The organism is Streptomyces sp. NPDC001135 (assembly GCF_053598395.1).
The window spans coordinates 1-56,069 of sequence record NZ_JBSFKD010000031.1 but is presented as its reverse complement, the minus strand read 5'-3'; the positions used below and the strand labels follow the sequence as shown (position 1 = coordinate 56,069).

The window sequence follows — 56,069 nt, the reverse complement described above, 5'->3', positions numbered from 1 at the left end:
CGTGAGTCGGGGGCGACGCTCTCGGTCGGTTCCATTCCCGTCCCTCTCACAGCCGGCGGTGCCCACGCCACGCGGCCCGATGTCCGACACCCATCAGCAGCTCCGCGTTGAAGAAACCTTCCCTGCGCCCTGAGAGCGCACGGGGATGCCCCAACCGCAGCTGGGCACGGCAGGTGCACACCTCAACAGTAGGCCGCGGAAGGCTTCCACGGGCACCGGTCGTCGACGGTTGCCCGAATGCGCCCGGGCCACCCGTATGCAACTGATATGCGCCGAACGGGTGGCCTTCAACCGCTACTCCCCGGTCGGAAGCGCGACTTCGGCCGCCGCGTCCGGGCCCTGCTCCAAGAGGACACCGAAACCGTCCTCGTCCAGAACCGGAACCTTCAGCTGCATGGCCTTGTCGTACTTCGACCCCGGGTTGTCCCCCACGACGACGAACGAGGTCTTCTTCGACACCGATCCGGTCACCTTGGCGCCCCGGGTCTGCAGCGCCTCCTTGGCACCGTCCCGGGTGAAGTTCTCCAGGGTGCCGGTGACGACGACCGTGAGGCCCTCCAGCGGGCGCGGGCCCTCCTCCTCACCGGTCGACTCGTCCTCCAGCGGGACTCCGGCGGCCTTCCACTTGCGGATGATCTCGCGGTGCCACTCCTCGGCGAACCACTCCTTGAGCGCGGCGGCGATGATCCCGCCGACGCCGTCGGTGGTCGCCAGCTCCAGCTCGGTGGCCTGTTCGATGCGGTCGATGGAGCGGAACTCGCGAGCGAGGGCCTGCGCGGCCACCGGGCCGACGTGCCGGATGGACAGACCGTTCAGGAACCGGGCCAGCGGGCGGGACTTGGCCGCCTCGATGTTCTCCAGCAGTGCGAGGGTGTTCTTCTTCGGCTCGCCCTTCTGGTTGGCGAAGACCGTGACGACCTTCTCCTCGCCCGTCCTGGGGTCCCGCTTGGGCAGACCGCTGTCGGGGTCCAGGACATAGGCCTTGATGGGCAGCAGCTTCTCCACCGTCAGGTCGAACAGGTCGCCCTCGTCCACCAGCGGCGGGTCGGCCGGCTCCAGCGGGCGGGTCAGGGCGGCGGCGGCCACCGCACCGAAGTGCTCGATGTCCAGGCACTCACGGCCGGCGAGGTAGGTGACGCGCTCGCGCAACTGGGCCGGGCAGGTGCGGGCGTTGGGGCAGCGGAGGTCGACGTCGCCCTCCTTCATGGGCCTGAGCGGTGTGCCGCACTCGGGACACTCGCCCGGCATCACGAACTCCCGCTCGCTGCCGTCCCGCAGGTCGACCACCGGGCCGAGGATCTCCGGGATGACGTCACCGGCCTTGCGGATGACGACCGTGTCCCCGATGAGGACGCCCTTGGCCTTGACGACCTCCTGGTTGTGCAGGGTGGCGAACTCCACCTCGCTGCCGGCGACCGTGACCGGCTCGACCTGGGCGTACGGCGTGACACGGCCGGTGCGGCCGACGCCCACCTTGATGTCGACGAGCTTGGTGTTGACCTCCTCCGGCGCGTACTTGTAGGCGATCGCCCAGCGCGGCGCCCGCGCGGTGGAGCCGAGGCGGCCCTGGAGCCGGATCTCGTCGAGCTTGACGACGACACCGTCGATCTCGTGCTCCACGGAGTGGCGGTTCTCGCCGTAGTGGGCGATGAACTTCCGTACGCCGTCGAGGTCGCCGACCACGCGGTTGTGCGGGGAGGTGGGCAGGCCCCAGGTCTTCAGCAGGTCGTAGGCCTGGGAGAGACGAGTCATGCCCGTGAAGCCCTCCAGGGCGCCGATGCCGTGGACGACCATGTGCAGCGGGCGGGTGGCGGTGACCCGCGGATCCTTCTGGCGCAGGGAACCGGCGGCGGCGTTACGGGGGTTGGCGAACGGCTTGTCACCGGCCGCGACCAGGCGTTCGTTCAGTTCGAGGAACTTCTCCATCGGGAAGTAGACCTCGCCGCGGATCTCCACGAGGTCCGGGATGTCGTCGCCCTCGAGGCGGTCCGGGATCTCCGTGATCGTGCGGACGTTCGGCGTGATGTCCTCGCCGGTGCGGCCGTCACCGCGGGTCGCCGCGCGCGTGAGCCGGCCGTTCTCGTAGGTGAGGTTGACCGCGAGGCCGTCGACCTTGAGCTCGCACAGGAAGTGGTAGTCCTGCGCGCCGAGTTCGCGCGCGATGCGCTCGGACCAGGCGGCCAGCTCGTCGTCGTTGAAGGTGTTGTCCAGCGACAGCATGCGCTGGCGGTGCTCGACCGCGGTGAACTCCGTGGCGTACGACCCCGCGACCTTCTGGGTCGGCGAGTCCGGGGTGCGCAGCTCCGGATACTCCTCCTCGAGGGCTTCCAGAGTCTTCAGGAGCCTGTCGAACTCCGCGTCGCTGATGACGGGAGCGTCCTTCACGTAGTACCGGAAGCGGTGCTCCTCGATCTGCTCAGCGAGCTGCGCGTGCTTGTCACGTGCCTCGGCGGGCACTGCCGTCTCCGCCTGCTGCTTGTCGCCGGCCACCGTGTCGTCCTCCCGTTACTCTGGGTTGTCCGCGAGGGATCTCGCCGCCCGGACGCAGTGGGCGAGCGCCTGGCGTGCGTAGGCGGGGGAAGCTCCCGCCAGACCGCACGCCGGGGTGACCGTGACCGCCTCCGCGAGCAGCCCCGGGTGCAGACCCAGCCTGCGCCACAGCGTCCTGACACCCATGACGCTACCGGCAGGGTCTGACAATGGCCCTCGAGTGCCGCTCACGACACCGGTGAACAGCCGGGTGCCGCCCTCGACGGCTTCACCGATCGCGTCGTCGTCACGTTCGGTGAGCAGGGCGAAGTCGAAGGAGACCGCGGCCGCGCCGGCCCGCCGCAGCAGGGCGAAGGGCACGTCGGGGGCGCAGGAGTGCACGACCACGGGTCCTCCGTCATGGGCCCCGACGACGTCGCGCAGGAGGGCCTCCACGACCTGCCGGTCCACGGCCCGGTGCGTGCGGTAGCCGCTGGCGGTGCGGACCTGTCCGCGCAGGACGGCGGTGAGGGAGGGCTCGTCGAGCTGGAGGACGAGCCGGGCGCCCGGCACCCGGCGCCGCATCTCCGCGAGGTGGAGCCGCAGCCCCTCGATGAGCGAGGCGGCGAGATCACGGCAGGCTCCGGCGTCGGAGAGCGCGGCCTCGCCGTTCTTCAGCTCCAGCGCGGCGGCCAGCGTCCAGGGACCGACCGCCTGCACCTTCAGGTCGCCCTCGTAGCCCTGGGTGAACTCCTCCAGGGCGTCCAGGTCCTCGCCCAGCCAGGAGCGCGCCCGCTTGGTGTCCCGGCCCGGCCGGTCCCCGATCCGCCAGCCGCTGGGCTCCACGCGCGCGTACAGCTCGACGAGCATCCCGGCGGTACGGCCGATCATGTCGGCGCCGGGTCCGCGCGCGGGCAGCTCGGGCAGGAAGGGAAAGTCCTCGAAGCTGCCGGTGACGGTCTTGGCGGCCTCGCGGGCGTCGTCACCGGGCATGGACCCGACACCGGTGGCGCCGGCGAACCTGAACTGGCTGTTTTCGCTCACCGGGGAAGCCTACGGAACCTCGCGGCCGGGGTCAGCGTCCCGGTCGCACCGTCAGGTCGTTGACCTCCGCGTCCCGGGGCAGGTCCAGAGCCATGAGGAGCGTCGTGGCGACCGACTCGGGGGCGATCCACCGCGAGGCGTCGTACTCCTTGCCCTCCTGCTGGTGGACCTTGGCCTGCATGGGGCTGGCCGTGCGGCCCGGGTAGACCGAGGTGACCCGGACGCCGTTCGCGTGCTCCTCCTGACGCAGGGAGTCGGCGAGAGCCTTCAGGCCGTGCTTGGAGGCGGCGTACGCGGACCAGCCGGCGTGGGCGTTGAGACCGGAGCCGGAGTTGACGAAGATCACATGGCCGCGGGCGGCGCGCAGCTGGGGCAGGAAGTGCCGGGTCAGCTCGGCGGGGGCGACGAGGTTGACGTTGAGCTGGTGGCGCCAGGACTTGGGGGTGAGGTCGCCGACCCCGCCCAGGTCGACGACTCCGGCGATGTGCAGCAGCGAGTCCACGCGGTCCGGGAGCGTCTGGTGGGAGAACGCCCAGGACAGCCTGTCCGGGTCCGCGAGGTCGCCGACCAGGGTGCGGGCGCCGGGGAACTCGGCCGCCAGTTCCTTCGCGCGGCCCGCGTCGCGCGCGTGCAGGACGAGTTCGTCCCCGCGCGCGTGCAGACGGCGGGCGACGGCCGCGCCGATGCCGGATCCGGCCCCGGTGATCACATGAGTAGCCATGCCCGCCATGCTCGCATCAGCGGGTGCCCTGCTGCTCCTCCAGGTAGGCCAGCGCGCCGGCCGGCTCCTCGGCGAAAAAGACCAGTTCGGACAGCGGGCGGGGCAGGAAGCCCTCGTCCTCCATGCGGCGGAACTGCTGCTTCAGGCCGTCGTAGAAGCCCGCGGTGTTCAGCAGGACGACCGGCTTCCCGGTGCGGCCGTGCTTCTTCAGCTCCAGGATCTCGGTGGCCTCGTCCAGCGTGCCGGTGCCGCCCACCATGATCACCACGGCGTCGGACTTCTCCAGCAGCAGCTTCTTGCGCTCGGCGAGGTCGGCGGCGATGACCATCTCGTCGGCGCCGGGCCGCGCCTTGTTCGCGAGGAACTCCACGGACACGCCCAGCAGCCTGCCGCCCGCCTCGTGCACCCCGTCGGCGACGACCTTCATCAGACCGACGTCGGAGCCGCCCCACACCAGGGTGTGACCGGCCTTGCCGATCAGTTCCGCGAACTCGCGCGCGGGGCGCGTGTAACGCTCGTCGAGGTCGGCGGCGGACAGGAAGACGCAGATGTTCATGGGCCCACCGTACGGCCCCTGTCCCACGGTCTTCGTGGCGGGCGGGAAGAACCACGGGCCCGCCGGTGCTGTCCGGGTATGACCCGAGGACACACGATCACCATCGAACAGGGCGAGCAGCACGTGCGCGTGGTGCACGGCGACCAGGTGCTCGCGGAGACCGACCGGCCGCTGGTGCTGCGCGAGACGGGCTGTCCGGTGCGGTACTACATCCCCGCCGCCGACGTACGCGTCGGTCTGCTGACCCCCTCCGACACGCACACCGTGTGCCCCTTCAAGGGCACGGCGTCCTACTGGTCGCTGCCGGACGCGCCCGATCTGGTCTGGGCGTACCCGGACCCGAAGCCGGATGTCGCCGCGATCAAGGATCACTTCTGCTTCTACGAAACCGACGTGTCGTGACCGATGAGTCGATGCCGGTGCGGCAGTCTGCAGGGGCATGGACAAGAAGACGACTTCCCGTGACGGCACGTCCCTCGCATACGAAGTGATCGGCCAGGGGCCCACGGTGATCCTGGTGAGCGGCGCCATGTCCACCGGGGGCACCGTGGCGCCCCTGGCGCAGCGGCTCGCGGGCCGCTGCACGGCCGTCGTCTATGACCGCCGGGGCCGCGGGGAGAGCGGTGACACGAAGCCGTACGCCGTCGAGCGCGAGGTCGAGGACCTGGCCGCGGTGATCGACGCGGTGGGCGGCGAGGCGGCGCTGTTCGGGGTCTCCTCGGGCGGCGCGCTGGTGCTCCGGGCGGTGGCGAGCGGGCTGCCGGCCGTCCGGGCCGCCGTCTACGAGGTGCCCTACGCCGACTTCCTGCGGGGCGGCGCCGAGCGGGAGGCCACGTACAAGGAGCAGCTGAACACGGCGCTCGCGGACGGCCGGCGCGGGGACGCGGTGGAACTGTTCCTGCGGCTGACGGGCCTCGGCGAGGAGGTCATCCAGGGGGCCCGGCAGTCACCGATGTGGGCCGGCATGGAGGCCGTCGCGCCGAGTCTCGCGTACGACGACGCGGTCATGGGCGACGGCCTGCTCCCCCGGGACCGGATCGCCGCGATCTCCGTGCCCGTGCTGGTCGTCGCGGGCGGGGCGAGCCCGGAGTGGATGCGCGAGGCGTCCCGGGAGGTCTCCAGAGTGGTGCCCGAGGGCACGTACCGCGAGCTGGCGGGGCAGACCCACATGGTGGAGCCGGACGTGCTGGGGCCGGTGCTGGCCGACTTCCTGACGGAGTAGCGACGGCCGCACCGCCGGGCTACACCGCCGCGGCCGTCGAGCGCGTGGTCGACGCGATCGTCGCCGAGCCCACCACGCGCGTGCCGTCGTACAGGACGATCGCCTGGCCGGGGGCGACGCCGCGGACCGGCTCGGTGAAGGTCACGCGCAGCTCGCCGTCGACCGGCTGCACGGTGACCTCGGTCTCGCCGCCGTGGGCGCGCAGCTGGGCGGTGTAGACGCCGGGGCCGGTGGGGGCGGTGCCGCACCAGCGGGGCTTGATCGCGGTCAGGGCGGTGACGTCCAGGGCGGCGGCGGGGCCGACGGTGACCGTGTTGGTGACCGGGGAGATGTCGAGGACGTAGCGGGGCTTGCCGTCGGGGGCCGGGGTGCCGATGCGCAGGCCCTTGCGCTGGCCGATGGTGAAGCCGTACGCCCCCTCGTGCGTGCCGAGCCTGGCGCCGGACTCGTCGACGATGTCGCCCTCGGCCTTGCCCAGCCGCTGGGCCAGGAAGCCCTGGGTGTCGCCGTCGGCGATGAAGCAGATGTCGTGCGAGTCGGGCTTCTTGGCCACGGCCAGGCCCCGGCGCTCGGCCTCGGCGCGGATCTCCTCCTTGGTGGTGACCGTGTCGCCGAGCGGGAACATCGCGTGGGCGAGCTGCCGCTCGTCCAGCACACCGAGGACGTACGACTGGTCCTTCGCCATGTCCGAGGCGCGGTGCAGCTCGCGGGAGCCGTCCTCGTGGAGGATCACCTTGGCGTAGTGACCGGTGCAGACCGCGTCGAAGCCGAGGGCGAGGGCCTTGTCGAGCAGGGCGGCGAACTTGATCTTCTCGTTGCAGCGCAGGCACGGGTTGGGGGTGCGGCCGGCCTCGTACTCGGCGATGAAGTCCTCGACGACGTCCTCGCGGAAGCGGTCGGCGAGGTCCCAGACGTAGAACGGGATACCGATGACGTCGGCCGCGCGGCGGGCGTCCCGCGAGTCCTCGATGGTGCAACAGCCCCGCGCGCCGGTCCGGAAGGACTGCGGGTTCGCGGAGAGCGCGAGGTGGACGCCGGTGACGTCGTGGCCGGCTTCCGCGGCACGCGCGGCGGCGACGGCGGAGTCGACTCCACCGGACATGGCGGCGAGGACGCGGAGGGGGCGCTGCGGGGTCTCAGTCATAGCCCCTCCAGGGTACGGGGCGGCGGGAACCGGGGCCGCCGGATATCCGTTGACGATCACAGGGGGGCGGAACGGGGCGCGGAACAAGGTGCGGGACGCGTGCGGAAGGGGAGGGCATGAGCGACGCGGATCGGCGGCTGGGGCGGCGGGCCCTGCTCGTCGGCGGCGCGGCGGCCGCCGTGGGCACGGCCGTGCTGGCCCGCGAGGAGCTGTCGCACCTGTGGTGGCGGCTGCCGGGGGTCGAGAAGCCCCGGGTGGCGGGGGCCGTGGACTTCCGGGGCGCGCGCTGGGTGCCGGCCTCCCCGGCCAACTACCGTCGGGCGGACCGGCCGGACGACTATTCCGTGGACCGGGTCGTCATCCATGTCACGCAGGGCGGCTACGCGAGCGCGGTGAAGGTCTTCCAGGACCCGGCGCACGGGGCGGCGGCGCACTACATCGTGCGCAGGGACGGCCGGGTCACCCAGCTGATACGGGAGCTGGACGTGGCCTTCCACGCGGGCAACCGCGCGTACAACGAACGCAGTGTCGGCATCGAGCACGAGGGCTTCGTGGACGACGCCTCCTCCTTCACGGACGCCATGTACGCGTCCTCGGCGCGGCTGACGGCGGCGATATGCGGGCGGTACGGCATACCGGTGGACCGCGAGCACATCATCGGGCACGTGGAGGTGCCGGGGACGGACCACACCGATCCGGGGCCGCACTGGGACTGGGAGAGATACCTGAAAAAAATCAAGGCGTAGGCCCTTTTTTGTCCGGTAGGAGCGGTTCTATCCTGATTGTCAGACCTACGGGACGAGTGAGGGAGTTCAAGCGGAGTAGCCGACTTCAGCGAGAGATACATGATCTCTTCAACGAGAGGTACACAAGTCTCCGCTGGTGCCGACATCGACGCTCGGGCTGAGAGGCCAGAAGGTCGCAAGGACTGGACCCGACGGCGACCCCCATCACCTGATCCGGACAATGCCGGCGAAGGGAACCCGCCTCGTAGGTCGCTTTCGTGTTCCGGCGCCCCCGGCGTCCGCGCGCCCGCGTCTCAGCTGAGCCCAGCCGCCCGCGCCCGCTCCACCGCCGGGCCGATCGCCTTCGCGACCGCCTCGACGTCCGCCTCCGTGGAGGTGTGCCCGAGGGAGAATCGCAGGGTGCCGCGGGCCAGGTCCGGGGCGGTGCCGGTGGCGAGCAGCACATGGCTGGGCTGGGCGACGCCCGCGGTGCAGGCGGAACCGGTCGAGCACTCGATGCCCTGGGCGTCCAGCAGGAGCAGCAGGGAGTCGCCCTCGCAGCCGGGGAAGGTGAAGTGCGCGTTGGCCGGCAGACGGCCCCCCGGTGCCGGGTCGCCGCCGAGGATCGCGTCCGGTACGGCCGTACGCACGGCGTCGATCAACCGGTCCCGCAGGGCGCCGATCTCGCGGGCGAACCACTCGCGGCGCTCGGTGGCGAGCCGGCCGGCGACGGCGAAGGAGGCGACGGCGGGGACGTCGAGGGTGCCGGAGCGGACGTGCCGCTCCTGGCCGCCGCCGTGCAGGACGGGCACGGGGGTGTGGTCACGGCCGAGCAGCAGCGCGCCGATGCCGTAGGGACCGCCGATCTTGTGACCGGAGACGGTCATCGCGGCGAGGCCGGAGGCCGCGAAGTCGACCGGGACCTGACCGAGGGCCTGGACGGCGTCGGCGTGCATCGGGATGCCGAACTCCGCGGCCACCTCGGCGAGTTCGCGGACCGGCAGGACGGTGCCGATCTCGTTGTTGGCCCACATCACGGTGACCAGGGCGACGTCGTGGGGGTTGCGGGCGATGGCCTCGCGCAGGGCCTCCGGGTGGACGCGGCCGTAGGAGTCGACGGGGAGGTACTCCACCGTCGCGCCCTCGTGTTCGCCGAGCCAGTGGACGGCGTCGAGGACGGCGTGGTGCTCGACGGGGCTGGCCAGGACGCGGGTGCGGGACGGGTCGGCGTCGCGGCGGGACCAGTACAGGCCCTTGACGGCGAGGTTGTCCGCCTCGGTGCCGCCCGAGGTGAAGAGGACCTCGCTGGGGCGGGCGCCGAGCGCTTCCGCGAGGGTTTCGCGGGATTCCTCGACCGTGCGGCGTGCCTGGCGGCCGGATGCGTGGAGGGAGGAGGCGTTGCCCGTGATGCTCAACTGGGCGGTCAGGGCCTCTGCCGCCTCCGGGAGCATGGGGGTGGTCGCGGCGTGGTCGAGGTAAGCCATGGTGCCCTGATTCTACGGCCCCCTTGCGGCTCGCCTTGGCTGCGAGGCTGCCGTTGGCCGGGGCGGCTTGCGTTGGCTGCGAGGTTGCGCTGAGGTGGGGCGCCTTGCGTGGGCTGTACCTGGGCTTGGCGGCGAGGTGCCCGGCACGGTCGGCCGTGCCCACCCGTTCCGCCCTGCGGAACGACTGCCCACGGTGGGGAGGGTGCGGTGGCCGGCTGCGGCGCGTTGCCGGCGGCGTAACGACAGCCCACGGCGGGGCGGGCGCGGTGGCCGGCTGCGGCCCGTTGCGGGCGACGCAACGACTGTCTACGGCAGGGCGGCCGGCTGCGGGCACATCGCGGACGGCGGCACGACCGCCTACGGCGGCGACGGCGCGGGGGCCGGTGGTGGCGGGTCGGCTGCCAGGGTGCATCCGCGGCGGAGACGGCGGGAGTGCCCGGCCTCTGTGGTGCCGCGCGGCGGTGGTGGGGGGTGTGCCGGGCCGGTGCCCCGTCGTCCTCGGGGCCGGGGCTCGGTGCCGGGTGGGGTCACAGGCTCCAGGAGAGCGTGTGGGACAGCTGCATCGAGACCACCAGGACCACCAGGTCGGCGGCGCCCAGGGTGAGGCCCAGCCAGGCCCGGCCGCGGCGGGTCGTGCCGCGCCAGAGGGACACGGCGGCCAGGACGATGGCGACCGGACCGAGGAAGATGTTGAGGGCGAGCAGGCCGAGAAGGCCGAGGATGAAGGACGCCACGGCCATGCCGTCGGCGTCGCGGGCGGTCGGCCGGGTGTCGTCGCGGCTCGTGACCGGTGCGGTGAGTTGCATGGTGCTCAGCTCCTGGAAGTCGTGGCGGACGGTCAGTTGGCCTGCGTACGGCGCCGGCGGCCGTGGCGCTCGCGGATCGCGAAGACGCCGAGCCACACGGCGATGACGGCGGCGACAGCGGCGGTGACGGTCAGCGGCGCGTGGGCGACGGTGCCCAGCACGACACCGAGCAGCATGAGTGCGGCGACGAGGAACAGCATGGGATGGGATCCCCCCTCCGGGATACCTCGTATCGGGCCGGTGTGAAGTTTCGGTGAACAGTTGTAGTAACAGTTGTTCACTGACTTCTACTCTAGCGCGTTCCACGGCTTTTCAATTCCGGAGAACAGTTGTTAACTGGATGACATGAGTCACACCCTCGGCATACGGCAGGCCCAGAAGCAGAAGACCCGGCAGGCGTTCCTCGACGCGGCGCTCGCGCTGCTGGAGGAGCAGAGCCTGAGCAGCCTGGGCCTGCGTGAGGTCACCCGGGCCGTCGGCGTCGCTCCGACCGCCTTCTACCGGCACTTCCGCTCGACCGCCGACCTGGGGGTGGCGCTGGTCGACGAGGCGCTGGGCAGCCTGCACCCGATGGTGCGGACGACGGTGTCCACGGCGGGCGACAGCGAGGAACGCATCGTGCGTGCCATCGAGTTGATCGCCCGCCACGTGGACGCGTACCCCGCACATGTCCGGTTTATCGCCCGGGAACGACATGGCGGGGTACAACCGGTGCGGGAGGCCATCCGGGCCCAACTGGTCCGGTTCGCCGAGGAGGTGAAGGCCGAGCTGGCCAAGGACCCCGAGGCCGCGGGCTGGAACGACGACGACCTGCTGATGCTCGCGCATCTCTACGTCGACCAGATGCTCATCACCGCCTCCCTGTTCCTGGAGGCGCTGGAATTCCCGCCGCAGGAGCGGGAGCGCGTCACGCAGCTCGCCACCCGGCAGCTGCGGCTCATCAGCATCGGCCGCAGCCACTGGACGGACTGAGAGAACGGACACAGAGACCCGAGGGGACCGGGTCAGCCCTGCCGGACCTGCCCGCCCTGCTGAGCCCGGCCTCCGGCCTGCCCCCCCGGCCGGACCGCCACAGCCGCCGCCCTGTCCGCCCCGGCCGCCTTGCCCGCCCTGTCCGCCGGGCGCACCGCCCGGCATGCCCGTGGGCGTACCGCTGGGCGTGCCGGTCGGCTTCGCGGTCGGCGCGCCCGACGGCGCCCCGGACGGTGCGCCGCTCGGGCGATGGCCCTTGGCACCGCCGGTGGGCATGCCGGACGGCGCCTGACAGCCCTGCTGCCGACCGGCGTTGCCGCTGCCGGGCGAGGAGGACGCGTCACCCGAGCCGCACACGGCCAGCAGCAGCGGGGTCAGCGCCAGCAGGGCGACGGCGGGGACGAGACGGCCACGCTTCATGGGAGTCAGCTCCGGTGAGGATGAGAAAGTCCTGAGGGGCCGACTCAACCAACCGTGCCTTGGGGGTCCTTGAGCCCGTTCTGTCCGTCAGCTGTCAGTTCCGGGGCGGGCCCCTCCTGGTACAGGGCCGTGACGGAACGGGCCGCCGCCAGCAGCTCGGCGCGGGCCTCGGGCGGGTCCACCAGCTCCACCTGGTCGGAGAACCCGAGGAGTTGGCGCACCGCGCGCAGCACCGGGTAGGTCAGCCGGGCGGTGACCCAGTCGCTGCGGCCGTCGTCGTCGGGCAGCGCGGTCAGCTCGGCGGCCATCACCCGCTGGAACATGTCGAGCCGCTCGCGCCGGACGCGGACGGTGACCTCGATCCCGCCCTGCCGTTCCTCCACCTGACGACGCAGCGCCTCCCAGGCATCCGCGAGTTCGACCCCGGGCCGGCGCCGTACCGGCTCGTCCAGCGGACGGGCCGAGCGGATCCGGTCGCCCCGGAACAGCCGCGGCGCCCCGCGCCGGTCGGCGACCAGGTACCAGACCCCGGCCTTGGCGACCAGGCCGTACGGGTCCACGGTGTACGTCCGCGGCTCCCGCTCCCCGCTGTGCCGGTAGCGCAGCTTCAGGCGCCGGTCGGAGAACACCGCGTCCTGGAGCACCTCGAGGTCGACGGACCGCGGGGGGCCGCTCTTCCAGCGGGTGGCGTCGACCAGGATGCGGCGGCTGGTCACCTCGGCGGCGGGCCGGTGCGGCGCCGGCAGCGCGGCCATCACCTTGCGCAGGGCCGAGCCGAGGGCCGTGTCGAGCCCGAGCGCGGCATGGGCGCCCTGTGCGGCCAGGATGAACAGGGCGCGGGACTCGTCGGCGGTCAGTCCGGTGACGTCGGTGCGGTAACCGGCGAGGAGTTCGATGCCGCCGTGCCGGCCGCGTTCGGCGTACACCGGGACGCCGGAGGCCGACAGCGCCTCGATGTCCCGGTAGATGGTGCGGACCGACACCTCCAGCCGGTCGGCGAGTTCGTGCGCGGGGACCCGGCCCCGGGTCTGCAGGAGCAGCAGGATCGACAACAGCCGGTCGGACTTCACCCGCCCAGAATCACGCCCGGACGGTTTCCCGCGCAAATGTTGACGGCGGGTGTCAGGTTATTGCGCCATCCTCGGCGTACCGACCTACCGAGAGGCACACCATGACCACCGGGACCACCAGCGAGTTCATCGACCCGCGCCCCTTCTACGTCCGCGCCACGGACCAGGTGGCGGCCCTGATCAAGACCGTACGGCCGGACCAGCTCGACGGCCCGACGCCCTGTACGGAGTTCGACGTCCGGGCCCTGCTGAGCCACATCGTCGGCGGCACCCGGCGGATCGCCGTGGTCGGCGAGGGCGGCGACGGGCTCGCCGTGCAGCCCGTCACCGACGGTGTCGAGGACGACGGCTGGGCAGCGGCCTACGACGAGGTGCGTGTCCGCGTGCTGAAGGCCTGGGAGAGCGACGAGCGGATGACGACCCCGGTCCGGGTGCCGTGGGGCGAGGTACCGGGCCATGCGGCGCTGTCCGGCTATGTGATGGAGATCGTGACGCACACCTGGGACCTCGCCGAGGCCGTCGGGCATCCGCACCGGCTCGACCCGGAACTGGCCGGGTTCGCGCTCACCACCGCCCGCCAGGTACTGCCGGACTCGCGCCCCCGCGACGAGGAGACCCCCTTCGACACCCGCCGCCCGGCACCCGGTGACGCCGGCCCGTACGAGCAGCTCGCCGCCTGGCTCGGCCGCACACCCCTCACCCGGGCCTGACCGCGCCGTACGACCGGACCGGGAACCGCAGCCGGGCCGGATGCGCGGCGACCCCGCCGGCCGGAGGGGTCCGCTCAGCCGAGTCCGGCCCGGGCCAGCTGGCGGGACTGGGCGACCAGGTTGTCCTCGCTGTCCCAGACCTCGGCGTCCTCCTCCAGGAAGCCACCGGCCAGGTTGCGGGTGGTGATGGACACCCGCAGCGGGCCGGGGGCCGGGCGGCGGCGGATGTGGACGGTGAGCTCGACCGTGGGCACCCAGCCCTTCAGGCCGAGCTCGAAGGCCGTGGGCGGCAGGGCGTCCACCGCCAACAACAGCGACAGCGGATCGGCGTCACGGCCGTCGGCCAGGCCGAACCAGGCCCGCATCTCGCCCTTGCCGGAGGGCGCGCCCAGCGCCCACCCCAGGGTCGACGGGTCCAGCTTGAGCATCAGGCGGTCGGCGATCGCCGAGCCGCCCTCGACCGGAGAAGGTCCGTCCTCGGGGCCGAAGCACTGGTCGAGGGGCGGGATCGCGGGCGGCGTGGCGGTCGTACGGACGTCGTCGGGGAGGGCGGCGAGGTCGCCGTAGGAGGCGAGGACGCGGATGCGTTCGACCTCGTTGCCCTCGTCGTCGTACTGGAGGAGGGAGGCCTGGCCCGTGGAGAGGGTGCGGCCCGTGCGCACCGTTTCCGTGCGGATGACCGCCGGGCCGGGCCGGGACGCGGTCAGGTAGTACGCGGAGACGGTGAAGGGGTCCGGGTGCGGGAGGGTGTCCGCGAGGGCCCGGCCGAGCACAGCCAGCAGGTAGCCGCCGTTCACGGCGTTGAAGATGGTCCAGCCGGCCGAGAGGTCGATGTCGTGGACCCCGGGCTCGCGCCGGGTGACCGCCGTGTCGCGGTCGAACTCGCTGTCGCCGATCTCGGCCCGGGTGGCAGGGGCGGAAGCTGCTTCTGGCATGGGTGAACGGTACAACAGGAAACTACTAAGCGGTAGCTTTTTGCGGCCACATCAGGCCGCTCGGGGCCCCTCGATCCCTCTGTCGGGTGAGGTTCCGGCAATTTCTCGGTAAGTGTGCCGACTCGTCCACAACCTCAGGGCCCTGATTCCCATCTATGGGGACATGAGCCTCACCGGGACTCCGTTCCTCTACACGACCATTGTGCTGGCCGTGGTTGCACTGATACTGCCGCTCGTTTTGTGGTCACGAGTGCGCGGGCCCAAGGCCCTGCGCGCCGCGGCCCGCGTGCTGATGCTGCTGTTCGCCCAGGGCACCGCCGTCACACTGATCTTCGTTCTGGTCAACAACCAGAACAACCTGTACGACAACTGGGCCGACCTGCTCGGTACCGGCAACCACGTCCAGCAGGCCCGGGACCTGGGCCGGGACGGCACCGGCGGCATAGCGGTGAAACGGTTGCCCAAGGTCAAGCAGACCTTCACCGCGGCCTCCGGGCCCGGCATGCACGCGGCCGGCGGGGTCCGCGTCACCCAGCTCAAGGGGCGGGTCTCGGGTGTGAACGCCGAGGTCTACGTCTGGCTGCCGCCGCAGTACAACGACCCGGCCTACCGCCACAAGAAGTTCCCGGTGGTGGAGGTACTGCCGGGCTACCCCGGTTCGGCGAAGGCCTGGTTCGGTTCCATGAAGGCGCACGAGCAGCTGCTGCCGCTGATGCAGAGCGGCCAGGTGGCGCCCTTCATCATGGTCGCCCCGCGCACCAACCTGCTGGCCGGCGTGGACACCGGCTGCGCGAACATCCCCGGCCAGGTCAACGCCGACACCTGGCTCAGCATCGACGTGCCGAAGATGGTCACGGACAACTTCCGGGCCCAGCCGGCGCCGCAGGGCTGGGCCGTGGCCGGGTACTCGGCGGGCGCCCACTGCGCGGTCAAGCTGGCCGTGGCGCACCCGGACCGGTACCGGGCCGCGGTCAGCCTGTCCGGCTACAACGACCCGATCGGCGAGCGCAACTCCCTGGCCGCGCAGAACCCCACCCTGCGCGCCCAGAACAACCCCTTCCTGATCCTGAAGAAGGCGGCCGTGCCGCCGCGGATCGCGCTCTACGTCTCGGGAGAGTCCCGCGACGGCTACGAGGCGGGCGTGGCCCTGGAGTCCGTCGCCAAGGCGCCGACGACCGTGCACGTGGTGTTCCTGCCGCGCAGCGCCGGCGGCCACAACATGGCGCTGTGGCGGCCCCAGGTCGGCGATGTGTTCCGCTGGCTGACCCTGCAGATGGGCCAGAACCACGCCAAGGGCCAGGACCAGTCCCTCGCCGGCACCACGGGTTCTGCCGGCGGGAACGCCGCCGGTACCACCGGCACTACTCCTCGGTCACCGTCGACCGGCGGTTCCACGCACGCGGAGCTCGCCAGTGGAACCGCATCGCGAGCAGGCGCAGCACAAAAGCGGTGACGGCCGCGAGCCCACTGGTGAGGGGGGTCAGGGCGTCGTAGTGGAGGCACAGCACCACCATGGTGGAGCCCACGATCGCTGGGACCGCGTACAGATCGCGGTCCCAGCGCAGCAGTGAGGGCACCTCGTTGGCGAGCACGTCGCGCAGCACACCGCCCCCGACCGCGGTGGCGAGCCCGAGCGTCGCCGACGCGGTCAGGTTGAGGCCGTAGCTGTACGCCTTCGTCGTCCCGCTGACGCAGAACAGGCCGAGGCCGGCCGCGTCGAAGACCAGCACCGCCGACTGGATGCGTTCCACGTGCGGGTGCAGGAAGAAGACGACCAGCGCGGCGAGCAGCGGGGTCAGGAAGTACCCGAGGTCGGTGAAGGCGGCCGGGGGGACGGCCCCGATGACCAGGTCGCGGAACAGCCCTCCGCCCAGCGCGGTGGCCTCGGCGAGCACGGCGATGCCGAACACGTCGAAGTTCTTCCGGACGGCCAGCAGGGCGCCGGAGATCGCGAACACGAAGATGCCGATGACATCGAGCGTGTGCTGGACGGAGGGACTGAAGAGTTGCTGGAGCTGCACCTCGGTATTCTCACCTGCCGACGGGCGTGAACCTTACAAAGCCAGGCTCACAGGGCAGGCCTGCCTGTGGTGGACAGCCAGGTGTCGAACAGGTCGTCCAGCTTCTGCCCGCTGACGCGCTCGGCGAGGCGGATGAAGCCGGCGGTGTCCGCGTTGCCGTACCGGTGGAGCCTGGTCCAGGCGGGCAGCAGGGTGAAGAAGGCCTTGTCGCCGATGCGTTCGCGCAGTGCCTGGAGGGTCATCGCGCCGCGCTGGTAGACGGCGGAGGAGAACATCGTGTCGCGCTGCGGGTCGTCGACCTTGATCTGCCAGAAGCCGGAGTCGGCCGGCCGGGCGTCGTAGGCGGCGAGGAACGAGTCGTGGGCCGAGCGGGTGCCCTGGTGCTCCGCCCACAGCCACTGGGCATAGGTGGCGAAGCCCTCGTTGAGCCAGATGTCCTTCCACCGCGCCACGCTCACCGAGTCGCCGAACCACTGGTGGGCCAGCTCGTGCACGATGGTCGTCTCGCTGCGCACGGCCGAGTAGGCGGGCTTGCTCTGCACCTCCAGCGAGAACCCGGCCTCCGGCATGTCGTCGACGATGGCGCCGGTCTCCTCGAACGGGTACGGCCCGAAGACGCGCGACCAGTAGTCGGTGGCGGCGGCGGTGACGGCGTACACGTCGACGTTGTTGCTGTTCCTCAGGACGGGGTCGATCGCGACGTAGAGCGGGATGCCGCCGGGGGTGCGGCCGGTGCGCACGTCGAACTTCCCGATGGTGGCGGTGGCGAGGTAGGTCGCCATCGGCTTCGACTCGCGCCAGTGGGTGTACGTCGAGCCGCCCTTGTCGTACGTCGACAGGAGCCGGCCGTTGGAGACGCCGGTCAGGCCCTTGGGCGCCTTGATCCGGATGTCGTAGGTGGCCTTGTCGGAGGGGTGGTCGCTGGACGGGAACCAGGTGGACGCGGCGTTGGGCTCGCAGGCGACGAAGACACCGTCGGCGGTCTTCATCCAGCCGTACTTGGAGCCGAACACGATGGGCCCGCCGAGGGGCTGGGGTATGCCGCCGTAGGTGACGGTGACCTCGAAGGTACGTCCGCGCCGCAGGCTTCGGCGTGGCGTGACGGTCACCTCGTCGCCGTCCCGGGTGAACCCGGCCCGTCTGCCGTTCACTTCGACCCCGGTGATCTGCAACTGCTGCAGGTCCAGGTCGAAGGAGGAGAGGTTCTGGGTGGCTCGGGCGGTGAGGGTGGTACGGCCGTCCAGGCGGCCGGTGCCGGGGGCGTAGGCGACGTCGAGGTCGTAGTGCAGGGCGTCGAAGCCGCCGTTGCCGAGCCGCGGGAAGTAGGCGTCGCCGATGCCGGGGGCGCCCGGGGTGGGGGCGGGGGAAGCGCCGATGACGAAGAAGGAGGCCGCCGCGGTCGCGACCGCCCCCAGACGTGCCGAACGGGAGAGTGCCATGGTCGTCCCTTTCGAGCGTGTACCGATCAGTGGTCGGACACGGACGACTCTGCACTCTCCCGTTCAGGCATGTGCATGACTTTGCCCAGTTGTCATGCGCTACTTGTCGGTTGACTCCTGGGAGTCACTCTCCTCAGCGCTGTCCTCCGAGGCGCTGTCCTCCGGGGCGCTCTCGTCCGAGGCGCTGTCCTCCGCGGCACTCTCCTCCGCGGCCTCCTCGGCCAGTTCCGCCGCCACCGCCGCCGACGTCTCCGCCGACTCCGCGAGGACCTCGTCGGCGACCAGCTCCGCCGCCTCCTTCGCGGCGGTCAGCAGCACCGTGTCCTGCGGGGCCTGGTCCTCGAAGTTCTCCGGGTGGTGGCAGGCGACGCGCTGACCGGGCTTCAGCTCCTTGAGCGCCGGCTCGGTGGTCCGGCAGATCTCCGTCGCCTTCCAGCACCGGGTGTGGAAGCGGCAGCCCGAGGGCGGCGAGATCGGCGAGGGCACATCGCCCTTGAGCAGGATGCGCTCGCTCTTCGCGTTCTTGCGCGCCGGGTCCGGGATCGGCACCGCCGACATCAGCGCCTTGGTGTACGGGTGCATCGGCGCCTTGTACAGCGAGTCCCGGTCGGCCAGCTCGACGATCTTGCCGAGGTACATCACCGCGATGCGGTCCGAGACGTGCCGGACGACCGAGAGGTCGTGCGCGATGATCACGTACGTCAGGCCGAGCTCCTCCTGGAGGTCGTCCATGAGGTTCACGACCTGCGCCTGGATCGACACGTCCAGCGCGGAGACCGGCTCGTCCGCGACGACCAGCTTCGGCTTCAGGGCGAGCGCGCGGGCGATGCCGATGCGCTGGCGCTGACCGCCGGAGAACTCGTGCGGATAGCGGTTGTAGTGCTCGGGGTTGAGACCGACCACCGACAGCAGCCGCTGCACTTCCTTCTTGATCCCGCCCTCGGGCTCGACGCCCTGGAGCCGGAAGGGGGCCCCGACGATCGTGCCGATGGTGTGGCGCGGGTTCAGCGACGAGTACGGGTCCTGGAAGATCATCTGCACGTCGCGGCGCATGGGACGCATGCCGCTCACGCCGAGGTGCGTGATGTCCTTGCCCTCGAACTCGACGGTGCCGGCGGTCGGTTCGAGCAGCCGGGTGATCAGCCGGCCCATCGTCGACTTGCCGCAGCCCGACTCGCCCACCACACCGAGGGTTTCGCCGGAGCGGACCTCGAAGTCGATCCCGTCGACCGCGCGCACGGCACCGACCTGCCGCTGGAAGAGGCCCTTCTTGATGGGGAAGTGCTTCTGCAGCCCGGTCACCTTGAGCAGGATCTCGCCGGGAGCGGCGTCCTTGGTGAGCGTGGCCGTACCGGCGGACTTCTCTTCCGCGCCGTCGCTCTGTGCAGGGATGCTCCCTGCTTTGTCCTCTGCGTTCTCACTCACAGCTTCGGCGCAATCTCTTCGGTCCAGATCCGTTCCCGCTGCTCCTGCGACATGTGGCAGGCGGCCCAGTGCTTGTCGCCGACCTCGGTCAGCTCGGGGCGGACCGTGCGGGTCAGGTTGTCCTTCGGGAGGTCCGCGTACGGGCAGCGCGGGTTGAAGGCGCAGCCGGACGGGATGTTGATCAGCGAGGGCGGCGAGCCCTTGACCGGGATCAGGCGCTCCTGCTGGTCGCGGTCCAGGCGCGGCATCGAGCCGAGCAGACCCCAGGTGTAGGGGTGGCGGGGCTCGTAGAACACCTTGTCCGCCGGACCCCGCTCGACGCACCGGCCGCCGTACATCACCAGGATGTCGTCGGCGAGTTCGGCGACGACGCCCAGGTCGTGGGTGATGATGATGACCGCGGAGCCGAACTCCTTCTGCAGGTCGCGGATCAGGTCCAGGATCTGCGCCTGGACCGTCACGTCGAGCGCGGTGGTCGGCTCGTCCGCGATGAGCAGCTCGGGGTTGTTCACCAGCGACATGGCGATCATGGCGCGCTGGCGCATACCGCCGGAGAACTCGTGCGGGTAGTTGTCGACCCGCTTGTCCGGCTGCGGGATGCCCACGCGGTCGAGCATCTCGACCGCACGACGCTTGGCGGTCTTCTTGTCGACGTCGTGGTGGGTCCGGTAGGCCTCCACGATCTGCGCGCCGATCGTGTAGTACGGGTGCAGCGCCGACAGCGGATCCTGGAAGATCATCGCCATCTCGCGGCCCCGCATCTTGCGCACGTGGTCGGGGTCGGCGGACAGCAGCTCGGTGCCGTTCAGCCAGATCTCGCCCGATATCTGCGCCTTGCGCTTGCCGTACTGGCCGGCGGTGTGCAGGCCCATGATGCCGAGCGACGTCACGGACTTGCCGGAGCCCGACTCGCCCACGATGCCGAGGGTCTTGCCCTTCTCCAGCTTGAAGCTCAGTCCGTCGACGGACTTCACGAGGCCGTCGTCGGTCGGGAAGTGCACCTTCAGGTCGCGCACTTCCAGGAAGGAGGTCGGCGCGGGCGAGGAGCCGGTGGGCTCGCCCACGGCCGCTCCGGTCTTGCTGAGTTCGGTCATGCGAGCCTCACTCGGGGGTCGATCACGGCGTACAGGATGTCCACCGCGAGGTTGGCGATGAGCACCGCGAGGGAGGTGATCAGGGTCACGCCCAGGATGATGGGCAGATCCTGGTTCTTGATGGCGGTCAGCACGGCCTGGCCGAGGCCGGGGATGCTGAACGTGGTCTCGGTGAGGATCGCGCCGCCGATCAGGGCGCCGAGGTCCATGCCGAGCATGGTCAGGATGGGGGTCATCGTGGAGCGCATGGCGTGCTTGCCGATGACGACCGGCTCCGTGAGGCCCTTGGCGCGGGCGGTACGGATGTAGTCCTCACCGAGGATCTCCAGCATGGTGGCCCGGGTGATTCGGGCGTACATCGCCGCGTAGAGGAAGGCGAGGGTGACCCAGGGCAGGATCATGCTTCCGAAGTAGCCGGAGACGCTGTCGCCGAGCGGGATGTACTTGGGGCCGAACCAGTTCACTCCGAACACGAAGATCGCCGAGGCGAGCATGCCCGTGAAGTAGATCGGCAGGGACACGCCGCTGAGGGCGACGACCATCGCGCCGCGGTCCCAGATGCTGCCCCGCTTGAGGGCGGAGAGCACACCCGCCGCGACACCGAAGACCAGCCACAGCACGGCGGCGCCGAGCGCGAGACCCAGGGTCACCGGGAAGCGGTCGGTCAGCACCGGCCAGACGGCCTGCTCGCTGCGGAAGGAGTAGCCGAAGCACGGCGCGGCGCAGTGCGTGACGTCACCGCCGGCCGAGTAGGTGCGGCCGACGAAGATGCCCTTGAAGAAGTGCCAGACCTGGACGTAGATCGGGTCGCCCAGACCCAGCTTCTCGCGCACCGCCTCGACGGCGTGCGGGTCGGCCTGCTTGCCCACGAAGCTCGTGGCGATGTCCACGCCCGCCCACTTGGGGACGAGGAAGAAGATGCTGAAGACCACCAGGATGATGACGACCAGCATCACTGCGGCGGCGAACAGCCGCCTGATGAGGTAAGCGAGCACAGCTAACGGCCCGCCGCGGACCGCGGGCCCCCGGAGATCTTCCGGTGGGCCCGCGGCTCGCCGCGCCGGCCTTCACCTGCCTTTCGTGCCGTACGGCGGGTGTGCCGGGTTTACTTCGTGGACTTCAGGCCGAGGTTGACGAAGTCGTAGTAACCGCTGTACGCGTTCGTCGTGTACACGTTGGCCAGACGCGAGGAGCGGATGTTGAGCAGCCGCTCGAAGGTGAAGGGCAGGTAGTACGCACCCTCCGAGACCTTGTGGTTGATCTCCGTGGCGAGCTGGGTCTTCTTCGAGTTGTCCAGGGTGGTGGTGTACTGGTCGAAGAGACCGTCGATCGTCTTGTCCTTGATCAGGGCGTAGTTGTTGTTACCGCTCTGCAGGATGTACTTGCTGCTCCACAGCGGGATGCCGTAGCCCTGGACGGTCGGGAAGTCCGGACCCCAGCCCATGATGATGATGCCGAGCTTCTTCTTCGCCACGTTCGAGGGCGAGCCGATGATGCCCGGGGACTGCGAGCCGTCGTACTGGTAGATGTCGGCGTTGATGCCGACCTTCTTCAGCGCGGCCTGCATGGACTCCGCGGTGGCCACTTCCTGCGACTTGTTGTTGCGGACCGCGATGGTGGTGGAGAAGCCGTCCGGCTTGCCGCAGGCCTTCAGCTCCTGCTTGGCCAGGGCGACGTTGCCGTTCTTGTTCTTGGTCGCGATCTGGTACGGGTCGTACTTCTGGCCCTCGCCACCGGCGACCGACGGCGGGAGCATGTTGGTGCCGATGTCACCACCGGCGATCGGGCCACCGCGGGCGGTCTGCAGCGACACGTGGTCGGCGGCGTAGATCACGGCCTTGCGGCAGTGGATGTTGTCGAACGGCTTGACGCTCTGCGGGAAGACCGCGTAGCGGATGAAGCCGGAGACCGGGTTGTCCAGGTTGTCCTTGTGCTGCTTCAGGGCGATCTGGCGGCCCTGCGGGCCCAGGCCGGTCTGGCTGGCGTCCAGGTCGTAGTCGCCGTTGATCAGCTGCTGGTCCGAGTTGACCTGGTTGGTGGAGATGTCCATCGTGATCTTGTCCGGGTACGCCTTGCGGACCGGGTCGGAGGACGCCTTCCACTGGTCGTTGCGGACCAGGACCAGGTTCTTGCCCGGGGCGTAGGACTCGAACTTGTACGGACCCGAGGAGAACGGGTGCAGACCGTACTTGGACTTGGTGTCCTTGTCCTGGCGGACCGGGGAGCCCGCGGTCATCGCCAGCGTCTGGAGGAAGTCCGAGTTGGGCGCCGGCAGGTGGAAGACGATCGTCTTCGCGTCCGGCGTCGAGATGGCCTTCAGGCCCAGGTGGTCCTTCGCGGAGTCCTTGTACGGACCCTTGTAGGTGTTCTTCGGGTCCAGCATCTGCTGGAGGTAGATCGGACCGCCGGACAGGACGTCCTGCGCCCAGACGCGCTCGATGCCGTACTTGATGTCCTGGGAGGTGATCGCCTTGCCGTCCTCCCACGTGACACCGTCGCGCAGCGTGAACGTGTAGGTCTTGCCGCCGTCCGAGACCTTGCCCATGTCGGTGGCGAGGTCCGGGGTGAGCGTGGCGCCCTCGGCACCGGGCGCGGTCTTGTAGGTGACCAGCTGGCGGCTGTAGTAGCGCGAGAAGTCCCACATGAACCCGTAGTAGCCGCGCGTGGTGTCCCACGAGTCGGCGTCCTGCGTGCTCACGAACTTCAGCGTGCCGCCCTTCTTGACCTGATCGGCCTGGGCAACCTTGTTGACCGCCGCGTTGAAGCCGGCCGCGCCGTCCTTCGAGCCGCCGCCGTTGCCTCCGCCGCACGCCGCCGTGGTCAGCAGCCCGGCGACCACTGCGGCAGCGGCAAGGGCCTGCTTGCGCCGCCCTGAGGTGCGTTGGGTGTTCACGATCTCGGATCCTCCGGATTTGATGAGAGACCCCGTGGAAGAGCTCACGGGACGCTTGGGGTACGGCACTTCAGCGGGAAGCCTTCGGGTCGAGCGCGTCCCGCACGCCGTCGCCGAAGAGGTTGAAGGCCAGAACCGTGATGAAGATCGCCACGCCAGGGATCACCATGTACATGGGGTCCGAGTCGTAGTAGTCGATCGCGCTCGAGAGCATCTGTCCCCAGGAGGAGGTGGGCGGCTTGACGCCCACACCCAGGAAGCTGAGCGCCGCTTCGGTCAGGATGTTCGTGGGGATCATCATCGTCGTGTACACGATGATGGGCGCGACGAGGTTGGGCAGCAGTTCCTTGAAGAGGATGTAGAACCGCCCGGCGCCGAGCGAGCGGGCCGCCTCGACGTACTCGCGTTCACGCAGCGAGAGTGTCTGGCCGCGCACCACGCGGCCGATGTACGGCCAGCCGAAGAAGCCGATGACCAGGATCATCACGAACACACGCACGCCCGTGCCGGTGAGTCCCAGCATCTGGTTGGGCATGACGGAGACCAGCGCGATGATGAACAGCAGCTGCGGGAAGGCGAGGAGGCCGTCCATGACCCGGCTGATGACCGAGTCCACCCAGCCGCCGAAGAAGCCCGCCAGGATTCCGAGGATGGTCCCGAGGATGACGGCGACCACGGCGGACAGGAAGCCGACGAGCAGCGAGATCCGGGCGCCGTAGAGGATGCGGGCGAAGATGTCGCGGCCGTTGACCGGTTCGACACCGAGCAGGTGGTCGCCGCTCATGCCGCCCATCGAGCCCTTGGGGGTGCTGAACAGCGGGTCGATCAGGCCCTGGTGGTAGGCGTCCGGGTCCTGGCCGACGAGGTTCGTGATCACGGGTGCGAGCAGGGCGATCACGATGAGGAGAAGCACGACTACGCCGCCCGTGAGGGCCAGCTTGTCCCGCTTGAGGCGTTCCCAGGCGATCCGGCCCAGGGAGCGGCCCTGAACGGCCTTCGCGTCGGTGGCCGCGACCGCCGCTTCCTCTGCCGCACCCGGGGCCGCTTCCGCGGTCGGCTCGTGCAATGGTGCCGTCATCAGGCTGGGACCCCTCTCAACCGGCGGTAGCCGGCCCGCACTTGCCGCTGGTAGCGGCATCAAACAGTCCGTCGTACACAGGGGCGAACCCCTTGAAGGGGGAGTCTTCAACGCTTGCGCGATCAGCCGCCAGCCTTGACAGGGAATGGATGCGCAACCGTGATGCAAGCAGGCGTTTCCTGTTATGCGGACAGAGAGTTACGGCGACCGGACGGGGCCGGGCAGAGCAGCCGGATGGGCAAAACGGGACTTATGGGCAATGAGCCCAGGTCAGTAGCTGCCGTGCACCGGTGGATAGCCGTATCCGGCGGCGGGTGCCTGCCGCTGCGGGGAGGCCTGGAGCTGGGGCTGTGGCACGGCGTGGGCCTCGCGGTCGTAGAACGGGCGGGCGTTGGCCCGCATCCACATCACGACCGGGTCGTACTCGTCGGTCATCGCGACCGTCGACACCGGCAGGCCCTCCGGGACCGCCCCGACGGACTGCTGCATCATCGCGCGCACCGAGTCGACCGCGGCCGGCGAGGTGTCGTACACGTCCAGGCCGATGGCGAGGTACGGCGCGCCGAGCGCCGGCTGCACCCAGGCGCGGCGCAGGGAGCGCAGGGCCGGGGTGCGGTGGGCGTTCTGCGTGAGCAGGGCGTAGAACTGCGGGATCTCGATGCCGGGTTCGGTCAGCCCGAGAGGTCCGGCGGGCTGGCGGTCCAGGCCCGTGGCGATGCGGCGCAGATCCAGCCAGGGGATGCCGACCCCGCCGCCCGGGGCGTGCGGGTTGAGCCAGAGGCCGTACTGGTCCGGATAGAGGGTGCGGGCCACGTCGAGTCCGTCGACGACCTCGTACGACCGGTTCCAGCCGCTGACCGAGAGCTCCTGGGCGGAGGTGACACAGGGGGCGTACTGGAAGCCGTCGACCTCCATGTTTCCGTACTGGGCGTCCGGGGAGCCGGCCTGGCCGTGCCACAGGAGCATCCAGATCTGACCGGAGGAGGGGGTGGCGAGGGCACGGAGCAGGGCCTCGTAGGCGTCGTAGCGTCCGGGCGTGACCTGGCGCAGCATGTGCTCGACGCTGCCGCTGTGGCTCGCGCTCACCTGTCGTGCCCTTCTCTTCTTTGTGCCCCGCGTGTGGAGACAGCTTAAGCGCCCACGGGGGTGCCGCCTTGGGTACGTGCGCGGGTGCGGGTGCGTGGGGGGCTTGTCGCGCAGTCCCCCGCGCCCCTGAGGTCCGCTGCTCCCTGCCCGCTGATCAGTGACCGTACTGATAGAAGGGGCGGACGTTCGACTTGAGCCAGCCGGCCACCGGGTCGTCGGTCACGTCCAGGAGGACCAGGTTGACCGGCCACTTGACCGGGACTTTGCCGAGGGCTCGGCCCAGGGCCTGCAGGGGGAGGGCGCGCAGGTCGCCCTCCCACTGGGAGAGTTCGACGCCGACGAACATCACCGGGTCGTCCGTCTCTATGGCGGCCAGGCAGCGGCGGGCGGTGAGGACCACGCCGGTCTCGGCGAACTCGGCGGACGCGGTGGAGAGGAAGTCGACCGGGTCGTCCTGCCAGTCGGGTTCGAAGAGGCGGACCCGGCCGCCGGTGCCGGGGCCGTCGAGCGGGGTGCGGCCGGTCCGGCACAGCTCGGCCACCGCCTCGGGCGGGAGCGGGATGCCGACCAGGGCGTCGGGGTTCACGGCGATGCCGACCTGCGCGGGCAGACCACGGGCGAACTCCACGGCGGGGGCGATGGTGTACGACATGTGGGAGCCCGCCGCCTGGCGCAGCTGTTCCTCGGAGCTGAACACCGGGACGTACACCTGACCGCCGATGTCCAGCGTGGGCAGGTCCAGCGGGCCGCTGTCGGGGCCGCCGCCGCCCGGCAGCGGGATCCACAGGAGACTGCGGCCCAGGACCTCGATGATCCGGCCGGCCGCGGCGGGTATGCCGAGGGAGGCCGAGAGCACCTCCTCCAGCTCGTTGCCGGGCCAGCCGCCGTGCGGCTGGGGGTGCGCCTGTGCCGGGAAGTCCGCGGGAATGTCCGCCGGGAAGTCCATCTGCCTACCGCCTGCTGGAAACCACTGCTGTGACCAAGAAGGCTAGCGGGTGGCGGTGACAGTCCCTCACCCTGTGCACGTCGTCCCCCTCCTTTGGTGCATGCGAGGTCATCCGGTGAACGCGATCCGCCGCAGGGTGTCCGCCGCCGCGCGGTCCAGCAGCACCGCGGAACCGCAGCCCGCGGGCGGCTCGCCCCGCTCGACCGCGTCGAGCAGCCGGGCGGTCGTACGGCGGTGGCGGCGGAAGGCGTACCGGGAGACGCCCCGGCCGCGGGACCGCTGGCCCTCGCGGGCGGTACCGGGCGCGACGTCGAGCAGGAGCAGATGGAGGGTGCCGCCGCGGCGGCGCGCCTCGCGGGCGAGCCAGGCGCGCACCCAGGGCTGGGTGCCGCAGTCGTGGACGACCAGGCCCTCCCCGGTGCGCAGGGCGCGGCGCAGGCCGGCGTAGTGGGCGAGGCGGACCAGCGGGCGGTAGAGGGTGTACGGGAGCGCGCGGGGCAGTCGGGCAGCGAAGCGGTCGCGCATGTCCTGGGAGTCGATGCGGCGGCCGGCGACCGCGCGCCGTATCAGGGTGGACTTGCCGCTGCCGGGCAGGCCGGTGACCACCACCAGGTCCCCGGGGCCGAAGAACAGCGTGTGCGGGCCGCGGCCGGCGCGGTCGCGCAGGTCACGGACGACGGGGGCCGGGGCGGGACGCTGCCTCGGCACCGTGGTGCGGGTGGTGGCGGTGGCACACACCGCGGTCCTGTTCACCGTGGATCTTCCTCCCCTGTCGGCCCGGTAATGTCCGTTCCCGCTGCACGTAAAGAGAAGGTAATGAACGACGGTGGTGGAGAGGTCCGTGTCCTGCCACAGGTCGGTTACAAAAGCCGGCTCGCCGTGCAATGATGTGGCCGCCAACTGCATACCGGCCGCTTGAATCCGCGCGGGAGAGTCCCTGGCAGCACTGCCGCCGGGGCGCCGAAGGAGCAAGTCCCTCCCTTGAATCTCTCAGGCCCCGTTACCGCGCGGGCGAGGCACATCTGAAAAGCGGGCCGCTGCGACAGTGGCTCCACCCAAGGTGCAAGCCGTGATCGTCCCTGTGGCGGTCCTGGCGAACCTCTCAGGTTCCGATGACAGATGGGGAGGAACGTTCCTCGCCCGTCCTGCTTTCCTGGGAGACGACCGTCCGATGAGCAGTACCGAACCCCTTGAGCTGCGTCATACCGCGCTGGACGCGCTGCATCGCTCGCTCGGCGCGACCATGACCGACTTCGCCGGCTGGGACATGCCCCTGCGTTACGGCTCCGAGCGCGACGAGCACATCGCCGTACGCACGAAGGCGGGCCTCTTCGACCTCTCCCACATGGGCGAGATCACCGTCACCGGCGCCGAGGCCGCCGCCCTCCTCAACTACGCCCTGGTCGGCAACATCGCCTCCGTCGGCGTCGGCCGCGCCCGCTACACCATGATCTGCCGGGCCGACGGCGGCATCCTGGACGACCTGATCGTCTACCGGCTCGCCGAGACCGCGTACATGGTCGTCGCCAACGCCTCCAACGCCCAGGTGGTGCTGGACGCGCTGACCGAGCGCGCCGCCGGCTTCGACGCCGAGGTCCGTGACGACCGGGACGCGTACGCGCTGATCGCCGTCCAGGGCCCGGAGTCCCCCGGCATCCTGAAGTCCCTCACCGACGCCGACCTCGACGGCCTGAAGTACTACGCCGGCCTGCCCGGCACCGTCGCCGGCGTCCCGGCGCTGATCGCCCGCACCGGCTACACCGGCGAGGACGGCTTCGAGCTGTTCGTGAAGCCGGAGCACGCCGTGCAGCTGTGGCAGGCGCTGACCGAGGCCGGCGAGGGCGTCGGTCTGGTCCCCTGCGGCCTGTCCTGCCGGGACACGCTGCGCCTGGAGGCGGGCATGCCGCTGTACGGGCACGAGCTGACCACCGCGCTCACCCCCTTCGACGCCGGGCTCGGCCGGGTGGTGAAGTTCGAGAAGGAGGGCGACTTCGTGGGGCGCGCCGCGCTCGCCGAGGCCGCCGCCAGGGCCCAGGAGAACCCGCCGCGGGTCCTCGTCGGGCTGATCGCCGAGGGCCGGCGCGTGCCGCGCGCCGGGTACGCCGTCGTCGCGGACGGTCAGGTGATCGGCGAGATCACCTCCGGCGCCCCCTCCCCCACCCTGGGCAAGCCGGTCGCCATGGCCTACGTCGACGCGGCACACGCGGCCCCGGGCACCCCGGGCGTCGGCGTGGACATCCGGGGCAGCCACGAACCGTACGAGGTCGTGGCGCTGCCGTTCTACAAGCGCCAGAAGTAGACACTGGGCGCGGTCACCGTGTGACCCCGCGCACGTTTCCGCTGCTCACCAGCGGTTTCACTAGTCCCCCCTTCATCAGCACTCCCGCGCGTACAGGAGAATTCAGGCCATGAGCAACCCCCAGCAGCTGCGCTACAGCAAGGAGCACGAGTGGCTGTCGGCCGCCGAGGACGGCGTCTCGACGGTCGGCATCACCGAGTTCGCGGCCAACGCGCTCGGCGATGTGGTCTACGCCCAGCTCCCCGAGGTCGGCTCCACGGTGACCGCGGGCGAGACCTGCGGCGAGCTGGAGTCGACCAAGTCGGTCTCCGACCTGTACTCGCCGGTCACCGGTGAGATCACCGAGATCAACGAGGACGTCGTCAACGACCCGTCGCTGGTGAACTCGGCCCCCTTCGAGGGCGGCTGGCTGTTCAAGGTGCGCGTCACGGAGGAGCCGGCCGACCTGCTCTCCGCCGACGAGTACACCGCCCAGAACGCCGGCTGAGGAGTCGTAGCCGTATGACCGTCCTGAACACGTCCCTGCACGAGCTGGACCCGGAGATCGCCGCCGCGGTCGACGCCGAGCTCGTCCGCCAGCAGTCCACGCTGGAGATGATCGCCTCCGAGAACTTCGCGCCGCTCGCGGTGATGGAGGCGCAGGGCTCGGTGCTGACCAACAAGTACGCCGAGGGCTACCCGGGCCGCCGCTACTACGGCGGCTGCGAGCACGTCGACGTCGCCGAGCAGATCGCCATCGACCGGATCAAGGAGCTGTTCGGCGCCGAGTACGCCAACGTCCAGCCCCACTCCGGCGCCTCCGCCAACCAGGCGGCCCTGTTCGCGCTGGCCCAGCCCGGGGACACCATCCTCGGTCTGGACCTGGCGCACGGCGGCCACCTGACCCACGGCATGCGCCTGAACTTCTCCGGCAAGCAGTTCAACGTGGTCGCCTACCACGTGGACACCGAGACCGGCCTGGTCGACATGGCCGAGGTCGAGCGCCTCGCCAAGGAGCACCGCCCGAAGGTGATCATCGCGGGCTGGTCCGCCTATCCGCGTGAGCTCGACTTCGCCGAGTTCCGGCGGATCGCCGACGAGGTCGAGGCCTACCTGTGGGTCGACATGGCGCACTTCGCGGGCCTGGTCGCGGCCGGTCTGCACGCCAACCCGGTGCCGTACGCCGACGTGGTCACCTCCACCACGCACAAGACGCTGGGCGGTCCGCGCGGCGGCATCATCCTCGCCCGCGGCAAGGACTTCGCGAAGAAGCTGAACTCGTCCGTCTTCCCGGGCTTCCAGGGCGGTCCCCTGGAGCACGTGATCGCGGCGAAGGCGGTCTCCTTCAAGGTCGCCGCCTCGGAGGAGTTCAAGGAGCGCCAGCGTCGTACCGTGGAGGGGGCCCGGATCCTCGCCGAGCGCCTGACGGCGGCGGACGCCCGTGAGGCCGGGGTGAACGTCCTGTCCGGCGGCACGGACGTGCACCTGATCCTGGTCGACCTGCGCGCGTCCGAGCTGGACGGGCAGCAGGCCGAGGACCGCCTCCACGAGGTCGGTATCACGGTCAACCGCAACGCGGTCCCGGACGACCCGCGCCCCCCGATGGTGACGTCCGGCCTGCGGATCGGTACGCCGGCCCTGGCGACCCGCGGCTTCACGGCCGAGGACTTCGCCGAGGTCGCGGACGTGATCGCGCAGGCGCTGAAGCCGTCCTACGACGCGGAGGCCCTCAAGGCGCGCGTGAAGGCGCTCGCCGACAAGCACCCGCTGTACCCGGGCCTGAACAAGTAGGTCCGGACAAGTAAGTCCCCGGTGGGGCACTCGGAGGAGAGTGCCCGAGGGTGCCCCACCACCCCTGTACCGCTTTCTTGAGGAGTGACCGTGGCCATCTCGGTCTTCGACCTGTTCTCGATCGGCATCGGCCCGTCCAGCTCCCACACGGTCGGCCCGATGCGTGCGGCGCGCATGTTCGCCCGCCGCCTGCGCAATGAAGGCCTGCTGGACTCGGTGGGCTCCGTCCGGTGCGAGCTCTACGGCTCCCTCGGCGCCACCGGCCACGGTCACGGCACCCCGAAGGCGGTCCTGCTCGGCCTGGAGGGCGCTTCGCCCCGCACGGTGGACGTGGAGACGGCGGACGAGCGGGTGGAGGGGATCAGGACGGCGGGCCGTCTCTCGCTCCTCGGCGAGCACGAGATCCCCTTCTCCTTCGACGACGACCTGGTCCTGCACCGCCGCAAGGCCCTGCCGTACCACGCCAACGGCATGACGATATGGGCGTACGACGCCTCGGGCGCGGAGCTGCTCTCCAAGACGTACTACTCGGTCGGCGGCGGCTTCGTCGTGGACGAGGACGCGGTCGGCGCGGACCGGATCAAGCTGGACGACACGGTCCTGAAGTACCCCTTCCGCACCGGCGACGAACTGCTGCGCCTGACGAACGAGACCGGCCTGTCGATCTCCTCCCTGATGCTGGAGAACGAGCGCGCCTGGCGCACCGAGGAGGAGATCCGGGCGGGCCTGCTGGAGATCTGGCGGGTGATGCGCGAGTGCGTCCAGCGCGGCATGTCCCGTGAGGGCATCCTGCCCGGCGGCCTGAAGGTCCGCCGCCGCGCGGCCGTCTCGGCCCGCCAACTGCGCGCGGAGGGCGACGCGTTGGCGCACGCGATGGAGTGGATCACGCTCTACGCGATGGCCGTGAACGAGGAGAACGCGGCGGGCGGGCGCGTGGTGACGGCCCCCACGAACGGCGCGGCCGGCATCATTCCGGCGGTCCTGCACTACTACATCAACTTCGTGCCGGGCGCCGACGAGGACGGTGTCGTCCGCTTCCTCCTGGCCGCCGGCGCGATCGGCATGCTCTTCAAGGAGAACGCCTCCATCTCCGGCGCCGAGGTCGGCTGTCAGGGCGAGGTCGGCTCCGCCTGCTCCATGGCCGCCGGCGCCCTCGCCGAGGTCCTCGGCGGCTCCCCGGAGCAGGTCGAGAACGCGGCCGAGATCGGCATGGAACACAACCTCGGCCTGACCTGCGACCCGGTCGGCGGCCTGGTCCAGATCCCGTGCATCGAGCGCAACGGCATGGCCGCGGTGAAGGCGGTCACCGCCGCGAAGATGGCCATGCGCGGCGACGGCTCCCACAAGGTGTCCCTGGACAAGGTCATCAAGACCATGAAGGACACCGGCGCGGACATGTCCGTGAAGTACAAGGAGACGGCCCGGGGCGGGCTCGCGGTGAACATCATCGAGTGCTGAGGACGCGAGCCCTGACCGGCGCGAATTGACGGGGCAGGCGTTCGGCGGGTCCGAAAAATTGCCATTTTTCAGCAAAAGCACCACGCCGTGGTGACTGTTTATTACCCGGATAATGGCGCTGCTCTTGGGGGCGCCCCTGCCCGCCGTTAGGATCACGGTATGGGACCCTTGGAACCAAAAGTAGCCGACCTCATCATCGCGGCGATCTGCTTTACAGCGGTCTTCCTCGCTTTTGTGAAGGTCTTCGTACCGAGGATCACGAAGGCGCTCGCAGACCGGCAGGACGCGATCGAAGGAACCATCGAACGGTCGCAGGCCGTCTACGCGGAGGCGCGACGTATCCACGCCGAATACCAGGCCGAGCTCGCGGACGCGCGCCACGAGGCAGCCCGCGTCCGGCAGGCCGCGGTCGAGGAAGGAAGCCTCGTCCTCGAGGCCGTTCGCGCAGAGGGACAGCGGCAGCGCGATGAGCTCGTCGCGTCGGCCAGGGCTCAGCTGGAAGCCGATCGCATTGTTGCCGAGGCAGCTCTCCGGGAGGACGTTTTCACGTTCGCGTCCGATCTAGCTGAGCGTATTGTCGGCGAGCCGCTCGCGGATCGGAATCGGGCACGGCAAATTGCCGACGAGTTCTTCGCCGAGCTCGACGCCGATACTTCGGCCAAGGCGTGATCAAGCCTCTGAAAAGGTCCGGACCCCGCGGTCCGGGCCTTTTCGCGTGCCGGGCCGGCATCCAGTCCGCGGACCGGGTCTGCGAGGGTCTGCGGCGGAGCACCCGAAGCGACCGGGCACCAGGGGGCGGTGCGTCCGTCAGGTCCGGGCCAGCAGCAGGTCCTCCCCGGTCGACGGGCGCAGGCCGTCGGCGCGGCCGGCGAAGTAGCGCTCGGCGTGCGAGGCGCCCGAGACGTGCCGTGCGTCCGCGAAGCCGGCCTCCCGGGCGAGGTCCAGCATCTCGCGCGGGGTGTAGAAGCTGAGGAACGGGGTGCCGGACGCCCGGGCGCCCGCCTCGCTCGCCCTGAGGCCGGCCCGGTCGCGCTCGTCCACGAGCTCTTCCGGCAGCAGGAAGGTCATGGCGAGGGTCGTACCCGGTGCCAGCCCCGCGATCTGGCGCAGGGTGGCGGTGGTGGCCTCCTCGGTGAGGTACATGGTCACGCCGGTGGAGGCGATGACCGCCGGGCGGCCGGGGTCGAAGCCCGCCGCGACGAGGTGCTCCAGCCAGGAGCCGCCGCTCGCCTCGAAGTCCACCGGCACCAGGTGCAGCCGGCCCGGGACGCCGAGGCCCAGTTCGGCCAGGCGGCGGCGTTTCCATGCCTGCGGGCCCGGCTGGTCGATCTCGAAGACGCGCAGGCGGGAGGCGGTCCCCGGGGCGCGCTGGGCGAAGGTGTCCAGACCGGCGCCCAGGATGACGTACTGGTCGACCCCGCGATCGGCCTGCTCGGCGACCAGGTCCTCGATGAAGCGGGCGCGGGCCACCATGGCCGCGCGGAAACCCCTGGTGGCACCGGGGTCCATGTCCGGGCGGCTGCGCCAGTCGGGGCCGGGGCCGGCGAGGCGCAGGCCGATCTCGTCCTCGAACACGTGTGGCGGCGGGTCGGTCCGGACGTGCATCGCCCGCCACAGGGCGCACCGCACCGCGGTGTTGTCCGGCGCCTCGGTCCGGTCGCCGGTCACGGCTGGTCCTTCTGGGGGGCCTGGAGGCTCCACAGCCGGCCGTCGGGGTCGCGGACCGTCATCACCCGCGTGCCGAAGTGGGTGTCCTCGAACGGTGTGACCACCTCGACGGCGGGGCCGGCGCGGAACGCGTCCGCGTCCGGCACCTTCAGCACGATCTGTGTCTGCGGCTCCCGGTCCTCGGGGACCTCGGCGATGAAGACGCGGGGGCCGTCGCCGTTGCGGAGCTGGCCGGAGTTGTGGTCGGTCTCGAACTCCAGGTCGTAGCCCAGGGCTTGGAAGAACCCGGCCGCCCTGCCCCAGTTGTGGGTCTCCAGGAATACGGCTTCGATGCCTTCGGTCGCCATGTCAGGTCTCCTTCTCGGTCGAGGGCTGTTCCTGTCGAGGGGCGTCGTCGAGGTAGGCCCGCAGCGCGTCTGCGACCAGTGCCGACAAGGACATGCCCGATTCGATGGCGCGGTACTTGACCTGCTTGATCAGCCCGATCGGCAGGTACACGTTGAACTGCTTGACTTCCTCATCACCCACGGCCCCGAGGCTAGCATGCTAGCAATCTAGCCGCCAGGTGTGCCGCGTCGCCGCGCGCCGGAGGGTGACTGCTGTTCCTCCAGGGGCTACCGCGCAGTAACCGCTCACTCGTACCCTGCCGTCAACTCGACGGACGTGAAGGGGAGTTGGCAATGGGCGCAGTGAGACGGGTCGCGGCACTCGCGGGGGCGGCCGCGCTGCTGGCGACGGGGCCGGGCAACGCCCACGCGGCGGCGCCGAAGTTCTCCGGGACGACGGCCATCGGTACGCACAACGCCTACGACAAGGCCAAGTACACCTACTTCGCCGAGGCGTTGGACTCCGGCGCCTCGCTCCTGGAGCTGGACGTGTACGTGGACAGCCTCACTCACCGCTGGCGGGTCAGCCACAGCAACCCGCTGGGCAACGACAACAACTGCGAGGCCGCGAAGACCCCGGGCGAGCTGTACAGCAAGAGCCGCAACCAGGACCTCGGCAGCTGCCTGGACAACATGGCCGCCTGGAACCAGCTCCACCCCGACCACCCGCCGGTCGTCATCAAGGTCGAGATGAAGGTCGGCTTCAACAACAACGCGGGCATGGGACCGGACGAGTTCGACACGCTCGTCTCCCAGAAGCTCGGCAGCAGCGTCTACAAGCCGGCCGATCTGCTCGGCGGGACGTACCCCTCCCTCGACGCGGCCGCCAAGGCGGACGCCTGGCCCTCCCGCGACTCCCTCAGGGGCAAGTTCCTCTTCGAACTGATCCCGGGCACGGTGGAGCAGTCCAACCCGTTCGACCACTACTGGACGGACCAGGAGTACGGCGACCATCTGCGCGACCTGTACGCGGCCGGGAACATCTCACAGGCCGAGGCATTCCCCGCGGTGCTGGGCGCGGCGGCCGGCGACCCCCGGGCAAGCCGCTGGGCCTCCGACACCTCCATCCGGCCCTGGTTCGTGTTCTTCGACGGTGACGCGGCCACGTACGTCAACAGCGGCTACGACACGTCGTTCTACTCCACGAACCACTACATCTCGATCATGACCGACGCCGCCGGGGTCTCGCCGGCCATCTCCTCCACCAACCCGACGGACGCCGAAGTCGCCGCCCGGCTGGCCCTGCTGGCCAAGAACCACGCGAGCCTCATCACCTCCGACTGGTCGGCGAAACCGGCCGCGGTCCTCGGTTCGGTGACCAACCGGAGCTGACGTTCGGGCCCGTGGGGCGGATCGGGTGTGCCCTCGCGGGGCATCACTCATCCAGCACCTCCTTTCCCCCACCGGCACTGCAAGGAGTCCCCACATGCTCCGCGGCATCGACGTCAGCGCGTATCAGTCGTCCTCGTACGACACGAGCGGCCTCTCCTTCGCCTTCATCAAGGCGACGGAGGGCCGTTCGTACGTCAACCCCCGCGCCACCGCCCAGGCGAAGACCGCCCGCGACGCCGGACTGGTCGTGGGCTTCTACCACTTCCTGTGGCCGGGCACCCTCACCGCCCAGGCGGAGCACTTCGTGACCGCCGCCCCGTCGAAGGCGGGCGACATCCTCGCCGTCGACTGGGAGACCACCGGCGAGGGCACCCATGCGAGCAACACGGAGAAGGACGCCTTCCTCAAGAAGGTGAAGGCCCTGCGGCCCACCCACCGGGTCGTCCTCTACTGCAACCGCGACTTCTGGCTGAACCTCGACCACACGTCGTATGCCGGCGACGGCCTCTGGATCGCCGACTACGTCACCGCCGGCCATCCCCGCATCAAGGCGAAGTGGCGCTTCCACCAGTACAGCAGCACCCCCCACGACAAGGACGTGGCGAACTTCCCCAGCAAGGACGCGCTGAAGGAGTGGGCCGCGCCGTAAGGCCGGGACGGTCAGCGCCGTAAGGGCGGGACGGTCAGCCCCGGAAGGCCGGCGGGCGTTCCGGGGAGGCCTGGGCGAGGGCCTTTCGGACCCCCTCCACGCCGGCCCGGAGACCGTACACGGGGGTGTCGGGCTGCTGGCGCCAGGAGTCGTCGATGCCGCCCGCGTCGACCGTGTCGAAGCCGAGTTCGTCGATGAGGGCCCGGACGGTTCGCTTGGCCTGCTCGTCGTCGCCGGCGACCGGGAGGGCGATGCGCTCGGGGTCGCCGGCGGGGCGGGGGCGGTCCAGGATGTCCTGGGCGTAGGTGCCGTTGAATGCCTTGATCACCGGGTGGCCGAGGTGGCGTTCGGTCCAGCGGCTCTCGGTCAGGCCCTCGTCCTCGATGGCCGCGATACGGCCGTCGCGCTGCTGCGGGTAGTAGTTGCCGGTGTCGATCACGGCCACGCCCTCGGCGGCACCGTCCAGCAGGCCGGAGGGGAGGTCCGGGACCGCCTTGAGGGGCACGGTGACGACCACGACCTGGGCGCCCTTGGCCGCGTCCGCGGCCCGGACCGCGGTCGCGCCGGTCTCCTCGGCCAGTTCCCTGAGCGTCTCGGGTCCGCGGGAGTTGGCCACGGAGACCTCGTGACCGAGGGCGGTGAGCCGCCGGGTGAGGTTGCCGCCGATGTTCCCCGCGCCGATGATGCCGATCTTCATGACACACCCTCCGAGGTGTTCGATGCATGTGCATGCGTCTGTCGTGGGGCGACAACCCCGGGGGGTGGCGGGCTATTCCGCCGGCCGTGGTGACCGGGCCAGGGCTCAGGGCCGTACGACGATCCTTCCGGCGGATGACGACGGCGGGCCGCCTGCTGCGTCGGCTACACCTCGGAGTTCGCCTTCGCCAAGGCCTTCAAGCGGGAGGACGGGCGTGACAGAGGGGGCCCGCCCCACCGGGGAGGGCCCCCTCTGCGCACGTCACTTGTTGAGGTAGGCCCAGAACTCGTCGAAGGACAGGACCTTGTCGCCGTTGAGGTCCCGCTGCCTGATGATGGCCTCCGCGACCGTCTCCGTGACGTTCCAGTCACCCTCCTGGGCCAGGGCGGACTTGAACTCCGCGGCGGTGATGAATCCGTCACCGTCCGCGTCGATCCGCTGGAACTGCTTGCGTGCTTCCTCGATGTCCGCCACCGATCCGCCCCTTTTGGTCGTGTTTCTCATGCCGTGCTGGCGTACTGACGCTGGTCAGATTAACGGCCCGGCCAGACCTCCAGTGCCGCGGCCACCCCGCGACCCCCTCCGTCAGTGCCAGGGCCGGTAGTGCGGATTGCTCTCGCAGTCGCTCATGATCTCGACCTTGGCCTTCTTGTCGACCGGGCAGACACCGATGACGTACTGCCGGGCGATCCCGCCGGGGAAGGCGACCTCGACCTGACACGTACGGGGAGGGCTGGTTGACCAGGACGTACTGCTCGATGTCGTACTGGCCGCCCACGACGTCCCTGGGGTGGAAACCCTGCTCGAAGACGGTCGCGGAGCCGCGGCTGTCACTGCGGTAGAGCGTGCCGCAGGTGCCGCGCCAGACGGGCGTCGGGGTGATCCGCTCGAGGTCCACGTTCCGGTCGGCGGCGGCACGGCGCCGCTAACGGGTGAAGATCATGCCCGGCACGATGTCGGCCATCCGGCCGCGACACCTGGATCATCACCCGAAAGGCGGCGTGTCCGACTGACCCCGGTTCAGCGGAAGATGCCGGTGTGCCCCAGCGAGTAGCGGCCCGGCTGCGGGTAGACCGCGAGGCCGTGCGGGCCGCTGCCGACCCTGATCCGGGCCAGTTCCCTGCCGGTGCGGGTGTCGATGGCGTACACCTCGGAGTTGTAGCGGCCGGACAGCCACAGGATCTTGCCGTCGGCGGAGACGCCGCCCATGTCGGGGCTGCCGCCGCCGGGCAGGTGCCACTTCTCGGTGAGCCGGTTCCGGGTGAAGTCGAAGACGGAGATGGTGCCCTCGCCGCGGTTGGAGACGTACATCTCGCGGGAGTCGCGGCTGACGTAGAGACCGTGGGCGCCCTTGCCGGTGTAGAGGAAGCGGGGCCGGGTGAACCGGTCGCCGTCGAGGATCCACAGGCCGTTGGCCATCATGTCGGCGATGTAGAACAGCTTGCCGTCCGGGGAGATCTTGACGTCCTGCGGCATCGCTCCGTGGAACGGCAGCTTCTCCTGCTCGACGACCCTCATCCGCGCGGTGTCGACCTTGAGGACCTCGCCGCTGAACTCGCAGGAGACGATGAAGTAGCGCCCGTCCGGGGAGAAGTCGGCGTGGTTGACGCCGTAGCAGCTGACCGGCACGGCCTTGACGGTCTTCATGGTGTGGGCGTCGCGGAAGACCAGCTGGCGGTCCATGGAGGCCATGACGACGGCGTACTTGCCGTCGGGGGTGAAGTAGAGGTTGTACGGGTCGTGCACGTCGACCGGCCTGCCGGCTCTGCCGGTCCTCGGGTCGATCGGGGTGAGGCTGTTGCCGAGGTCGTTGTTGACCCACAGGGTCTTCAGGTCCCAGGACGGCACGACGTGCTGGGGCTGGCGGCCTACCGGGATCGTGTCGATGACCTTGTAGGTCTTCGGGTCGATGACGGTGACGGTGTCGGACTGGGTGTTGGGGACGTACACGCGGGACGGGAAGTCCCTGACGACCGGCGAGAGCCGGCCCGGACGGTCGGCGGAGTAGAGGTCCTTGGGGTCCTCGACCGGAGGCATCCCGGGAAGCACGTTCACCCGCGGCTGGTTCACCCGGGGCTGGACCGGGCCCTTGCTGCCGATGGCCTCGTTCTCGTGGTGCGCGGAGCCGGAATCGCACGCGGACAGCAGCGTCAGGGCGGTGAGGGCGGCACCGGCGGCCAGCAGGCGGGCGGCTTTCATGGTTCGCATCAGCTCAGCAGCTCCGTGGTGGTGACCGCGCGCAGGTTGCGGCGGCCGAGTTCGTGGAGGAGGTCGGGCAGGGCGGCGACCGTGTCCGGGTACCCGAAGTGCAGGCTCACCACCGACCCGCTGCGCACTTCGGCGAGAACGTTCCGGGTGACGGCGGCGGCGCCGGGACGGGTGTAGTCGAGCGAGTCGACGTCGTACGACAGCACGTGGGGGTAGCCGACGGCGCGGGCGAGCCGGGCGACCAACGGGGAGGCGGTCGGCGAGCGGGACGGGCGGAACCAGGTGCCGATGGAACCGGTGAGCCGCTTCAGCCGGTCCGCGCAGTCGGTGATCTCCTTGCGGGCGTCCGCCTCGGCCAGCGCGTTGACGGCGATGTGCCGCTGGGTGTGGTTGCCGAGGTCGTGACCGCCGTCGAGGATCCGGCGGGCGACGTCGGGGTGTTCGTCCAGCCAGGTGCCGACGGCGAGCACGGTGAGCCGTGCGCCGTACCGCTCGGCCGTGGCGAGCAGGGAGTGGGCGATGCCGGGGTCGCCCTGGCCGTGGAAGGTGAGGGCGACCTGGGGGCGGGTGCGCGGGCCGTGGGTGATCTGGGCGGGCCGGCCGGGGTAGGCGCGCGGGGCGGGGGCCGCCCCGGCACTGGCCGTGGGCCGGGCGGCGGACGGGGACGCGGGAGGGGACGCGGCGGTCGGGGTGGGGGACGGGGCGGCCTGGCCCGCACCGCAACCGGCGGCGAGCGCGCCGCCGGCGACGAGCCCTGCGCCCGCGCGCAGCACCTCGCGTCGGTTGGTGGTGGTCACCCGCACCATTTAAGGGGCGACAGGTAAGAAAACCTCCGATTGGCCCGAAAGAGGGACGATTTCGGGTCGCCTACGGGTCGCCGTCGCCCGATCGGTGCTATCGGCCGGCGGTTCACGCCTGTGCTACCGGTCGGCGACCCGCATCTCGAACCAGGTCGTCTTGCCGCGCGGCAGCAGGTCCACGCCCCACCGGTCGGAGAGCTTGTCCACGAGGAACAGTCCACGGCCGCTGACGTCCAGTTCCTGGACCGGCATCAGACAGGGCAGGCCGCGCGAGGGATCGCGGACCTCGATGCGGATCCAGCCGGTGCGGCGTCGCATCCGCAGGCCGAACACCCGGGCACCGGTGTGCCGTACGGCGTTGCCGACCAGTTCCGACACCAGCAGGACGGCGTCCTCCGCCAGCCTGGGGGTCAGCCGCCAGGTGCGCAGGATGACGACCTGGGCGAGCCTGCGGGCGGTGGCCGCGGACTCCGGGCGGGACGGCAGCGGTACTTCCGCTTCCGTCGGGTTGCCGAACAGTTCGAGCGCCTTGAGCGCCTGTTCGTCCTCGACCGCGGGCGACCAGCGTGCCGCGGCCGCACGGCTGTGTCCCCGCGGCTGTTCGATGCCCTCCAGCCCCGCCATGCCCCCATCATGGCGGCCCGGAGCCGCCTTGGGGGCCGTTCCAGAGGAATACGCCCCCTGTGCGCCCCCGCTCTCCGCCCATCGACCGGCATATGCCGAAGGCATGTTTCTCGCCAGTACAACCAGGCTGACCTGCGAAGACGGCTCACTTCCGGGCAATCGACGGGTCCCCTCGACCGAGCAGGCTTAAGGCTGCCTTAAGGCTCCCATAAACCGCCCCATCGGGGGACCCGGATGAGACGAGACGTCAATTGCAAGGGCCCGCAGAGGAGTTAAGGGGACGTTCACACCACTGACGTTCGGCGAAGCTCACAGGAACTTCGCCTTGCCCGGCCCCTCCTCCACGAAGCTGCGCATGCCGCGCTCGCGGTCCTCGGTGGCGAACAGGCCCGCGAACCAGTTCCGTTCGACGGCGAGGCCGGTGTCGATGTCGGTCTCCAGGCCGGTGTCGACCGACTCCTTCGCCGCGCGCAGGGCGATCGCCGGGCCCTGCGCGAGCCTGGCGGCCCAGGCGTGCGCCTGCTCGTACACCTCGGCGGCCGGGACGACCCGGTCCACCAGGCCGATCGCCAGGGCCTCGTCGGCCCTGACCTGGCGGCCCGTGAAGATGAGGTCCTTGGCCTTGGACGGGCCGACCAGCCGGGGCAGCCGCTGGGTGCCGCCGGCGCCCGGGATCAGGCCGAGCAGGATCTCGGGCTGGCCGAGCTTGGCGTTGTCGGCGGCGATGCGGTAGTCGGCGCACAGGGCCAGTTCGCAGCCGCCACCGAGGGCGTAGCCGGTGATGGCGGCGACGACGGGCTTGGGGATGCGGGCCACGGCCGTGAAGGAGTCCTGCAGGGCGCGGGCGCGCAGGATCATCGCGGTGTGGTCCATGTTCTGCATCTCCTTGATGTCCGCGCCCGCCGCGAACACCCGCTCACCGCCGTAGATCACCACGGCGCGCACGTCGTCGCGGCGCGTGACCTCCTCTGCGAGCTCCTTCAGCCGGTCCTGGGTGGCGACGTCCAGCGCGTTCATCGGCGGCCGGTCCAGACGCAGGGTTCCGACACCTTCGGCGACTTCGAGATTCACGGTCATGCAGGCAGGTTAACGGGGATTAACGACAACGGGCCCGGTGCCGTACCTCACAGCACCGGGCCCTGCGTCGATCCGGGACTACTTCGTCCAGTCCGCCCACGACATGTTCCACCCGTTGAGCCCGTTGGCCGGGTCCACCGTGCGGTCGTGGGAGTTCTTCACGATCACCACGTCGCCGACGAGCGAGTGGCGGAACATCCAGGCGGCCGGGACGGAGCCGTCGTAGCCGCCGCGCACGTCGCGCAGGCCGACGCAGCCGTGGCTGGCGTTGTAGTTGCCGAAGGCGTCGCCGCCCCAGTAGTTGCCGTGCAGGAAGGTGCCGGAGGTGGTCAGGCGCATGGCGTGCGGGACGTCCTTGATGTCGTACTCGCCGCCGTAGCCGACGGTCTCGCCGTTCATGCGGGTCACGCTCAGCTTCTCGCTGATGACCATCTGGCCGTTCCAGGTCTCGTAGCCGGGCTTGCCGGTGGTGACCGGGATGGTCTTGATGACCTTGCCGTCCTGGGTGACCTTCATCGTGTGCTTCTTGGCGTCCACGACGGAGACCTGGTTGCGGCCGATGGTGAACGCGATGGTCTTGTGCTGCTTGCCGTAGACGCCGTCGCGGCCCTCGACCCCGTCCAGATCGAGGTCGACGGTGACCTTGGTGCCTTCCTTCCAGTACTTCTCGGGCCGGAAGTCCAGGCGGTCGTTGCCGAACCAGTGGCCCTTGACGTCGACGGCCGGCTCGGTCCTGATCCTGATGGCCTTCTCGACGGCGTCGGGGTGTGTGATGCCCCGGGTGAAGCCGACGGAGAACGGCATGCCGACGCCGACGGTGGAGCCGTCCTCGGGGGTGAAGGTGCCGAGGAAGGTGTTCTTCGGGGTCAGGGTGGTGAAGGAGGAGTCCTCGGCGGCCTCGCGGCCCTCGGAGTCCTTGGCGACCGCGTGCACGGTGTACTTGGTGGAGGCGGCCAGATGGGTCGACGGCGTCCAGGACGCGCCCCCGCCGGTGAGGGTGCCGTCGACCGCACGGCCCTTGGCGTCCTTGACGGTGACCTCGGTCAGCTTGCCCTTGGCGACGTCCACCTTGAGCGCGCCGCTCGTATCGACGCCGGTGGTACCGGTCTTGGGCGATATGGTGACGGCGGCGGCGGACTGCTGCCCCGCCTGCTGGGTGCCGCCGTTCCTGCCCTTGCCCGAGCCCTTGTCCTCTCCCCCGCCGCACGCGGCGAGCGAGAGCACCAGGGCGCCGGCTATGAGAGCCAGCCCCTTGCGGCCTCGCCCCTTCCTTTCGGCCGTCCGCCTCGGCCCCGCCACCGACGCCCCCGATACAGGCCGCACGTTCAACGCGTTCTCCCCTCGCCGGACCTGGTCAGGCCCGCTCCCCACCACACTCGTGCGCGCATATTAACCGCCCGGTTTTGAGCGGGGTGTCAGGCGAATGTCACCGTTGCGTCGCAACTTCCGCCTGTCACCGCCGCCCGGACCCCGGCCCCTCACCCGGTTACTTCACCGCGCCGCCCGCTTTCCACTCCTGCCAGGGCATGTTCCAGCCGCCGAGGCCGTTGTCGGGAGCGACCGTCCTGTCCTTGCTGTTGACGACTTCGACGACGTCGCCGATGAGGCTGCGGTCGAAGAACCAGCCCGCGGGGGTGTCCGAACTGCCGCCCTTGACGTCCCTCAGGCCCACGCAGCCGTGGCTGATGTTGACGACGCCGGGCGCGTCCGGGTTCCAGTAGTTGCCGTGCAGGAAGGTGCCGGAGTCGGTGAGCCGCATGGCGTGCGGGACGTCGGGGATGTCGTACTCGGCGCCGAGGCCGACCGTGCGGCTGCTCATGCGGGTGACCTCCAGCATGTCCATCACCACCATCTTGCCGTTGTAGGTGGGGTGGTTCGGGGCGCCCGCGGTGACCGGCACGGTGGCGAGCAGCCGGCCGTCCCGGCGTACCTCCATGGTGTGCTCCGCCGCGTCCACCAGGGAGACCTGGCTGCGGCCGACGGTGAAGGAGAACGTCTTGTCCTGCAAGCCGTAGACGCCGGGCGCCCCCTGGACGTCCCGCAGGTTCAGATCGACGGTGACCTCGGTGCCGGGTTTCCAGTACTGCTCGGGGCGGAAGTCCAGGCGGCTCCTGCCGAACCAGTGCGGGCGGATCTCGACGGGGGGGCGGGCGCTGACCCTGACGGCGCGTTCGACGGCGGCACGGTTGGTGATCTCCCGGCTGAAGGTGAGGGAGACGATCATGCCGGTGCCGACGGTGGCGCGGTTCTCGGGGGTGACGTAGCCGATGAACCGTTCATTCGGGACAAGAGTGGTGAAGGTGGTGTGCCGGGCCGAGCGGCGGCCGCCCGCGTCCCGCGCCACCACGTCGACGGTGTACTTGGCGGCGAGCGCCAGCCGGTCCCGGTCCGGCCGCCAGGTCATGCCGTCCTCGCCGATGCGCCCGGGGACGGGGAAGTCCTGCGCGTCCTGCGACCTCACGACGGTCACCTTCTCCAGGCGCCCGGCGGGCACCCGCACCCGCAGCCGCTGGTCGGGGCGGACGGCCTTGCTGTCGTCGTCGGGGGTGACATGGATGACGTCCTCGGGTGCCGGGGGTTTGCCGAGCGCTCCGCCCAGCCCGAGGGGGCCGGAGCCTCCGAATGAGCAGCCTGCCAGCAGTGCCGCCGATGTCATCACGGCGGCCAGCGCGACCCACGCGCGCCGCGCGCGTCCTTGTACGTGCCTCACGCGGGACTCAACGACCGGGCACGCTCCGGGGAAACGTGAGTGCGACCCACGCACTGGGCAGAACAGAGGGAAGGACGACACGCTGGGGAGCCCCCTGAGGGGGCCCCCGGCCCGCGCCAAAGGGGCGCCTTCTTGGATCGGACCGGCTGAAAGGGACGACAGAGCGCGATCCAGAGGGCGCCCCCGGCCGTCGGGGCGCAGCCGTACCGGGCGGCCGAGGGTGCAGCGGTGCAGCCTCGGCGCTTCGGCACGGCCGGTTGCACCGCCCCGGGGCGAGCGACGGAAAGAGGGGCCGACAGGTGACGAGCGCAGCCGAGCAGCGGGCACCGGCCGGGGAGCCGGCCGCCGGGACCGGGCAGCAGCCGGCCGTGGTGAACGGCGCCCGGCGCGCCGCGGTGCCGGCCCCGGTGGTGTGGCCGGGCGCCCCGACACCGCTGGGCGCCCGGTTCCGGGAGGGCCCGGACGGGGTCGCGGGCACCAACTTCGCGCTGTGGGCGGGCGGGGCCGAGGCGGTCCGGGTCTGCCTGTTCGACGAGCGGGGCCGGGAGACCCAGGTTCCGCTGACCGAACTGACGCACGAGATCTGGCACGGGTTCGTGCCGGGCGTGATGCCGGGTCAGCGCTACGGCTACCGGGTGGACGGCCGCTGGGACCCGTGGACCGGTGCCCGCTGGAACCCGGCCAAGCTGCTGCTGGACCCGTACGCGCGGGCGGTGGACGGGGAGTTCAGCCTGCCGCCGGAGGTGTACGGGCATGTGCGGGACTGGCCCGAGCAGCATGTCGCCGACACCGTGCGCGACGACCGGGACTCGGCGCCGTACGTCCCGAAGGGGGTCGTCGTCGACGATGACGACGACTGGGTGGACGACCGCCGGCCGAAGACCCCGTGGGCCGACTCCGTCATCTACGAGCTGCACGTACGCGGCTTCACGAAGCTGCACCCGGGCATCCCGGAGGACCTGCGCGGCACCTACGCCGGCCTGGCGCACCCGGCGGCGGTCGAGCACCTGGTGAAGCTGGGCGTGACGGCCGTCGAACTGCTGCCGGTGCACCAGTTCGCGCACGAGGACCACCTGCTGCGCCGGGGCCTGCGCAACTACTGGGGCTACAACTCCATCGGCTACTTCGCCCCGCACGCCGCCTACGCGGCCTCCGGTACGACGGGAGGGCAGGTCGGCGAGTTCAAGCGGATGGTGCGCGCGCTGCACGCGGCCGGCATCGAGGTCATCCTCGACGTGGTCTACAACCACACGGCGGAGGCGGGCGAACTGGGCCCGACCCTGTCCCTGAAGGGCATCGACAACCGCGGCTACTACCGCCTCCAGGACGACACCCGCCGGTACGCCGACTACACCGGCTGCGGCAACACCCTGCACGTCGTCCAGCCCCAGGTGCTGCGCCTGATCACCGACTCGCTGCGCTACTGGGTCACGGAGATGGGCGTGGACGGCTTCCGTTTCGACCTCGCGGCGGCGCTGGCCCGCTCGATGCACGACGTCGACATGCTCTCCCCGTTCCTGGCCGTCATCGCCCAGGACCCGGTGCTGCGCCGGGTGAAACTGATCGCCGAGCCCTGGGACATCGGCTCGGGCGGCTACCAGGTGGGCGCCTTCCCTCCCTTGTGGACGGAGTGGAACGACCGCTACCGGGACGCGGTCCGGGACTTCTGGCGGCACGCCCTGCCGGACGTCCGTGAGATGGGCTACCGCCTGTCCGGCTCCAGCGACCTGTACGCCTGGGGCGGCCGCCGCCCGTACGCCTCGGTCAACTTCGTCACCGCGCACGACGGGTTCACGCTGCGCGACCTGGTGTCGTACGAGCGCAAGCACAACGAGGCCAACGGCGAGGGCAACCGCGACGGCACCGACGACAACCGCTCGTGGAACTGCGGGGCGGAGGGCGAGACGGACGACGAGCGGGTACGGGCCCTGCGCCGCCGTCAGCTGCGCAACCTCCTCACCACCCTGCTGCTGTCCACCGGCGTGCCCATGCTGGTGGCCGGCGACGAACTCGGGCGCACCCAGCACGGCAACAACAACGCCTACTGCCAGGACAACGAGATCAGCTGGCTGGACTGGTCCCTGCTGGACGACCCGGCCTGGCGGCCCCTGTTCGAGCTGACCTCCCGGCTGATCACCCTGCGCCACCGGCACCCGGTGCTGCGCCGCCGCGCCTTCTTCTCCGGCCGCGCCCACTCCGCGGACGGGCTGCGCGACCTGGCCTGGTTCACCTCGCGGGGCGTGGAGATGACCGAGGGCGACTGGTACGCCCCCGCGGCCGCGCTCGGCATGTACCTCTCCGGCCGGGACATACCGGGCCGGGACGAGCGGGGCGCACCGGTCACGGACGACAGCTTCCTCGCGATCCTGCACGCGGGTGACCGACCGGCGGGGTTCGTGCTGCCGGGGCCGCCGTGGGCGGAGGCGTACGAGGTGGTCGTGGACACCTCGCTGGAGGAGCAGGCGGAGGCCCCGGGCGCGGTCCACGCGGCGGGGACGGAGATCACGGTGGCAGAGCGGGCGGTACTGCTGCTGCGGGTGGCCTGAGCGTGCATCAGAGCCGTGCGTGACGACCCCTCACCACAGCCCTACTCTGCTCATTTATCGGAGGAATTCAGTCCGGTTGCAGCGGGCACGACCCACCCGTCTGACGCGGCTTCAAAAGATCAGTAGTATATGATCTTGATATCGGGCATGGCGCCTGCCCTGATCGCGAAAATGCACTCATGGATAATTTCTGGAGGGGCTTTGGCCATGAACAAGTTTGCGCGCACATCGATCGCCGCAGGTGCCGTGTCGGCCGCACTGGTGACGGTTGTCGGGTTCGCGCCGACGGCATCGGCGACCGGCGGCCACAGCCTGAAGAACGGCTACGGCTACTGCCTGGGAAGCCTGAACGGAGCCGACCGCACCGTTGGATACATGTGGTCCTGCAACGGTAACCGCGATCAGATCTGGACTTTCAACTACGTCGGTGAAGACGTCCGCGGGAACTTCTACCAGATAATCAACGGCAACGGCCAATGTCTGGGCAGCTACGGCGGCTCGAAGTCGCGGGGTGCGGACATCTCGGTGTGGGACTGCAACGGAAACCCCGACCAGAAGTGGTACTGGAAGTCGGGCAGCGGAGCCGAGATCATCAACAGGAATTCAAACATGTGCCTCGCCGGGTCCGGCAGCTTCGGCAAGGGCTCCAACGCAATCCAGTGGAGCTGCAACGGCAATAAGGACCAGAAGTGGCGGTGGGTGTAGCGGGTAACAGCCCCCGAGCCGCTGCGACGAGTACCGCGGGACCGGCGGACAACTGAAGACGGGCACCAAGAGGGCCCCGGGGATTCGATGTCCCCGGGGCCCTCCGTCGGTGCCCGCGGGGACGGCTCCCGCCTGCGGGCGGACCGCGCGCTGCGTCGTGGGGACCGGAAGTACCCCCAGGACGCCAACGGCACCGACCAGAGGATCGCGGCGGATCCGCCGCCCTGCCCTCCCCCGCGCCGAGTGACCGCTCAGCTCAGGCCGAGGCTGGAGAGCGCGGTCGTCCAGTCGGTCATCACGGCGTTCTGGGCGTCGGTGAGGCTGACGTCACCGGCGCAGACGGCCCTCTTGAGCTTGTTCTCGACGGTGTCCTTGTCCGAGGAGGCCTCGTCGCCGTAGTGCGGCTCGGGCCAGAGGTTCTCCTCGCTCCTCGGGGCGCCACCGAGTTCGAGCGGGACGAAGTGGTCCTCCTCGTAGTCCGAGGGGTTGGTGTCGGAGTAGCCGTACTCGACGATCTGCTTCTTCTTCAGCGCGGTGGTGTAGGAGCTGGGCGGCCGTACGGTCGCGGTCCAGCCGGAGACGCAGATGGTGGAGTCGATGGTGTCCTGGGTGACGTCGGGGTTGAGGGCCCCGGGTGTGCAGGAGGAATCGGGCAGGGGGAGGTAGTCCTGGCTGCAGCTTGCGGCGTGGGCGGTGCCCGTGGTGACGGTGAGGCCCGCGGCGGCGAGGGCGAGGGTGGACAGGGCGGTCACCACGGGGCGCGGTATTCGGGACATGTGGGGGTCTCCCGGTGCGGTGCCCGGCAGAGGTTCCGGGCGGTCGTGAGCATGACAGCACCGGTGTGATCTATGCGAGTAGACCCCTTTGCCCGACCGAGGGCACCTTTGGTTGAACGTTTATTCGCCGGAGAGCGGCGGAAGACGAGGCGTTGACACGGTCTTGACACGTCGTGCGGGACGGGCCCGCGCGGACCCGGACGACGGCCCGGCAGCGGGCATAACGGCTCGTCGACCACCCACCATAGCCCGCGTGAACGCCCGCTGAACCCCGGCCCCCGGGCCGGTTCAGGCCAGGCTGTCCCGCCACGCCCTGTGCAGGTCCGCGAACCGGCCCGTCCCGGCGACGAGTTCGTCGGGCCGGCCGTCCTCGACGATCCGGCCGTGCTCCATCACCAGGACCCGGTCGGCGATCTCCACCGTGGACAGCCGGTGCGCGATCACCACCGCCGTACGGCCCCGCAGCACCGTCGACATGGCCCGCTGCACGGCGCGCTCGCCCGGGATGTCCAGGGAGCTGGTCGCCTCGTCCAGGATCAGCACCGCCGGGTCGGCGAGCAGCGCCCGGGCGAAGGCGACCAGTTGGCGCTGCCCGGCGGAGATGCGCCCGCCGCGCTTGCGCACGTCCGTGTCGTAGCCGTCCGGCAGCGCGCTGATGAACTCGTGCGCGCCGATCGCCTTCGCCGCCCGCTCGATCTCCTCGCGGGTGGCGTCGGGCCGGCCGACGGCGATGTTGTCCGCGACCGTGCCGGAGAACAGGAACGCCTCCTGGGTGACCATGACCACCCCGCGCCGCAGCTCCGGCACGGGCAGCTCACGCAGATCCACCCCGTCCAGCAGCACACGGCCGTCGGAGGGGTCGTAGAACCGGGCCAGGAGCTTGGCGAGGGTCGACTTGCCCGCGCCCGTGGAGCCGACCACGGCGACCGTCTGCCCGGCAGGCAGGGTCAGATCGAAGCGGGGCAGCACCTCGCCGCCCGTGCGGTAGGCGAAGCGGACGCCGTCGAAGACCACCTCACGGCCCGGGGAGCCGCCGTCGCGGGACGGGAGTTCGCGCGGCTTCGCCGGCTCCGGCACGGACGGGGTCTGCGCCAGCAACCCCGCGATCTTCTCGAGGGAGGCCGCCGCGGACTGGTAGGAGTTCAGGAACATCCCCAGCCGGTCGATCGGGTCGTACAGCCGGCGCAGGTACAGCACGCAGGCCGCCAGCACGCCCAGTTCCAGCGAGCCGGACGCCACCCGGTAGGCGCCCCACAGCACGATCCCCGCGACCGCCGTGTTGGCCACCAGCCGTGAGCCGACCACATAGCGGGCCATCTCCAGCAGGGCGTCCCCGTTCGTCCGCTCGTGCCGCCGGTTCAGTACGGCGAAGTCGGCGTCGTTCGCGGCCTCGCGGCGGAACGCGCGCACCGGACGGATGCCGTTCATCGTCTCCACGAACTTCACGATCACCGCCGCGATCGCCGTGGACCGCGCCCGGTACACCCGTCCCGCCCGCCGCTGGTAGAGCCGGACGAGCAGGTACAGCGGCACGAAGGAGGCCACCGCGACCGCGCCCAGGCCGAGGTCCAGCCACAGCAGCATCGCCGAGATGTAGACGAAGGACAGCACGACGGTCACCAGCTCCTGCAGCCCGTCGTTCAGCAGCTCGCGCAGCGACTCGACGTCCGTCGTGGAGCGGGAGATCAGCCGGCCCGACGTGTAGCGCTCGTGGAAGTCGATGCTCAGTGCCTGCGCGTGCCGGAAGATCCGGCCCCGCAGATCGAGCAGCACGTCCTGGCTGACCCGGGCGGAGGCCTCGATGAACGCGAACTGCAGCGCGCCGGAGAGCAGCGCGCACAGCAGATAGCCGACGGCCACGGCGATCAGCGGGCCGTGGCGGTGGTCCCGGAACGCCGGTACGGCGTTGTCGATGGCGTACGCCACCAGCAGCGGGCCCGCCTGCACCACCGCCTGCTGGAACAGCAGGAGGAGGGTGGTGAGGGCGGCCCTGCCCTTCATGGGTGCGAGCAGGGAGCGCAGCAGGGCGGCCCTGGCGCCGGGCGGGGCGGGCAGCACGTCCCGGTCGAAGGCGTCGCCGGACTCGCCGGCGCCGGGCGGGCCGGGGAGTTCGTCGTCCGCGGCCGTGGGGGTGGAGGCGGTCGTGGTGGTCAACGGGGGTCCTCCTCGTGCCCGGACATCAGGTGCGCGTACTCGGCGTTGGTGCGCAGCAGTTCCTGGTGGGTGCCGACGGCGGCGATCCGGCCGTCCGCGAGCAGGGCGACCCGGTCGGCGAGGAGCACCGTGGACGGGCGGTGGGCCACGATCAGCGCGGTGGTGCCGGCGAGGACCTGCCGCAGCGCGGCCTCCACGGCCGCCTCCGTGTGCACGTCCAGGGCGGACAGCGGGTCGTCCAGCACCAGGAACTCCGGTCTGCCGACCACCGCCCGGGCCAGCGCGAGGCGTTGGCGCTGGCCGCCGGACAGGCTCAGGCCCTGCTCGCCCACGCGGGTGTCGGTGCCCTGGGGGAGGGTGTGCGCGAAGTCGGCCTGCGCGACGGCGAGCGCGCGGTCGAGGTCCGCCCCTCCCGCGCCGTCCGCCGCGCCCATCAGGACGTTCTCGCCGACGCTCGTGGAGAACAGCGTGGGTTCCTCGAAGGCGACGGCGACCTTCGCGCGCAGTTCCTCGCGGGGCATCGCGGTGATGTCGACGCCGTCCAGGGTGATGCGGCCGGAGGTGACCTCGTGCAGACGCGGGACGAGGGCGGTGAGGGTGGTCTTGCCGCTCCCGGTGGCACCGACCAGGGCCATGGACTCGCCGGGGCGGATGTGGAGGTCTATGTGGGTGAGGAGGGGCGGGGAGCCGGGGGGTGCGTCGGGGTAGCGGAACTGGACGTCCTCGAAGCGGATCCCCTGTGCGGCGGCACCCCGCGGCGCCGGGCCGCGCGGCCCGCCTCCGGCCGGCGCGTCCTCCGGCACCTCGTCCAGGACCTCGAAGTACCGCTCCGTCGCCGTCGCCGCCTCCTGGCTCATCGCCAGCAGGAACCCGATCGAGTCCACCGGCCACCGCAGGGCGAGCGCCGTGCTCAGAAAGGCCACCAGCGTGCCCGTCGACAGGTCGCCGTCGGCCACCTGGACCGCGCCCAAGACCAGCGCCGCCCCGATCGCCAGCTCCGGCAGCGTCACGATGACACCCCAGATGGCGGCCAGCAGCCGCGCCTTGCGCAGCTCCGTGCCGCGCAGGGTGACCGACAGCTCGCGGAACGCCCGTGCCTGGCTGCGGTGCCGGCCGAAGCCCTTGATGACGCGGATGCCGAGCACGCTCTCCTCGACCACCGTCGTCAGGTCACCGACCTGGTCCTGCGCCCGCCGCGCCACCTCGGCGTACCGCCGCTCGAAGACCGCGCACGTCCACATCACGGGGATCGCGGGACCGAGGACGACCAGGCCCAGGACCCAGTCCTGCATCAGCATGATGACCACGCCGACGAGGATGGTGACGCCGTTGACCAGCAGGAACGTCAGTGGGAAGGCGAGGAACTGACGCAGCAGCATCAGGTCCGTGGTGGCCCGCGACAGCAGCTGGCCGGAGGCCCAGCGGTCGTGGAAGGCGACGGGCAGCCGCTGCAGATGCCGGTAGAGCCCCGCCCGCATCTCCGCCTCGACGTGCGACAGCGGCCGGGCCACCAGCCAGCGGCGTATGCCGAACAGGACCGCCTCGGCGATGCCGAGGAGGAGCAGCCACAGCGCGCCGAGCCGGACTCCCGCCGGGTCCCGGTCGGCGACCGGCCCGTCCACCATCCACTTCAGGACGAGCGGGATCACCAGCCCGGTGCAGGAGGCGACGATCGCGACGAACGCGGCCGTGAACGACCGCGCCCGCACGGGGCGGACGTACGGCCACAGACGCAGCAGGGTGCGTACGGCGGAACGGCCGGTCTCGGTGGTTGCACGTGTCGTGGGCATCACCGCGAGCGTACGGACCGGCACTGACATCGCCCACTGAGTTTCGGCCGGACCCCGGTCCGCCCTTGGTCCTACGACCTGCGCGTTCGACCCCTCGTACAAGAACCGCGCCCAAGGGTCGTAAGAGGGCATCAACCGATCGGACGATGCCGCTTCGAGCGGGCCGGCCGATGCGGCGGACCCCGCCCGGCCGGGATTCTCAAGGCATGCCATCCGTCATCGAAGTCACCGATCTCCGTAAGTCGTACGGCGGCCGGGCCGTGGTCGACGGCGTCTCCCTCGCCGTCGAGGAGGGCGAGATCTTCGGGATCCTCGGCCCGAACGGCGCCGGCAAGACCACCACCGTGGAGTGCGTCGAGGGCCTGCGGGTGCCCGACGCCGGCCGGATCCGGGTCGCCGGGTACGAGCCCGCCGCCGACCACGACGAGGTCGCGAGGATCCTCGGCGCCCAGCTCCAGCAGAGCGAGCTGCAGCCCAAGCTGACCGTGCGCGAGGCGCTGGAGCTGTACGCCTCCTTCTACCCGAACGCGGCCGACTGGCGGCCGCTCGCCGAACGCCTCGGTCTCGCCCCGAAGCTCGGCACCCGGTTCGCCAAGCTGTCCGGCGGGCAGCGGCAGCGGCTGTTCATCGCACTGGCCCTCATCGGCCGCCCGCGAGTCGTCGTACTGGACGAGCTGACCACCGGGCTCGACCCGCGCGCCCGCCGTGACACCTGGCAGCTCATCGAGGACGTCCGCGCGGGCGGCGTCACCGTGCTGCTCGTCACCCACTTCATGGAGGAGGCGCAGCGGCTCTGCGACCGCATCGCGGTGATCGACAAGGGGCGGGTCGCGGCGCTGGACACCCCGGCCGGGCTCATCCGCCGGTCGGCGGGCGCCACCGTCATCAGCTTCACCCCGTCGGCCCCGCTGGACGACCACGACCTCACCACTCTCCCGGCCATCGCCTCGATCGAGCGCAAGGACGGCCGGATCACGCTCTCGGGCACCGACGAGACCGTGAACGCGGTCATCACCCTGCTCGCCCGCCACCACGTCACCGCCCACCAGCTGCGCGTCACCGACGCCACCCTCGACGACGCGTTCCTCGACCTGACCAAGGAGACCGCGGCATGAACACCGCCGTCCTGCGCATCGAGTTCCGGCTGTTCCGCCGGGAACCCGGCGCCGTGTTCTGGATCTTTCTGTTCCCGACCCTGCTGCTGGTGATCCTCGGCTCGATCCCGTCGTTCCGGGAGGCCGACAAGTCGCTCGGCGGGCTGCGGCCGATCGACGCCTACGTACCCGTCGCCGTACTGATCGCCCTGATCATGTCCGGTGTGCAGGCGCTGCCCCAGGCCCTGACCGGCCACCGGGAGCGGGGCATCCTGCGCCGGATGCGGCTCACCCCCGTACGGCCCTCCGCCCTGCTGTCCGCGCAGATGGTCGTGCAGGGCACGGTGGCGCTGGCCTCGGCCCTGCTCGCGCTCGCCGTCGGCCGCCTCGCCTTCGACGTGACGCTGCCCGCGCAGCCGGCCGGGTACCTGCTGGCCCTGCTGCTCGCGACGGCGGCGGCCCTCGCCCTCGGCTCCGTCGTCTCGGCACTGTCCCGCACCACGAGGATCGCCGGCGCGATCGGCTCGGCGGTGTTCTTCCCGATGATGTTCTGCGCGGGCGTATGGCTGCCGGTGCAGGAGATGCCGCACACGATGGCCCGTGTGGTGCAGCTGACCCCGTTCGGCGCGGCGGCCCGCGCCCTGGGCGAGGCGGCGGCCGGGGACTGGCCCGGCTGGGGGCACCTGGGCGTACTCGCCCTGTGGACAGTGCTGCTCACGGCCGGTGCCGCCCGCTGGTTCCGCTGGGAGTGAGCGGGCCGTGCCGGACACTGGCGGCATGACGACCGCCACGCAACTGCCGGCCCGGGCCTCCTTCGACACGTGGGGGCCCTGGGCCCTGTTGACCACCGGTGTCGTCGCGGCGGCGATCTCCGCCCGCGCGGTCGGCATGGACCGGCCCGGGATGATCGTCTCCGCCGCACTCGTGCCCGCGGCCGTCGTGCTGCAGCTGTACTGGGGGAGGCTGAAGCGGAAGCGGCCGGACCCGAGCCGGGCCGGTGTCTGCCTCTACCTGCTGCGCTGGGCCATCGCCTTCCTGCTGACCTGGGCCAACCCGTTCTTCGCCTTCTACGCCGTGACCGGCTACTACACCGCGCCCCGGGACCTGCCGCGCCGGCTGGTGCTGCCTGGTCTCTTCCTGACCGCCGTCACCATGGCCGGCAGCGAGATCGGCGGCTGGCCGCCGCACGGGCTGTTCCTGTGGCTCGGCTTCTTCCTGGTCCTGGCCGTCAACATGGCCATGGTCACCGTGTTCACCCGGTACGCCGTGCAGGAGCAGGCCCGTGCCGCCGTCCAGGCCGAGACCATCGGTGAACTGGAGCGCACCAACACGGCGTTGCAGCACGCCCTGGACGAGAACGCCGCACTGCACGCCCAACTCCTCGTCCAGGCCAGGGAGGCGGGCGTCGCCGACGAACGCCGCCGGCTCGCCGCCGAGATCCACGACACCATCGCCCAGGGGCTGACCGGGATCATCGCCCAGCTCCAGGTCGTCGCCAACGCCCCGGACCTGACCACCGCCCGCACCCACCTGGAGCGCGCCTCCGCGCTGGCCCGGCACAGCCTGGGCGAGGCCCGCCGCTCGGTGCACAACCTCGCCCCGGTCGCCCTGGCCGCCGCCGGGCTGCCGGAGGCGCTGAAGAAGACGGTCGCCGAATGGGGCGAACGCACCGGTGTACGCGCCGGGTTCACGGTCACCGGCACCACCGAGCAGCTGCACGACGAGGTCTCGGCGACGCTGCTGCGCATCGCGCAGGAGGCCCTGTCCAACGCGGCCCGGCACGCCCGCCCGACCAGGGTCGGGGTCACCCTGTCCTTCATGGACGACGAGGTCACCCTCGACATCCGCGACGACGGCACCGGCTTCGACCCGGCCGCCGTACCGGAGCGGACGCGCGGCGGCGGCTTCGGCCTGGACGGCATGCGGGCCCGCGCCGAACGCATCGCGGGCTCCCTCGCGGTGGAGTCGGAGCCGGGGCACGGCACGGCGGTGTCGGCTCGCGTACCGTTGGTGCGCGATGACCGCTGAGACCCCCATTTCCCTGCTGATCGTCGACGACCACCCGGTCGTCCGCGACGGCCTGCGCGGCATGTTCGAGTCCGCCTCCGGCTTCACCGTGCTCGGCGAGGCCGCGAACGGCGTGGAGGCGGTGGCCCGGGCCGCGGCCCTGGACCCGGACGTCGTCCTGATGGACCTGCGGATGCCCGGCGGCTCCGGCGTGGACGCCATCCGCGAGCTGGCCAAGCGCGGCACCCGCTCGAAAGTCCTGGTCCTCACCACGTACGACACCGACTCCGACACGCTCCCCGCCATCGAGGCGGGGGCGACCGGCTACCTCCTCAAGGACGCCCCGCGCGAGGAGTTGTTCACCGCCGTCCGGGCCGCCGCCGAGGGCCGTACGGTCCTCTCCCCGGCGGTCGCCTCCCGTCTGGTCCACGCGGTCCGCACCCCCCGCCGGCCCGGCGCCGAGCCCCTCTCCGCGCGCGAGCGCGAGGTGCTGACCCTGGTCGCCAAGGGCACGTCGAACCGCGAGATCGCCCGCGAGCTGTTCATCAGCGAGGCCACGGTCAAGACCCACCTCACCCACCTGTACGCCAAGCTCGGCGTCAACGACCGCGCGGCGGCGGTGGCGGTGGGGTACGACCGGGGGATCCTCGGCTAGGGGGTCTCGTTTGGATCAGGTCGGATCAGGCCGCGGCGTCCGGTGCGGTGCATCGCAAGGCGGAGGGTCACCCGCGTACTGGGCGTACTCGGGTGATCCGACAACGCGGCGAGGTGCCGTGCCGGGCGTCGCGGACCCGGGCTGATCCAGACGAAACCCCCTAGTAGTGCTTCGTTACGTCGAGTGATATCGCCTGATGGTGGACATCTTCGGGGTGTGAGGCTGGGGGAGGTGGAACGGCTCCGGGGTGAGTTAGCGGAGTTCGTTGCCGATGTGTTCGGGTCGGTGCCGCGGCGTGATCAGCGTCGGTGGGGCGAGTGCTATCTGCGGGGTCTGATGCTGGACGGTCGGCGCAAGTCGATCCAGCCGATGGCCGAGCGGCTGCCGGACGGCAACATGCAGGC

General features: G+C 70.7%; 55 protein-coding genes, 1 pseudogene and 2 riboswitches (1 of these 58 running past the window's edge). Of the genes and pseudogenes, 20 read left to right on the top strand and 36 right to left on the bottom strand.

Annotation, left to right across the window (positions count from 1 at the left end; all coding sequences use genetic code 11):
* From ACWC94_RS31235 to ACWC94_RS31215, 5 genes are all read right to left on the bottom strand, one after another.
* Positions 1–35: the beginning of a putative bifunctional diguanylate cyclase/phosphodiesterase gene (locus ACWC94_RS31235; protein ID WP_450800605.1), read on the bottom strand. Its footprint begins 2,212 nt before the window's first position; only the first 35 of its 2,247 coding nucleotides appear in the window; its start codon is at positions 33–35; the stop codon falls past the left edge of the window.
* Positions 36–294: 259 nt separating this feature from the next.
* Positions 295–2,490 (bottom strand): NAD-dependent DNA ligase LigA, encoded by a 2,196-nt coding sequence (ligA, locus tag ACWC94_RS31230; protein WP_450800603.1) that lies wholly within the window; start codon positions 2,488–2,490, stop codon positions 295–297.
* 15 nt (positions 2,491–2,505) lie between these two features.
* Positions 2,506–3,513, bottom strand: a complete 1,008-nt coding sequence (locus tag ACWC94_RS31225; protein WP_450800602.1) for a methionine synthase — start codon at positions 3,511–3,513, stop codon at positions 2,506–2,508.
* Between the two features lie 31 nt (positions 3,514–3,544).
* Positions 3,545–4,243, bottom strand: coding sequence for an SDR family oxidoreductase (locus ACWC94_RS31220; RefSeq protein ID WP_450800601.1), 699 nt, complete (start codon positions 4,241–4,243; stop codon positions 3,545–3,547).
* Positions 4,244–4,250: 7 nt separating this feature from the next.
* Positions 4,251–4,790 (bottom strand): LOG family protein, encoded by a 540-nt coding sequence (locus ACWC94_RS31215; protein WP_450800599.1) that lies wholly within the window; start codon positions 4,788–4,790, stop codon positions 4,251–4,253.
* A gap of 78 nt (positions 4,791–4,868) precedes the next feature.
* On the opposite strand from ACWC94_RS31215, the gene ACWC94_RS31210 reads away from it, so the two are divergent.
* Both ACWC94_RS31210 and ACWC94_RS31205 read left to right on the top strand, forming a co-directional pair.
* Complete coding sequence (locus ACWC94_RS31210) at positions 4,869–5,192, top strand: DUF427 domain-containing protein (protein ID WP_450800598.1); 324 nt, start codon at positions 4,869–4,871, stop codon at positions 5,190–5,192.
* 37 nt (positions 5,193–5,229) lie between these two features.
* Complete coding sequence (locus ACWC94_RS31205) at positions 5,230–6,012, top strand: alpha/beta fold hydrolase (RefSeq protein ID WP_450800596.1); 783 nt, start codon at positions 5,230–5,232, stop codon at positions 6,010–6,012.
* A 19-nt stretch (positions 6,013–6,031) separates the two neighbouring features.
* Here the strand turns inward: ACWC94_RS31205 and mnmA are convergent, their stop codons facing one another.
* Positions 6,032–7,156, bottom strand: a complete 1,125-nt coding sequence (gene mnmA / locus ACWC94_RS31200) for a tRNA 2-thiouridine(34) synthase MnmA (protein ID WP_450800595.1) — start codon at positions 7,154–7,156, stop codon at positions 6,032–6,034.
* A gap of 116 nt (positions 7,157–7,272) precedes the next feature.
* Here mnmA and ACWC94_RS31195 point away from each other — a divergent pair, with 116 nt between their 5' ends.
* Positions 7,273–7,902, top strand: a complete 630-nt coding sequence (locus tag ACWC94_RS31195; protein ID WP_450800594.1) for an N-acetylmuramoyl-L-alanine amidase — start codon at positions 7,273–7,275, stop codon at positions 7,900–7,902.
* Between the two features lie 293 nt (positions 7,903–8,195).
* Here the strand turns inward: ACWC94_RS31195 and ACWC94_RS31190 are convergent, their stop codons facing one another.
* From ACWC94_RS31190 to ACWC94_RS31180, 3 genes are all read right to left on the bottom strand, one after another.
* On the bottom strand, positions 8,196–9,365 hold the full coding sequence (locus ACWC94_RS31190) for a cysteine desulfurase family protein (RefSeq protein WP_450800593.1): 1,170 nt from the start codon (positions 9,363–9,365) through the stop codon (positions 8,196–8,198).
* 527 nt (positions 9,366–9,892) lie between these two features.
* Entirely contained in the window at positions 9,893–10,171 is a 279-nt protein-coding gene (locus tag ACWC94_RS31185) for a DUF4190 domain-containing protein (RefSeq protein WP_450800591.1), read from the bottom strand.
* Positions 10,172–10,203: 32 nt separating this feature from the next.
* Positions 10,204–10,371 (bottom strand): hypothetical protein, encoded by a 168-nt coding sequence (locus ACWC94_RS31180; protein WP_450800590.1) that lies wholly within the window; start codon positions 10,369–10,371, stop codon positions 10,204–10,206.
* Between the two features lie 145 nt (positions 10,372–10,516).
* Between ACWC94_RS31180 and ACWC94_RS31175 the strand changes: the two genes are divergently transcribed.
* Positions 10,517–11,143 carry a TetR family transcriptional regulator gene (locus ACWC94_RS31175; RefSeq protein ID WP_450800589.1) on the top strand — a complete coding sequence of 209 codons (627 nt, stop codon included), beginning with the start codon at positions 10,517–10,519 and terminating at the stop codon, positions 11,141–11,143.
* Between the two features lie 464 nt (positions 11,144–11,607).
* Here the strand turns inward: ACWC94_RS31175 and ACWC94_RS31170 are convergent, their stop codons facing one another.
* Complete coding sequence (locus ACWC94_RS31170) at positions 11,608–12,633, bottom strand: helix-turn-helix transcriptional regulator (RefSeq protein ID WP_450800588.1); 1,026 nt, start codon at positions 12,631–12,633, stop codon at positions 11,608–11,610.
* Positions 12,634–12,734: 101 nt separating this feature from the next.
* Between ACWC94_RS31170 and ACWC94_RS31165 the strand changes: the two genes are divergently transcribed.
* The gene (locus ACWC94_RS31165) at positions 12,735–13,343 is read left to right on the top strand and encodes a TIGR03086 family metal-binding protein (protein ID WP_450800587.1); all 609 of its coding nucleotides are present in this window, start codon (positions 12,735–12,737) and stop codon (positions 13,341–13,343) included.
* Between the two features lie 74 nt (positions 13,344–13,417).
* Here ACWC94_RS31165 and ACWC94_RS31160 read toward each other — a convergent pair whose 3' ends face one another.
* A complete protein-coding gene (locus tag ACWC94_RS31160) occupies positions 13,418–14,278 on the bottom strand; it encodes a thioesterase family protein (RefSeq protein WP_450800586.1) in 861 nt (286 codons plus the stop codon).
* A gap of 163 nt (positions 14,279–14,441) precedes the next feature.
* Between ACWC94_RS31160 and ACWC94_RS31155 the strand changes: the two genes are divergently transcribed.
* Complete coding sequence (locus ACWC94_RS31155) at positions 14,442–15,731, top strand: alpha/beta hydrolase (protein WP_450800585.1); 1,290 nt, start codon at positions 14,442–14,444, stop codon at positions 15,729–15,731.
* Here the strand turns inward: ACWC94_RS31155 and ACWC94_RS31150 are convergent.
* The 10 genes from ACWC94_RS31150 to ACWC94_RS31105 all read right to left on the bottom strand — a co-directional run bounded on the left by ACWC94_RS31150 (position 15,640) and on the right by ACWC94_RS31105 (position 27,013).
* A complete protein-coding gene (locus tag ACWC94_RS31150) occupies positions 15,640–16,299 on the bottom strand; it encodes a trimeric intracellular cation channel family protein (RefSeq protein WP_450800584.1) in 660 nt (219 codons plus the stop codon). The two genes, ACWC94_RS31155 and ACWC94_RS31150, sit on opposite strands and share 92 nt — an antisense overlap.
* A 47-nt stretch (positions 16,300–16,346) precedes the next feature.
* Positions 16,347–17,738 carry a M1 family metallopeptidase gene (locus tag ACWC94_RS31145; protein ID WP_450800583.1) on the bottom strand — a complete coding sequence of 464 codons (1,392 nt, stop codon included), beginning with the start codon at positions 17,736–17,738 and terminating at the stop codon, positions 16,347–16,349.
* Positions 17,739–17,837: 99 nt separating this feature from the next.
* On the bottom strand, positions 17,838–19,163 hold the full coding sequence (locus ACWC94_RS31140) for an ABC transporter ATP-binding protein (RefSeq protein ID WP_450800582.1): 1,326 nt from the start codon (positions 19,161–19,163) through the stop codon (positions 17,838–17,840).
* Entirely contained in the window at positions 19,160–20,257 is a 1,098-nt protein-coding gene (locus ACWC94_RS31135) for an ABC transporter ATP-binding protein (protein WP_450800581.1), read from the bottom strand. Before ACWC94_RS31135 ends, ACWC94_RS31140 begins: the two co-directional genes overlap by 4 nt.
* Positions 20,254–21,252, bottom strand: coding sequence for an ABC transporter permease (locus ACWC94_RS31130; protein ID WP_450800579.1), 999 nt, complete (start codon positions 21,250–21,252; stop codon positions 20,254–20,256). Before ACWC94_RS31130 ends, ACWC94_RS31135 begins: the two co-directional genes overlap by 4 nt.
* 110 nt (positions 21,253–21,362) lie before the next feature.
* A complete protein-coding gene (locus ACWC94_RS31125) occupies positions 21,363–23,150 on the bottom strand; it encodes an ABC transporter substrate-binding protein (protein ID WP_450800578.1) in 1,788 nt (595 codons plus the stop codon).
* A gap of 70 nt (positions 23,151–23,220) precedes the next feature.
* Positions 23,221–24,228, bottom strand: a complete 1,008-nt coding sequence (locus ACWC94_RS31120; RefSeq protein ID WP_450800577.1) for an ABC transporter permease — start codon at positions 24,226–24,228, stop codon at positions 23,221–23,223.
* Between the two features lie 270 nt (positions 24,229–24,498).
* On the bottom strand, positions 24,499–25,281 hold the full coding sequence (locus ACWC94_RS31115; protein ID WP_450800681.1) for an enhanced serine sensitivity protein SseB C-terminal domain-containing protein: 783 nt from the start codon (positions 25,279–25,281) through the stop codon (positions 24,499–24,501).
* Positions 25,282–25,468: 187 nt separating this feature from the next.
* A complete protein-coding gene (locus ACWC94_RS31110) occupies positions 25,469–26,260 on the bottom strand; it encodes an enhanced serine sensitivity protein SseB (protein ID WP_450800576.1) in 792 nt (263 codons plus the stop codon).
* Between the two features lie 108 nt (positions 26,261–26,368).
* A complete protein-coding gene (locus ACWC94_RS31105) occupies positions 26,369–27,013 on the bottom strand; it encodes an AAA family ATPase (RefSeq protein WP_450800575.1) in 645 nt (214 codons plus the stop codon).
* A gap of 163 nt (positions 27,014–27,176) precedes the next feature.
* Positions 27,177–27,276, top strand: a riboswitch (glycine riboswitch).
* A riboswitch (glycine riboswitch) is annotated at positions 27,277–27,389 on the top strand. It begins immediately after the preceding riboswitch.
* A 42-nt stretch (positions 27,390–27,431) separates the two neighbouring features.
* Between ACWC94_RS31105 and gcvT the strand changes: the two genes are divergently transcribed.
* The 5 genes from gcvT (at position 27,432) to ACWC94_RS31080 (ending at position 32,456) form a co-directional block, all read left to right on the top strand.
* A complete protein-coding gene (gene gcvT, locus ACWC94_RS31100; protein ID WP_450800574.1) occupies positions 27,432–28,559 on the top strand; it encodes a glycine cleavage system aminomethyltransferase GcvT in 1,128 nt (375 codons plus the stop codon).
* Between the two features lie 109 nt (positions 28,560–28,668).
* Positions 28,669–29,046, top strand: coding sequence for a glycine cleavage system protein GcvH (gcvH, locus tag ACWC94_RS31095; RefSeq protein ID WP_450800573.1), 378 nt, complete (start codon positions 28,669–28,671; stop codon positions 29,044–29,046).
* Positions 29,047–29,060: 14 nt separating this feature from the next.
* The gene (glyA, locus tag ACWC94_RS31090) at positions 29,061–30,329 is read left to right on the top strand and encodes a serine hydroxymethyltransferase (protein ID WP_450800572.1); all 1,269 of its coding nucleotides are present in this window, start codon (positions 29,061–29,063) and stop codon (positions 30,327–30,329) included.
* 90 nt (positions 30,330–30,419) lie between these two features.
* On the top strand, positions 30,420–31,787 hold the full coding sequence (locus tag ACWC94_RS31085) for an L-serine ammonia-lyase (protein ID WP_450800571.1): 1,368 nt from the start codon (positions 30,420–30,422) through the stop codon (positions 31,785–31,787).
* 159 nt (positions 31,788–31,946) lie between these two features.
* Positions 31,947–32,456, top strand: a complete 510-nt coding sequence (locus ACWC94_RS31080) for a F0F1 ATP synthase subunit B family protein (protein ID WP_450800570.1) — start codon at positions 31,947–31,949, stop codon at positions 32,454–32,456.
* Positions 32,457–32,594: 138 nt separating this feature from the next.
* On the opposite strand, the gene ACWC94_RS31075 is transcribed toward ACWC94_RS31080, so the two are convergent.
* From ACWC94_RS31075 to ACWC94_RS31065, 3 genes are read right to left on the bottom strand one after another with little or no spacing between them, the layout of a single operon-like run.
* Positions 32,595–33,455, bottom strand: coding sequence for a class I SAM-dependent methyltransferase (locus ACWC94_RS31075; protein ID WP_450800569.1), 861 nt, complete (start codon positions 33,453–33,455; stop codon positions 32,595–32,597).
* A complete protein-coding gene (locus ACWC94_RS31070; protein ID WP_450800568.1) occupies positions 33,452–33,802 on the bottom strand; it encodes a VOC family protein in 351 nt (116 codons plus the stop codon). Before ACWC94_RS31070 ends, ACWC94_RS31075 begins: the two co-directional genes overlap by 4 nt.
* Position 33,803: 1 nt before the next feature.
* Positions 33,804–33,983, bottom strand: a complete 180-nt coding sequence (locus tag ACWC94_RS31065) for a ribbon-helix-helix domain-containing protein (protein ID WP_450800567.1) — start codon at positions 33,981–33,983, stop codon at positions 33,804–33,806.
* A gap of 152 nt (positions 33,984–34,135) precedes the next feature.
* Here ACWC94_RS31065 and ACWC94_RS31060 point away from each other — a divergent pair, with 152 nt between their 5' ends.
* Both ACWC94_RS31060 and ACWC94_RS31055 read left to right on the top strand, forming a co-directional pair.
* A complete protein-coding gene (locus ACWC94_RS31060; RefSeq protein WP_450800566.1) occupies positions 34,136–35,173 on the top strand; it encodes a phosphatidylinositol-specific phospholipase C domain-containing protein in 1,038 nt (345 codons plus the stop codon).
* Positions 35,174–35,267: 94 nt separating this feature from the next.
* Complete coding sequence (locus ACWC94_RS31055) at positions 35,268–35,822, top strand: glycoside hydrolase family 25 protein (protein ID WP_450800565.1); 555 nt, start codon at positions 35,268–35,270, stop codon at positions 35,820–35,822.
* 34 nt (positions 35,823–35,856) lie between these two features.
* On the opposite strand, the gene ACWC94_RS31050 is transcribed toward ACWC94_RS31055, so the two are convergent.
* From ACWC94_RS31050 to ACWC94_RS31010, 9 genes and pseudogenes are all read right to left on the bottom strand, one after another.
* Entirely contained in the window at positions 35,857–36,519 is a 663-nt protein-coding gene (locus tag ACWC94_RS31050) for an NADPH-dependent F420 reductase (protein ID WP_450800564.1), read from the bottom strand.
* 261 nt (positions 36,520–36,780) lie between these two features.
* A complete protein-coding gene (locus tag ACWC94_RS31045) occupies positions 36,781–36,993 on the bottom strand; it encodes an EF-hand domain-containing protein (protein WP_116147008.1) in 213 nt (70 codons plus the stop codon).
* Positions 36,994–37,104: 111 nt separating this feature from the next.
* Positions 37,105–37,438 (bottom strand): annotated as a pseudogene (locus ACWC94_RS31040) (scabin-related ADP-ribosyltransferase); the annotation flags it as partial.
* Positions 37,439–37,539: 101 nt separating this feature from the next.
* A complete protein-coding gene (locus tag ACWC94_RS31035; RefSeq protein WP_450800563.1) occupies positions 37,540–38,727 on the bottom strand; it encodes a YVTN family beta-propeller repeat protein in 1,188 nt (395 codons plus the stop codon).
* Entirely contained in the window at positions 38,727–39,533 is an 807-nt protein-coding gene (locus tag ACWC94_RS31030) for a polysaccharide deacetylase family protein (RefSeq protein ID WP_450800562.1), read from the bottom strand. Before ACWC94_RS31030 ends, ACWC94_RS31035 begins: the two co-directional genes overlap by 1 nt.
* A 114-nt stretch (positions 39,534–39,647) precedes the next feature.
* Positions 39,648–40,151, bottom strand: coding sequence for an ATP-binding protein (locus ACWC94_RS31025; RefSeq protein ID WP_450800560.1), 504 nt, complete (start codon positions 40,149–40,151; stop codon positions 39,648–39,650).
* A gap of 309 nt (positions 40,152–40,460) precedes the next feature.
* Positions 40,461–41,228 (bottom strand): enoyl-CoA hydratase/isomerase family protein, encoded by a 768-nt coding sequence (locus ACWC94_RS31020; RefSeq protein ID WP_450800559.1) that lies wholly within the window; start codon positions 41,226–41,228, stop codon positions 40,461–40,463.
* Positions 41,229–41,306: 78 nt separating this feature from the next.
* The gene (locus ACWC94_RS31015) at positions 41,307–42,557 is read right to left on the bottom strand and encodes a L,D-transpeptidase (RefSeq protein WP_450800558.1); all 1,251 of its coding nucleotides are present in this window, start codon (positions 42,555–42,557) and stop codon (positions 41,307–41,309) included.
* A gap of 157 nt (positions 42,558–42,714) precedes the next feature.
* Entirely contained in the window at positions 42,715–43,938 is a 1,224-nt protein-coding gene (locus ACWC94_RS31010; protein ID WP_450800557.1) for a L,D-transpeptidase, read from the bottom strand.
* A 299-nt stretch (positions 43,939–44,237) separates the two neighbouring features.
* Between ACWC94_RS31010 and glgX the strand changes: the two genes are divergently transcribed.
* Together glgX and ACWC94_RS31000 are read left to right on the top strand one after the other, a co-directional pair.
* A complete protein-coding gene (gene glgX / locus ACWC94_RS31005; RefSeq protein ID WP_450800556.1) occupies positions 44,238–46,484 on the top strand; it encodes a glycogen debranching protein GlgX in 2,247 nt (748 codons plus the stop codon).
* 207 nt (positions 46,485–46,691) lie between these two features.
* A complete protein-coding gene (locus tag ACWC94_RS31000; protein WP_450800555.1) occupies positions 46,692–47,189 on the top strand; it encodes an RICIN domain-containing protein in 498 nt (165 codons plus the stop codon).
* Between the two features lie 251 nt (positions 47,190–47,440).
* Here the strand turns inward: ACWC94_RS31000 and ACWC94_RS30995 are convergent, their stop codons facing one another.
* From ACWC94_RS30995 to ACWC94_RS30985, 3 genes are all read right to left on the bottom strand, one after another.
* Positions 47,441–47,965 carry a hypothetical protein gene (locus ACWC94_RS30995; RefSeq protein WP_450800554.1) on the bottom strand — a complete coding sequence of 175 codons (525 nt, stop codon included), beginning with the start codon at positions 47,963–47,965 and terminating at the stop codon, positions 47,441–47,443.
* 288 nt (positions 47,966–48,253) lie between these two features.
* Positions 48,254–50,119 (bottom strand): ABC transporter ATP-binding protein, encoded by a 1,866-nt coding sequence (locus tag ACWC94_RS30990; RefSeq protein WP_450800553.1) that lies wholly within the window; start codon positions 50,117–50,119, stop codon positions 48,254–48,256.
* On the bottom strand, positions 50,116–51,909 hold the full coding sequence (locus ACWC94_RS30985; RefSeq protein ID WP_450800552.1) for an ABC transporter ATP-binding protein: 1,794 nt from the start codon (positions 51,907–51,909) through the stop codon (positions 50,116–50,118). The genes ACWC94_RS30990 and ACWC94_RS30985 overlap by 4 nt, the downstream gene beginning before the upstream one ends.
* 206 nt (positions 51,910–52,115) lie before the next feature.
* Between ACWC94_RS30985 and ACWC94_RS30980 the strand changes: the two genes are divergently transcribed.
* The 5 genes from ACWC94_RS30980 to ACWC94_RS30960 form a co-directional block, all read left to right on the top strand.
* Positions 52,116–53,024 (top strand): ABC transporter ATP-binding protein, encoded by a 909-nt coding sequence (locus ACWC94_RS30980; protein WP_450800551.1) that lies wholly within the window; start codon positions 52,116–52,118, stop codon positions 53,022–53,024.
* Positions 53,021–53,755, top strand: a complete 735-nt coding sequence (locus ACWC94_RS30975) for an ABC transporter permease (RefSeq protein WP_450800550.1) — start codon at positions 53,021–53,023, stop codon at positions 53,753–53,755. Before ACWC94_RS30980 ends, ACWC94_RS30975 begins: the two co-directional genes overlap by 4 nt.
* Before the next feature lie 25 nt (positions 53,756–53,780).
* Positions 53,781–55,031, top strand: coding sequence for a sensor histidine kinase (locus tag ACWC94_RS30970; protein ID WP_450800549.1), 1,251 nt, complete (start codon positions 53,781–53,783; stop codon positions 55,029–55,031).
* Complete coding sequence (locus ACWC94_RS30965) at positions 55,021–55,665, top strand: response regulator (protein ID WP_450800548.1); 645 nt, start codon at positions 55,021–55,023, stop codon at positions 55,663–55,665. The genes ACWC94_RS30970 and ACWC94_RS30965 overlap by 11 nt, the downstream gene beginning before the upstream one ends.
* A 216-nt stretch (positions 55,666–55,881) precedes the next feature.
* Positions 55,882–56,069 (top strand): transposase (locus ACWC94_RS30960; RefSeq protein ID WP_450800547.1); only part of this gene is annotated, 188 nt, incomplete at its 3' end.

Bases quoted from the DNA above. Each gene is read 5' to 3' on its own strand.
- ACWC94_RS31220 (WP_450800601.1), bottom strand. From the start codon at position 4,243: ATGGCGGGCATGGCTACTCATGTGATCACCGGGGCCGGATCCGGCATC.
- ACWC94_RS31215 (WP_450800599.1), bottom strand. From the start codon at position 4,790: ATGAACATCTGCGTCTTCCTGTCCGCCGCCGACCTCGACGAGCGTTAC.
- ACWC94_RS31210 (WP_450800598.1), top strand. From the start codon at position 4,869: ATGACCCGAGGACACACGATCACCATCGAACAGGGCGAGCAGCACGTG.
- ACWC94_RS31205 (WP_450800596.1), top strand. From the start codon at position 5,230: ATGGACAAGAAGACGACTTCCCGTGACGGCACGTCCCTCGCATACGAA.
- mnmA (WP_450800595.1), bottom strand. From the start codon at position 7,156: ATGACTGAGACCCCGCAGCGCCCCCTCCGCGTCCTCGCCGCCATGTCC.
- ACWC94_RS31195 (WP_450800594.1), top strand. From the start codon at position 7,273: ATGAGCGACGCGGATCGGCGGCTGGGGCGGCGGGCCCTGCTCGTCGGC.
- ACWC94_RS31190 (WP_450800593.1), bottom strand. From the start codon at position 9,365: ATGGCTTACCTCGACCACGCCGCGACCACCCCCATGCTCCCGGAGGCG.
- ACWC94_RS31185 (WP_450800591.1), bottom strand. From the start codon at position 10,171: ATGCAACTCACCGCACCGGTCACGAGCCGCGACGACACCCGGCCGACC.
- ACWC94_RS31180 (WP_450800590.1), bottom strand. From the start codon at position 10,371: ATGCTGTTCCTCGTCGCCGCACTCATGCTGCTCGGTGTCGTGCTGGGC.
- ACWC94_RS31175 (WP_450800589.1), top strand. From the start codon at position 10,517: ATGAGTCACACCCTCGGCATACGGCAGGCCCAGAAGCAGAAGACCCGG.
- ACWC94_RS31165 (WP_450800587.1), top strand. From the start codon at position 12,735: ATGACCACCGGGACCACCAGCGAGTTCATCGACCCGCGCCCCTTCTAC.
- ACWC94_RS31160 (WP_450800586.1), bottom strand. From the start codon at position 14,278: ATGCCAGAAGCAGCTTCCGCCCCTGCCACCCGGGCCGAGATCGGCGAC.
- ACWC94_RS31155 (WP_450800585.1), top strand. From the start codon at position 14,442: ATGAGCCTCACCGGGACTCCGTTCCTCTACACGACCATTGTGCTGGCC.
- ACWC94_RS31145 (WP_450800583.1), bottom strand. From the start codon at position 17,738: ATGGCACTCTCCCGTTCGGCACGTCTGGGGGCGGTCGCGACCGCGGCG.
- ACWC94_RS31135 (WP_450800581.1), bottom strand. From the start codon at position 20,257: ATGACCGAACTCAGCAAGACCGGAGCGGCCGTGGGCGAGCCCACCGGC.
- ACWC94_RS31120 (WP_450800577.1), bottom strand. From the start codon at position 24,228: ATGACGGCACCATTGCACGAGCCGACCGCGGAAGCGGCCCCGGGTGCG.
- ACWC94_RS31115 (WP_450800681.1), bottom strand. From the start codon at position 25,281: ATGCTGCGCCAGGTCACGCCCGGACGCTACGACGCCTACGAGGCCCTG.
- ACWC94_RS31110 (WP_450800576.1), bottom strand. From the start codon at position 26,260: ATGGACTTCCCGGCGGACATTCCCGCGGACTTCCCGGCACAGGCGCAC.
- gcvT (WP_450800574.1), top strand. From the start codon at position 27,432: ATGAGCAGTACCGAACCCCTTGAGCTGCGTCATACCGCGCTGGACGCG.
- gcvH (WP_450800573.1), top strand. From the start codon at position 28,669: ATGAGCAACCCCCAGCAGCTGCGCTACAGCAAGGAGCACGAGTGGCTG.
- glyA (WP_450800572.1), top strand. From the start codon at position 29,061: ATGACCGTCCTGAACACGTCCCTGCACGAGCTGGACCCGGAGATCGCC.
- ACWC94_RS31080 (WP_450800570.1), top strand. From the start codon at position 31,947: ATGGGACCCTTGGAACCAAAAGTAGCCGACCTCATCATCGCGGCGATC.
- ACWC94_RS31070 (WP_450800568.1), bottom strand. From the start codon at position 33,802: ATGGCGACCGAAGGCATCGAAGCCGTATTCCTGGAGACCCACAACTGG.
- ACWC94_RS31060 (WP_450800566.1), top strand. From the start codon at position 34,136: ATGGGCGCAGTGAGACGGGTCGCGGCACTCGCGGGGGCGGCCGCGCTG.
- ACWC94_RS31055 (WP_450800565.1), top strand. From the start codon at position 35,268: ATGCTCCGCGGCATCGACGTCAGCGCGTATCAGTCGTCCTCGTACGAC.
- ACWC94_RS31050 (WP_450800564.1), bottom strand. From the start codon at position 36,519: ATGAAGATCGGCATCATCGGCGCGGGGAACATCGGCGGCAACCTCACC.
- ACWC94_RS31035 (WP_450800563.1), bottom strand. From the start codon at position 38,727: ATGCGAACCATGAAAGCCGCCCGCCTGCTGGCCGCCGGTGCCGCCCTC.
- ACWC94_RS31030 (WP_450800562.1), bottom strand. From the start codon at position 39,533: ATGGTGCGGGTGACCACCACCAACCGACGCGAGGTGCTGCGCGCGGGC.
- ACWC94_RS31025 (WP_450800560.1), bottom strand. From the start codon at position 40,151: ATGGCGGGGCTGGAGGGCATCGAACAGCCGCGGGGACACAGCCGTGCG.
- ACWC94_RS31020 (WP_450800559.1), bottom strand. From the start codon at position 41,228: ATGACCGTGAATCTCGAAGTCGCCGAAGGTGTCGGAACCCTGCGTCTG.
- ACWC94_RS31000 (WP_450800555.1), top strand. From the start codon at position 46,692: ATGAACAAGTTTGCGCGCACATCGATCGCCGCAGGTGCCGTGTCGGCC.
- ACWC94_RS30995 (WP_450800554.1), bottom strand. From the start codon at position 47,965: ATGTCCCGAATACCGCGCCCCGTGGTGACCGCCCTGTCCACCCTCGCC.
- ACWC94_RS30985 (WP_450800552.1), bottom strand. From the start codon at position 51,909: ATGCCCACGACACGTGCAACCACCGAGACCGGCCGTTCCGCCGTACGC.
- ACWC94_RS30980 (WP_450800551.1), top strand. From the start codon at position 52,116: ATGCCATCCGTCATCGAAGTCACCGATCTCCGTAAGTCGTACGGCGGC.
- ACWC94_RS30975 (WP_450800550.1), top strand. From the start codon at position 53,021: ATGAACACCGCCGTCCTGCGCATCGAGTTCCGGCTGTTCCGCCGGGAA.
- ACWC94_RS30970 (WP_450800549.1), top strand. From the start codon at position 53,781: ATGACGACCGCCACGCAACTGCCGGCCCGGGCCTCCTTCGACACGTGG.
- ACWC94_RS30965 (WP_450800548.1), top strand. From the start codon at position 55,021: ATGACCGCTGAGACCCCCATTTCCCTGCTGATCGTCGACGACCACCCG.